Source organism: Nostoc sp. NMS9 (genome assembly GCF_017114995.1).
In the GTDB taxonomy this organism is placed as follows: Bacteria; Cyanobacteriota; Cyanobacteriia; order Cyanobacteriales; family Nostocaceae; genus Nostoc.
The window spans coordinates 1-56,576 of sequence record NZ_JABXKL010000085.1 but is presented as its reverse complement, the minus strand read 5'-3'; the positions used below and the strand labels follow the sequence as shown (position 1 = coordinate 56,576).

Sequence of the window (56,576 nt, the reverse complement as noted above, 5' to 3'; positions counted from 1 at the left end):
AGAAGCCACTGGCAGACTCAAATGCCAGTTATGAGGCAATTGGGAAGATGCTCAAGAGCCTCGACGATCCTTTTACCCGCTTTTTAGATCCAGAACAGTACCGCAGCTTGCAGGTCAATACTTCTGGGGAACTGACTGGGGTAGGATTGCAAATTGCCCTGAATTCTGAGAATGGGAAGTTGGAAGTAGTGGCTCCCATCGCCGGTTCACCGGCAGATAAAGCGGGGATTCGACCACGCGATCGCATTCTCAAAATTGAAGGTGTTTCCACAGAAAATCTCACCCTTGATGAAGCTGCAACCAGAATGCGCGGGCCGAGTGGCAGCCTTGTGACTCTCTTGATCGAACGAGACGGAGAGGCAGAAACGGAAATTAGACTGACACGCGATCGCATTGCTCTTAACCCTGTGGTTTCGGATTTGCGTGTTTCTCCTGAGGGTACACCCATTGGCTACCTACGTCTTACACAATTTAATGCCAACGCTTCAACGGAATTGGCACACGCTATTTCTAGTCTAGAAAAAAAAGGCGCTGCTGCCTACATTCTAGATTTACGAAATAATCCTGGGGGGCTATTGCAATCAGGAATTGAAATCGCCCGTCTGTGGTTAGATTCCGGCACGATCGTTTACACTGTTAACCGACAAGGTATTCAGGGGAGTTTTGAAGCCTTTGGGCCAGCCCTGACGAACGATCCTCTGGTGATTTTGGTGAATCAAGGAACTGCTAGTGCGAGTGAGATTCTTGCTGGCGCACTCCAAGATAACGATCGCGCCCAGTTGGTAGGCGAAACCACCTTTGGAAAGGGTTTAATCCAATCTTTGTTTGAATTATCAGATGGTTCAGGCTTGGCAGTGACAATTGCTAAGTATGAAACTCCTGAACACCGAGATATTAACAAACTAGGTATTAAGCCGGATAAAGTTATTTCCCAACCAGCCATTAACCGCGAACAGATTGGTACTGAAGCGGATCTGCAATATCAAGCAGCAGTCGAACTTTTGGTAAAAAACTCAGTGTTGGCCAAAAAGGCGTAAAAAGTTAGGAGTTAGGAGTTAGGAGTTACGAGAGACGCGATTAATCGCGTCTGTACAAGAGTTAGGAATTGCCTTGTTCCCAGTCTCTGACTGGGAATGACCATTAGGAGGCTTTGCCTTCTTTGTTTGTACCAGAGCCGTAAGGAAATTTTTATCCTACAACCAACAACTGTGATTTTCTAGCTTATGCTGACAACGGTAGCTGAATCACAAATTCAGTTCCTTTGCCAAGTTGAGAATTCACCTTGATCGCTCCACCATGTTTTTCTACAATAATTTGACGAGCGATCGCCAATCCTAAGCCTGTGCCTTTACCGACAGCTTTTGTCGTAAATAAATGGTCAAATATTTTTTGTTTTATCTCTTCATCTATACCCTTGGCATTATCGGCAATTGTAATTCTAACTAGATTATTTTCTACTGTAGTTATAATTTTAATACAGTTGGGATTCGCTTGAATTTCGTCAAAACTTTGTCCAATATTCGATTCTTCTAAGGCATCAATAGCATTTGCTAGTAGATTCATAAATACCTGATTTAATTGTCCAGGAAAACACTCAACTTGAGGTAAAGTGGTGTACTTAGTTATCACTTCAATTGCTGGACGTTGCTCGTTAGCTTTGAGACGATGTTTCAAAATTAAAATTGTGCTATCAATGCCTTGGTGAATATTAAATGGTACTTTATAATCTTTGTCGGCACGCGAAAAAGTCCGTAAACTGGTGCTGATATTTTTCAGGCGATCGCACGCCATCGACATGGCATCAATCATCTTGGGCAAGTCTTCTAAGCTATACTCCAAGTCGATTTCTTCAGCATGATCTTTGATTTCATCACTCGCATTAGGCAGGCTTGATTGATAGAGTTTTAAGTGTTCAACTACATCAGTAAAGGTAGGTTTAGCTTGTTTGAGACTGGCAGCAATAAAACCGAGAGGATTATTCATTTCGTGAGCGACACCAGCAACTAAGTTGCCTAGTGCAGACATTTTCTCATTTTGCACCATTTGTAATTGGGTGTTTTGCAGATCGGTTAGTGCTTGTTCTAAGTCAAGTGATTTTTGCTGCAAGGCAAGTTCTGCAAGTTTGCGATCGCTAACATCAATCACCACCCCATCCCAGATGATTGACCCATCAGTTTGTCGCTCTGGTCGAGCCGCAGATTGAATCCATTTTACGGTTCCTGAAGGCAGGATAATCCGCCATTCTTGCTCAAACGGTGTGAGATTTTGGGCAGAGTAGGCGATCGCTTCTTCAATAGCTGGGCGATCGTCAGGATGATTCATGGCGTAAAGGCTATGCGTCCCTGCCATCACCGACTCTGGCTCTAACCCATACAAGTCCAAACAGCCAGAGCTAACATAGGGTGTTGAAGTTGAACCGTCGGCCGCCAGGCGGAATTGGTACACCATCCCAGGAATATTATTCGTCAGATTTTGGAAGCGGATTTCACTAACCTGCAATTTTGCTAGAGATTGTGTTAACTGTTTAGCATAGTTCTGCGAATTTCGATAAAGTCGCGCATTTTCCAGAGAAATTGCCGCTTGAGCGCAAAGTAAGTTCAGCAGCTCGACGCAATCACTAGTAAATGCTCCGATTGCCAAATTGTTTTCTAGATACAAAATGCCCAGCAACTTACCCTGATGCAAAATCGGGCAGCACAAGATACTTTTGGGCTGCTGTTGTTGAATATACGAGTCATTGATTAATTGCGGATGCACTGTGGCATCAATAATCACTGCTGGTTGTAAGCTGCGTTTGACGGTATTAATTAAGCTAAGTGGTACATCAACAGAGTCTTCAACAGGCTGTGGGTTGAGCAACATCGGGTAAAAATCGACTTTAGCAGCCTGGTTCTGTACAACGCTCACGGAAAGCTGTGCTAACGCCTGAATCAGTAAACGTCCTGACTCCAAAAGCATGAACACACACTTATCGGCTCCCGCATTTTCAATGACGATATGCAGTAATGCAGAGAGCAGTTTTTCGAGTTCGATTTCCCCAGAAAGGGTTTGGGATGCTTTGAGAATGGTAGCCAAATCTAAAGCAACAGAGGCGCTGCTACTGCTGGAAGTGGCGGAAGTGGTGGAGGTGACACTCCCCAATGTAAAGATAGTTTCGTTAGTTGAGAGGGGAGAACGGGTTTGCTCTAAGATGGGGGCGAGGAGTTGGGGATAGCGTCGTTCCAAGTCGGCGACTTTGGCTTTAGCACCCCAACGAGCATAGCTGTAGTAGGCTTGGGTTATGTATTCCTGAGCAATCCGTTGTTTACCCCAGCTGAGGTAAAATTTAGCTGCCAGTTCATTGGCCAGCGCTTCTTCTTGGATGTAATGGTTTTCTTTGGCTTCGGTGATGGCGCGATCGTACAAATCTATTGCCTGGGCTTTGTTGCCTTGCACTCGCTCTCGTTCCGCCTCGACTAGATGAAACTTGTGCAAGAAATTCATCGGGGCATGAGTTGCCCAATACTTAAGTTTTTCTTGGTTGGCAGCGATGTATTCCTTTGCTTGCTGCAGTTCTGGGGTTGAAAGTCGCTCAAACCATGCTAGTTGAGCTAAAGACTCATAGAAATGAAAGATAGGTACATATACGAAAGCAAGGACAGCATCCAAATACTGTCTTGCCTGCCTAGCCTGTTCTACAGCTTGCTCAAAGTCTGAAAACAGATAGGACAGAATCAGTTTATTAATCCCCAGCAATGCTAATCCGGTGCGATCGCCTGCTGCTTCATGTAATGGAAGTTGATGCTGTTCATTGTAGGCTGCACCTTTCAACACCACCACGTTATCTGCATTGCCCATTAAATTGAGCAAAATTTGTCGAATCAACTGGGAATAAGTCAGAGTTAGATTTTGCTTGAGATGCTTGAGTGCTTCACAATATCCAGCAACTTCCGGCTCCAGTTGCGTTAAATTCTGTCCGGCAAAATAGGAGTAAAAACCGTAGTTATACGCAGAGTAGCCCGCGAAAGTCAAATCACCTACATCTAAACAACTACAATAGGTCATCTGCAAGGGATTTAATATCTCACCCAGGTGCATTTTCCAATGCCTTGTGTACAAATACACTAGTAATAAAGTTTTCCCTTTCAATTCAGAATTTTGATAACGTGAAAGTAGGTCGAGGGCTAACTGACCGAATTCATAACCTAATTCGACGTTTCCGACCACACCACACATGAATATTCCATAAGAGGCATAGCTAAAAGTCGAGGTTGACTCATTGCCATACACGACAGACAGATAAACCTTTTTTAAAATCACCAGTAAATACAGCAGTGGCACAGACACATAAGCGCCGGGTGCTACCGATGTCAAAATTCGAGCCGCCGCTAGGATGTTCACATCCCTTGCTTGGCTGAGGTTGAGTAACTCGGCAGGTAAGTGCTTTCCAATCGCATCTGAGACGGTACTAAAGGCAGCTGCCACGTCATCCTGGGTTGGCGCTGCGGGCAGTTCCACTCCCAATTGCTTTAAGATGGCAAGTGCCGCTGCGATCGCCTCGGTAAATTTACCCTGAGCGATGAATGCCTCAATCTTCACCTCATAAACGCTGATTTGATCTAATGGGGTTTTGGCATGGTTTAGGACGAGGTTCGCAAAGGCTGCCATCTGCTCTAAATTACCGCTCAGATAGGCGGCTTCTGTGGCAACTTGATGCAGTGCTAGGGTCAACTCATACTGATGCTGCCAACTGTTTTGGGCAAGTAACTCAATGCCTATTTGGGCATATTTGCAGGCGGCAGTATAGGCAGTCGCCGCCTTTGCCTTGCGACTTGCCATCAGGTTAAATTGCGCCAATTCTTGACGTTCTGCGGATTGGGCGAGCAATTCAGTCGCAACATTGAATTGACTGACGATTTCAAAAATGCGTTCTTCCCGGTTGTTTTCGGGGGTGTTACGCAGGAGTAACTGTCCAATCTTCAAGTGAACGGGTTGTTTTTCATCGGCGGGAATTAGGGAGTATGCCGCTTGTTGCACCCGATCATGTAAAAATCTATATGCAACAATCTCAGAATTTTCTTGAGCAACTGGTTGATGTTCTTCCCCAACATAAAACTTATAAATTTCACTTTGGGGTAAAATCAAACCTTCCTGTAAGGCTTTCCATAAACTTGCAGCCGCTTCGATTTGGGATTGTTCGGAAATGATCGCCAACGTCCCCAAATCAAACTGATTGCCAATACAGGCTGCCAGTTTGACAATATCTTGAGTGATGTCGGGCAACTTCTGAAGTTGTTGTGACATAAATTCCACCACATCATCGGTGAGAGCAAGCGATCGCACTTGTGCTACATCACACTGCCAAAAACCTGCCTCCCAATTAAATGTAATCAGCCCATCCTCATGTAGCGCTTTCAAAAACTGAGTTGTGAAAAAGGGATTGCCTTTGGCTTTTTGATAAACCAACTCTGTCAACGGCAATGCCTGTTTTGTTGCACAACTGAGTGAGTCGGCGATCAAATGGTTCACATCTGCTTGACTTAAGGTTGCTAGCGTCAAAGTATTGACGAAAGAGGATGTCTTTTCAATTTCATCTAGCGTCAACATGAATGGATGAGCTGCAAATACCTCGTTATCGCGGTATGCACCAATAATGAATAGATAGCTGCAATCACTCCGAGCCATCAACAACTTCAGCAAATTCAGCGATGCCGAATCTGCCCACTGCAAGTCATCGAGAAACATTACCAACGGATGCTCTCTTGTCGCGAACACCTGAATGAACTTTTGGAACAGCAGATTGAAACGGTTTTGTGCCGCACCGCCTGATAGTTCAGCGATCGCAGGCTGTTTGCCAATCATCTGTTCCAGTTCAGGAATTACCTCGATCAGAAGTTGTCCGTTCTCTCCAACTGCCGCTAAAATCTTTTTCTGCCATTGCTTTAGCTGAGTATCGCTTTCACTAAGCAACTGTCCTATTAGGTCACGAAAAGCTTGTACAAAAGCAGACAGAGGAATGTTGCGGTTGAACTGGTCATATTTGCCCTTGATGAAGTAGCCATTCCACCGCACAATTGGCTTATGCACTTCATTGACGACTGCGGTTTTGCCAATACCAGAGAAACCTGCCACTAGCATCAATTGAGAGCTACCATTGGCAACCTGACCAAATGCCTCTAGTAAGGTCTTTACTTCCGATTCCCGTCCGTAGAGTTTTTCTCTTATGAGAAAGCGATCGCTGATATCGCGCTGTCCTAAATCAAACCAGGTGTGTTTGCGTGTTTCTCGCCACTGTTTTAAGCAGGTAACAAGGTCATGTTTAAGTCCTAGCGCACTTTGATAGCGATCTTCGGCGTTCTTCGCCATCAGTTTGCGGACAATTTCGCCCAGCATCAAGGGCAATTTGGGGTTGAAATCGCAGACGCAGGGTGGAAGTTTCGCAATGTGGTAATGCACCAACTCCATCGGTTCATGGGACTCAAAGGGCAGTTGTCCGCTCAGTAGTTCAAAGAAAGTCACACCTAAAGAATAGAAGTCACTGCGGTAGTCAATGCCTCTGTTCATCCGTCCGGTTTGCTCTGGCGATAGATAGGCTAGCGTTCCCTCCAATCCATTGAGGCTCTGGATTTCCTGGGTTTCTCGTGGTAAGAGCGAGGCAATACTAAAGTCAATCAGCTTGATTTGTTTCGTGTCAGGGTGAATCAGGATGTTAGCTGGCTTAATGTCTTTGTGAATGACGCGCTGTTGATGTAACTGGTGTAAAGTGTCTAGCAGTTGCAGAGCAATGGGTAGGAATTGCTCTAATGTCAGTGTTTTTCCTTGAGTAAATTGCCGCAGGGAAACACCACCAAAGTCTTCCATGACTAGGGCATAGCCATTGTGATAGGCTTCCAGGCTGTAGGGTTTGATAATGCCGGGAATATCTAGGTTTTTAGCGATCGCATATTGGTTGCGAAACTGTACTAATTCGGTAAAAGTTGGGTATTCTCGTTTTAAGAGCTTGATCACAACTGGTAGGCGATCGCCTTCTCGAATTGCCCGATACACTTGAGTACGAGAACCTGAATAAAGTTGCTCGATGATTTGGTAGCCAGCAATCCTTAAAGTTCCATCAACTTTTGCGCTCATAAATTTTTACGAAAATTTCTTTATACTAGTGTTATAATTCCCACTACCATATCTTGGTTAACAAACGTTAGAAAAGTTGCATTGGGTATGGGGCACTGGAGGCAGAAGCTAGGAAAGCATCTTCATGTAGATGTGGCGATCGCTTTTTGATGATTTCCCAAAGTAGCATCAGAACTCCGTCAAGGAGTTAACAATTTATCAAATCAAGCATAGATTGTTGTCAAATTATTTAGCTCGGCAATTAAAACGTCAAGATGTTACCATGTTTATCGCCTAGTTATTTGGTGCGCAGCGCGGTGTGGCTGCGCCATTACTTGTGACAGTTGCGTAAGTCCTGTCAAAAATCAAATAGGTTTCCTATATATGTAGACAATTTGCAGAATTTTTACTCTTTGAATTTAGATTTAATTGGGTGGTAATTCTAAACTAATGTGCTTCTTCCTTGGCTATACAGTATTTTCAGCCTTGGGTGTCAATCATACTACTCAATCGCTACTCAAAAGCACTATTTTTAACCACATTTTTAGCGTAGGCGTAGCCCGCCGCAGGCATCGCAAGCAGCGATCGCGCTACTCAAATGCTACTCATTTTTGACGATCGCACTTTATAACAACTTGATGTCTGCTGTGCCGAGTCGAACGGCTTACCACATTCCTGGTTAAGGCGAGAACAGCTACCCACTGATATCCTCCCACTGGATGCAGGGCGATCATTTGTTATTCTAGCCATCTATGGCAACAAAGGGCTTTCAGCCACCTATGTTACGAAAACGGAATTACGACAAATGGAAAATGAACAAATTGCTTATATCTCAACCAAACGACTATCACAACTAGATAGTAAGGATATGGAAGCGCTCAAAGACATAGTGATAATTGAGGTTCCGACATCTCCTGACGAGATGGATGATGCCGAATATGAGGAATGGGTCATGGAACACGCTGAAGATTGGAAAGACAAGCTTTGATTGTTTTATGTGACGAAATGGAGATTTTGACCAATGGATCAAAGTACCAGTAACGCAGCAAGGGATAGGTTTTGCTGTACTTGTGGAAGATACTGCTCAGATAATGAGCCTTACTTTCCTGAGTCTGTACACTGCCTTTGGTGTTACACCTTGCAAGACTTGATTCGCCAAAAGAGATTTTTTGTAGTCCCCTACAAGTTACTAAAGTGACGCGTAAGCAGTGAAATAAAATGAGTTTTTTCTACTGTCCCAGTTGTAGTTACAAAACTTATGGGTTGTTCCCGTATCAAATCATTAATGAAATGGGAGAAAAAGTAAGGGTTCAGTTATATCACTGTGTTAACTGCGGTTATGAACCAGAAGTCAAGCAAGCAAATCTGATAGACCCAAGTCAAAGAGACAAAAGGTTTTCTTAGCTATTTAAAGCATCTAGTGGTCACTCGCGCAAAAAGTTTCGATTACCCTGAATCCCCAGAGGGTTATTTAGACTGTGGCTGTTGTTCCCTAGTAGCAGGTTGCTGCACGAGATAACCAAGAATAGCAGTAGCAAAACCGCCGATAGTACCAGCAACAGTGTGGTTAATCACCCCAATGCTACCAAGGAAATTAGCAGCACCAGCAGCCACTCCAAAAATAGTAGTGAGAGTGTTGAGAGTTGATTTAGACATAATTCGTCTGTGTTTGTAGTTAAGAGTATTTTTGATTACCAATCAAGTAAGCTTTTATTTCTCGCAATTCGTTAGACATGGCATCGATCTGATCTTCAAGATCCTCAAAGCCATGAGCGATATTTTTGGAAATGTCTAGCTGGTTGTTGACAAGATGGTTAAAGTCACGTCTCTCGTTTAAGGCTTGTTCGGCATCTTTGACAGCTTTTTGAATAATTTGCTGTCTCCTGCCGATCCACCAAGCTATCCAGCCAGAAATGGCACCGCTAAGAGCTAGTAAAAAACTGAATGTACTAGCATCAAACTTCATATTTTTGATTAGTTACTGAATCCTCTAGTAATCTTTTCTACGTTGAAAGATTGCTGTATCGGTGGCATCTATACCTTGATTCCCCACACCTTTGTCAGTGTTATGTAAAATGCGCTGCTACCTGAATTCTTCCCCACAACAGTTACAGTAATGGTGTTACGTCCCGTGACTGGTATTACAATACTCCTATTTAGTTTTACGATGGTGTTGAACCCATAAAAATCTAAATCAGAGTATTGAAGTGTTCCATTTACGCTAATAGAAGCAAGTCCTCTGTTTGTATATGCGTGTCCTAAAAACGTTACATCATAGGTTCCCGCCTCAACAAATATATCAAACGAGAATGAGTCCCCAACGGCATTACTTGGCTGATAACTGGTGATTCCATAAGGATTAGTTGAGGAATAGTCAGACACTAATGCTGCACCAGCTATTACAGAACTTTCATCATGCCAGTGAGTAAAACTAGCGAGAAGTAATAATTCTGCAAATACTGGATTAGATAAAGGCATCTTAAGTTAGCTCCCGAACCAAACCGTTGCCATTGGCAGCAGACCAAATACCACTAATGACCCCAGTGTAATGAAATGGAACTTCGTAGTATCCATCTGCTGATAATTTGGCAGTAAAAGCGCTGGTTGTTGCTGTTGCACCAAATTCAATAAATAAATTAGCAGTGCTATCATTCCAAATCGTTGCACCTTTACGATTAGAATTACTAGCAAGAATTGTCACGCTAGTAACACTAGAAGCAACAGTGGTTGGAATTGATGTATCACTAGTTGATTCAGTTACTGTTGCTGTAGCCGGATTATAAAGAGCCATTATTCAACACACTCCACAAAAGAAAGTTTGCAATTATTGGTAGTGATAGCGCTAACTTTACCTATATAGAGGTTATTGCTATTAATCTCATAACTACCTCCACGAGGCTTTAAAATAATTCCTTTGCCGATTACTGCATTTGTTTTATCACCCAAAATAAGAGTGATATCAATTGAGGAATTATTTATAAATGCTGCATAGCTTCTAGCACTATTAGCATTTAAAACAACATCAGATACGTTTCCTGTTAGTGATTTGTCAGCATTGCTACAATTGCTAAATTTAATCACACCATCAACTTCTTGAGTATTGTTAATCATTATTCAGTCGGATCATCAAGGTTATCAATAAATAAAGCCGTATCGACTTTCACCCGCACTGTAAACTCATATTCCGGTGCTTCTGGTGTACCTGTAAGCTGTTGAGAAACAAACTGAATTGGTGGAAGATTAGCATTAACTCTTGATTCATTCACTTGATTAGTAAGTGATGACAATGCTTGCATCACCTTGACAATGCCTTTAACACAGGATGAATCTAATGTGAGAGTTGCACCTGATTCTGTTGTCAAACTCAAATTAAGTTTGACTTGATTATTTCCGACAAATTCAATTGAACCAGCAGGTAGTTTTTCTGCTAATGCGGTGTAGCTTAATGTGGTCATAAATTATCAATTTTGAATTCAATAGTTTCAAGTTTTGCTCTGATTGCCTCTAATGCATCTTCTGTTGAATCGCTTACGATTCCCGTGTAAACCCAAACTCCCAAAGTTACTTCTTCTATCCAGGGCATCGCCTCAAATCGCAAGCGATAATCATTAGTAATTTGGGGAAACCTGATTAAATCAATGCTGTTGAGCTTAATAAGAGAGCGATTAAAGTCTGTTTCAGTGCTGGGGACTGCTCCCAATCCTTCGTAGATTATGGTGTCATCAATATGAATCCCGCCAATTTGCTGGTAGAGATATCCAGCACGTAACCAAGTTGGCTTTGCTTTACTTGAGGAGGCCCCGACTAGCAAGATGTGTTTATCGGTGATGAAGGGCAATTCAACCGGATCGATGATCGGGGCTTTGATTCTGCGATTTTGGGGGTTGCCTGAGAGCTTTTGATAATAAAAAAGCTCCCAAGCTCCAACCGCTCCAACATCAGCTAATAATGCCATCGCCTAATTCCCAATCAAGAGCCACTTTAAATACATCAAAGCCTTGGTCATTGATGAAATCTAAAAGATGATCTGGAGGAATTTCACCGTTAAGAAAGTTGCGGGTTATTGCGGCCCGCTCCATCATTAGGTTCAATTCCTCAGAAAATTCAAGTTCTGATTGACCTGGATACCAAATAGCTGGTGTAGAAATGTTGATCATCAACCGCTAGCGTTTGCGGGGTAACGCTCGGATTCAAACCAGACACGTCCATAGCTACCACCAAGAGAACTTTTCACAGATGTAAAAATTGCTTTCACCTTGGTATCAAGGGCTGAGGGAGTAGCGGCAGTGATTGCAGCCGAATAATTGTATTGAGCGTTGCTACCACGTGAGCCTTTGCCGTAGCGAACGTAAGGCCGATTTGAACCTTTAGCTCGAACTACACTAGGGGAGCCATCAGCCACGGTTGCCTTCATTTCAGCCGGACGGAAACCGCGAGGCGCGCTAGGATCTGTTGCCGGTTCCGCTAATCCTAATACTGTAATTCCACCAAAAAATTGTAATCCAGCAGCAGATACTTGGATGGTAAATGCTGAATCTGTGGCTGCTAAAGGAGAAAGTACCGCATATTTTACCGCAGTCTTTGGACGACGCTGGGTTGCGGCCCCCTCTTCTCTTAGTGGTGCAGTATAGGCTTCTCTAGCTTTAGCATACTTAAGTTGGTTTTCTAATTCTCGTGCGCTCTTGCGTCTAGACATATTAGTACTTATTAATTGTCAATTGCTTGTTATTCAGTCATAGCAATGATTCAAGTCATTTTTCCCAAGCGGATAACATAGTGTAGTCCGGTAAATTTTTGGAATAATTGACCCTAAACTCGCTCGATGACGCTTCTTAATCGACTACCGCTAGTAGCTACCAAATTGATTGGATTTTGCTTACCCCAGATAAGTAACTGTGCAAATCTGAACTTGACGTCTGCCGTCCGCCGCCGAGTGAATTTTTGAACGTTGCGTCCATAAACTCGGTGCGTTCCTGGGTTTGTTGGATAGCTACGGTCATTGTCGATAAATTGGAGGTAATCGCGGTCAAAAGAGTGGTTGCGAATATCTAGGACTGCACGGATCATCCGTTCCCCTTCTGTTTTACTTGTTACTAATAGCTTCAATTCGTAGCCATGTTTTTTGTCAGAATAAGTACATTTAAAATGTCCTTTATTCCAAGTAAAAGGAGGTGTCGCAAATATACTTTTAATTTGTCTAGCTAAGGTTTCTGCATTGCTGCGGCTAATAGTTTCGCTCGATTCATCCATTAATCTAAAGGTGATTTCACCTTCAGCTTGGGGTATTTTGCCATCACCGTGAATAGTAAAGTTGTAAGGCTCTAAAAAATAAAGTTTGACTTGTGGTTTGAAGGTGCGTTCTGATTGAATTTCATACCAAGGAATGCCATATACAGGCCGCTGTAATGCTTGAGCATGACCGCAGGTTATTTCAAATAGCCACATTCTCATCAATGTCATGGTTGAGGTGTCATCATCTTTCATCAAACAAGAATGTTTTAACCTTGGTTTCCCTTCGCTGACATCATTATCTGGTTGATTTTTAAAGTACGTTTTAACCGCTTTGTTGTGTTCGAGCCTAACTATATCTTGAAGATTCTCCCATTCATCGAAATTATCTGGTAAAGGCATTATTCATCAGCCTCCTTATCTGAATCTGATATCGCTATTCCTGTTGCACTAACTAATTTAGAAGCATCAAAACCAGCCTTAACTTGTGTTGCTTCAGGTGGCGTAGTGCCTTGCTTGCCGTCCGGTTCCTGACCCAACGCTTTGAGAAATTCAGCTTTTTGGGTTCCAATCTGAGCGACTGTATCTTCAACGCTCAAAACTTCTGACGCAACGCTATCAATTTGACTCACCACATTTTCAGTTGTTTCTAAGGCTGTAAAGAATTTATTTTGAAAATTAGGTGTTGGGTTCATCCACCGATAAGCCTTTTCACTAATCTCACCCCATCTACGCAGGGCATTACCAATCAAAGCAACCCACGAACCAACAACCTCTAAAGCGCTCAAAATTGAATAGCCAATAGATTGTATTGAATTCATCAAGTTAGCAGCCGCTTGATAGATTCGATTCCATTTTTTGTATTCTGCCTTGATGCCTCCCCATTCACTTTCGCCAATTACAGATTTAGCTAAAGAATCAAATTGATGACCTAAAACTTCGCCAATATCTAACGGGCTACCTTCAGCATCTTTAATTCCTATTGCTGCCAGAACATTTGATATAGCGCTAGTTAATGTTTGTCCCAGGTTGGCAGAAAGCATATAGGCATTGTGGAGAGTCTGCCACCAAATCAAAATATTTAGCACTCTATCAAGGTGCATCCATGAACTGAGTCTTTGTAATTTACCTGATATTCCGCCTGGAATGAAATCACCAAGCTTTGTATTCATCAACTCTAAAAGTGCTAATTGGGCTGCATTCGCCCCAGCATTAATTTTGTCTAGAAGGTTAGCTGTATTCTGATTATTATTTTGATTTACTTTATTAGCAGAATCATCTAGAGCATTCCCCAAACATCCCCCAGGTTGAGCAATTTCGCAGACAGCGCCTTGAGTAGTTTCCTTGTTCGCCGCTTGCACAGTTGGGGATTTTGCGATCGCATCTGGTATGCCTTGTATTGCTGGTGTTAATCCTGCAATTACACCGGCAATTGTTGTCAGTTGTCCTAATTGTTCCTTGAAGTCTTTTTGTTGTTGATCTAATGCCGTTTTGATGCCATCGTTGGCTAGTTCTGTTGGCGTTTTCGTAATCGGTGCCGATTTCGATTTCGGTACGGGTGACAATGCATCCGACATCGGTATGGGTTGCGCTGTCGTTGGTGCTGACGACGGAACACTTGTTAAAAACGTGTTTTTGTCGCGTGTCGATACGTCATTGCCGAATGCGTCTGTACCCTCGGAAACTGTAATTGTCGATTGCGTTACCGTGCCCGCTGTTACCTCCGCATACCCGTAAGGCACGATACCGCCTTCCGAGGGTGTAATCGTTAGTCCGATCCGTGGCACTGGGATATCCTCTGGTTCAGCGAATGGTAGTGATTGCCGCTGAGGTAATGGCTGCATTTGTGGCAACATGCCGCCAAGGTTTGAAGGTTGGTGCGCTGGGTTTGGCAAGTAGCTTGGCGCTAAACCGCCATGTCCAGGAAAAAAAGGCGCTCCGTTGGGTGTGTTGTTTGAAGGCATTGAGGGAGCGATTTGCTTGTCCTTGCCTTTGTTGATACCAGCCGCTGGCATTGCCGACGGCACTGTATTATCATTACCAATCGGCGAAGTGTCGTAACGGTAAGGAGTGTTGTCTGGCGGCGGTGCTGGTTGTGTGAGGTTTTGTGGTGAATCCATGCCAGTATCGCTGCCATAAAGATATACCACCGATATGTTCCTAATGTTTCTTGCGCTCGTAGCTCCACCACGCGAGGTCTTTAATGCAAAAGGATTACCATTGAGGTCGTAGGCGGGGAATATTACCCCACAGTACCCATCCTGGGAGTAGGTATAAGGTGCGCCGATTGGCCCATTAGCTTGCCCGCTGTCGGTGAACGTACCGATAATCCGATTGCCATCGTAAAGATCGTAGGTAACTGTCACCTGATATCGCGCACCATCTTTTTGCCCTCCCAAGAATGCCGGGTAATTTGGTGTATATGACTCTAGGTGCGCGGCAGTAGATGGCAGATTCTGGGCAAACAGCCAATCAGAAAATAACGACGCAGCAGTACCACCAATCATGCTGCCGACAACGCCACCGATAGGCCCACCGATCGCAGTGCCGATGATCGCACCAATTCCAGTACCAACTAATCCAGCACCAGTACTAGTTACGGCTTGGATAACAGATTGACCGACAACTAACCGCGTACCAATGGACAGTGCAGCACCTACGCCGGGTATGACCAGTCTACCCGCCGCTTGTGGTAGCGCCCTTGGTAAGGCACTAATCGCATTTCCAGCAGTCGTTGCGATCGCTTCACGTAATATCGCTGGGCGTGGTGTCGCAGTCGGTTCTACCAGCGAATCGGCGCGTGCCGCTGTACCGTTAGGCGTTGGAGGTATCGCGCCTGTTGATGGCAGCGGCTGCCGTTCGGGTGTCGATCGCTGTAGTTGGCTGAGTGATGATTCGCTTCTTGGTGGTAATTTTTCGGGGGTTTCGGTACCGTTTGTGCGATTTTTTATGTCCTGTCGCTGCTGCTGATTCCGTCGTGTAATTTCCTCCTCTCTTGCTGCTTCTGCCTGTTTTCTTGCTGTCCGTTCTGGCTCCGTCCTTTTCCACTCGTCGTCATATAACCGCTTTTCCATTTGGCGGGTACTAGCATTCTCTAGCCCGGTCTGGGTACGCGGCAACGGTCGCTGCAATGGGACACCAGGTGCAGGACGCTCTAGCAATGCCCCGTACATATCGGCGTCAGCATAGTCTAGTGATGCAAATTGGCGGGGATTGATCGCGTCCGTCATATTAATCAATTCTGCTTAAACGCAGCGGGTAAAGCAGTATTACTTAATGGCTGAATATACGTCCAGTTCTTATTTGAACCACTCGCTTGATCGGGGGAGACTTCCAGCGACAACCTGACGATCATCCGTGTTTTGCTGTCGGCTGCTACCCAATAGTTCCCCGCTTGGCAAGCGCGCTCCGTGTACCCAACTCCCTCAGTAACAACGAGTCCCGGATTGATATTGAATAGCGCTGCACCTACCCATGCAGCAAGTTTTTCTAGTGTATCGATTTGAGATGGAATATCTGTCGCTGGATTAAATGCTGTCATTTGAAGAGATTTCTAAATAGTTACTCTTCCGTTTTATGCAAGTTTAAAAAAATCGTAAATGTTCCACTTTTATGTAAAAGTGGAGTATTTACGGATTACGCCAAAGCCTTGTCAGCAATACGATAGAGCCTATATTTGCCCACAGCAGATAGAAAGTAAATTCCACTTTTACCATTAGCCAAAGTAAAAGTGGAACATACAAAATGGTTCTTCAAATGAAAAATAACAGAAGTGGACAAGCTGCTGCACTGTCCAATGATGAATATTCTAAAATCCGTAGACAAATCGTAAGTGAAAAGTACAAAATCCTTTTCGCTTTAGGGTGGTACACCGGCGAACGTTGGGGAGCTTTAATTCAGTTGAAAGTCTCAGATGTTTACGACCCTGATGGTAAGCCATATTCAGAAATTACTTTCAGAGCCACTACCCGAAAGAAAGACCCAGGTGGAAGCAGTGAAACTCGACAAGTTCCGATCCACGATCTACTACGTGAGCAGCTAGGGTATTATAAGCCAGACAAAGATAGTATTTGGCTTTTTCCCGGTCGAGACTTTAAAAAACATACTTGCTGGCGTAATGTCTACGATATTCTCACTAGTGCTGTTGAGAAGGCGGGACTAGCAAGTAAAGGTGTTAGCACTCACAGCACTCGTAGAAGTTTTGTTACTAACCTGCACAATAACGGTATCAGCTTGGCAACGATTAAACGAATTACGGGGCACAAGGATATCAAGTCTTTAGAGCGTTACATCGATATCGCGGCTGACCAATTAAGGGGCGCGATCGCAACTTTATGATGCCTTGGTGACAAACAGTACTCTCAGCAAGTAAGCTCAAACCAGTAATTAGCACAGCGCGATCGCTCACTTTTACTCACAAGGCGATCGCATTTTTATGGAGAAAATAAATATGGATACTGCAACTAAAGAAGTCACGGTTAGCGACCTGATCCAAGAATTACAAAACCTTCCTGGAGATGCACCTGTTTCTCTTAAAGATGGGTACGGTGAGACGTTTAGCATCGCTGGGTTTGAAGCTGGGTCTGAAGGTGTAATTATTGTCATCTCCGAAGATGGTGACGATGGCGATAACGATGATGACGAATAAACCCAAAAACAGCAGGGTTTCGCTACGCTAACAATCATGTAGTCTCATGCTGGCAAGCGCTAGCATGAGTTTTTTTATTTACCATCTACGATCGCGATACTTGTCGATCGCCAAGTAGCGGATTATAATGTCGGGCTTTGATTGGGGTTGCTTAGTTTACTGGCTTTGACGTAGTAGGTTCGATTGGTACTGGTTTCTATTTGATACTGTCTTTTGGCGGAATCGTACCCCACTACCATGACCAACTCTGAGCCATACATAGCAGGCTGGGTTAACATCGGCTGCCAAGTTAGCGCTGTGAGGTCAGATAGCTTCACGCGGATTACATCTATGTCACCAGCAAGGATGACTTCAGCTTCCGCTTTGGTGACAATTATTTTCTGGATTTTGGCTTTCTTGTTGTGAAGAGAGCAGTGACAGATTTCACCTATCTGCAAACTGGTAAAGCTGCGGCTGCTTTTCGATGGAGAGCATTTCTCAAATTCTCCCCTGGCAAAAAACAATGCAGATTCAGTCCTAATGGTTTTATCGGACATTCGTGCAATGGTTTCTTCTCGCCCAATCAGTTCTGGTCTGCCGGGGCAGGCAGTAATCCTGATTGTGTCTTTGATTTTAAAACCCAGTTCTGATAGTTTGGGCTGTAGTACACCGCTATTGTCATCGAGGCGATCGCGATCGCCTCGGATCACCTCGTGATCACCTTGCGATCGCCTTACCGGATCACCTTCTGGATTACTTACTGCCTCTGCGTTTCCGGCAAAGGTGATCCGGTCAATTGTCTGAACATCGATTTTTTTTTCTGATTCGGAATTTGGTAAAACTGCGATTTCAGGCATACTTAGATGATCACCTTCGTTACAATTGGATAAAGCCTCTTGTTCTGTATGGCTTACAGAATTGTTAAGAAGGTGATCCGTCAAGGTGATCATAAGGTGATCACAAGGTGATCCATCGTTTTTATACATCTCTGGCGACTCGCTAATTACCTCCGATTGACAAAGGATTGAGTCATTTTCAAAGGTGATCCGCTGAGATGATGTTACTGTTGCGGTTTGTAAAGGGTTTTCTGTACTACAATTATCGGACTCACGAGCTATGTAATACAGCTTTGCAGTACCGCTAAAGCTTCTCTCATCAAGGATTACTAGTCCGTCTCTTGCTAACTGTCCTAAACATCGTCGAGCGTTACCTGTTGTCGTTTTGAGGTAATGGGCTATCTCTTCGGCTTGATATTTAACGTTGGCATGTTCCTGGAGGAATTTAATTATCTGGTCTTTGGTGGACAGATCCGGCGAACCCAACTCAAGGCCTACTTCCTCTAACAGCGAAAAACTAAAGTCTTCTTCGTTGAAGAACAGGCGATAGCTTGTGGGGAAGCGGCGCGATCGCGATTTCTCGATCGTGAGAATTTTCTCTTGGGGGTTGGCGCTGGGGTTGGGGTCTTTCTCCAATTTGATAACTTCTGAGACAGCATTTCTAACTGCTGTCGTCCCCCTAGACCCTCCGTTTTTGTTGGTGTGGTGAACAATGACTACGGTTATCCCGGTTTCTGCCGCGAACTTGTTTAGCTCCAGTACGGGGCGAGAGTATTCTGTTCTGTTTTCGTCGTAAAGGGAGTAGCGGTTAACAAAGGTCAAGGAGTCGATCATCACGATCGAAGGGCGAAACTCAGCGGCGTCTTGATACAAAATCGGCATTGCATCTGTATTCCAGCCAAACCTGACTGCTGTACTTTGGCGAACTTCTGTCCCTGGTTTAAAACCGCGCTTGTTGAGCGCCTGGAGCATATCGTTTTTTGACTCGTCCCCTTGGTAAATCAAAACGCGCCGACTATCGGCGGTGGCAGGAAAGTTATTCCAGTTTTGACCAGAGGCAATGCAGTGGAGCAAGTCATAAAGCCACTTAGTTTTACCAACGCCACCATCGGCAATTACTAGTGCTGTGGTTGCCTGTGCAAGGATTCCGCCCAAAAGCCATTTTCTTTCCTCTGAGCCTACTTCCTCTTCAAGTTCATCTAAGCTTTTACGTGGCTCAACTGTGGCGCACAGCGATTTCATATAAAGGTCTTCGAGGTCTTTTACTCTTCTGCCGGGGCTGCTATTAGCTAATTCTTGAAGCTTGAATAGTTTTAGACCAGGATCAGATGTTTTGAGGTAGATGTTTTCCAGTTCATTGATTAGCTGATTGTAGTGCCACAGTTGGTTTTGTTCTTTTGTTGGAGCTAGTGGCGCTCCTATTATTGACTGAGTTTTATTTTCAACAACTACACGGATATCTGACCAATCTGTCTCCGTCTCGTAAGCTAAACGTATAAATTCATTGCCTGTTTTTAAAAGTCCTCTACGTTCGGCTACCTCTATAACCGATAGAGCTAAACTATCAATATTGACTGCACTGACTGTTCTATCGACAAGGCTAGCTAATTTATTCCTTCCACCAATTCTTGCTAGCAAGTTATGGTCTAATAACCAGCTACTAACGTGCAATAAATCTGTTGGTAGTGCTTTTTTAGAGAGTCTAAGGCAGGCTTTGTAAATATCTTGATGTGCGCCGATATAAAAGTGTTCTGGCTCTAATCTATCTTTGACTCGATAGATAGCATTTGGGTCAAGCAATATGCCGCCTAACACCGCTTCTTCATGTTCAATTTTGCATGGTGGAAGCCGATGTTCAACAGGTTTAAAGTTTGGTTCTTCCGTGTATGAATAGGGGACTAATACCATTTTCTTGTCCCCCGATTAGCTAGCTTTGAATTATTTGATGTGGTACAATAGCAGAAAGTGAAGGCTATGCTACTGCCTAATCTTTTTAAGTATTTATTCATTTTTTTGTTGTTTTTAATTCACTAATGTTTACGTTGGTGAGTTTTTTTTTGCGCGTGAGAAGTAGCCTAGTTGCTGCTTAAAACCTACTTCCTCTTGTTAAAGTCACGCTGGGTTGTCTTTAGGGTAGTAAGGGTGTTGAATTCGGCTAGAAGTTTGGTGCAGATTGGGTCAAAGGACTGTTCTACCCCTTTGGCTTCGGCTAGCTCCGCGGCCAATGCATAAGTTAGTTCCAAAGTAGAGAGCAGATGGTGGCGTAGGTTATCCACTGTGCGCTCTAGCTTGTCTAGTCGCTCTTGAGTTGGGTCTTTCTGGTTGGTGGGTGGTTTTTGGATGTTATTCACGATCGCAAAGCTGTAAAAACAACAGAAAGTTGTCTAATTCCTCTTCGGTCAACAGGAGGCGCGATGCCTACAGCGGCAAGCTACGCACTCCGCAATATTTCATTAAATGCTCTCGACCTTGTTCAGTTGTCCAGCCCAGGCGCTGCATCTCGGTATCTGTCTGGTTTATTAGCTTGTCGAAGTTTGGGTATGTTGGTTTCTCGGTCATTGGGCATTGGACGTTGAGCGTAGGCGTAGCCCGCCTTAGGCATCGCTACTGAGTTTTTTCGCACCGAGTGCCCTCAATGTCTGTTCCTGTTTCTCTGCGGCTGAACTTAGCCAGTAGGTAATCTCGTTCATCGCTGAAACTTTGCCTATGTAACTAAGTTCACTGATAACTTCGAGTACCTCTGCTGGAAATTTGTAGCTCTCTCCTTCTACTACGTCGGAGATTGGGTCATCGTCGTACTTTGCAGATTTGGCTAAGAACGCCAGTAAGTCGAATAAGTAGGGTTTACAAAGGGATAGCAGGAGGTCTGTTTGTTCTTGAGTCATAAGTTAGTTGTTGGTTATTGGTTGTTGGGGATTCCGTTTTTTGTGTTTTATCTCTGCTGCTGCCTCTCTGAACCGATTTACTAGTAAGGGGTTCTCTTGGAATAGCTCTGGCAAGCTATGTAATGTAATTGCTGCTAGCAATGTGGCTTCGTCTGGTTTTAAGTCTGGGTCAATGGTGCGCATGTATTCGATTAATTGGTCTAATGCATAAATCGCTAGAATCTTTGTGTCAACCGCCTTTGATGAGATTTTGTATTTTTTAGTCATTAGTCTTTAGTCATTAGTCATTGGGCATGTGCAAGTATTCCTCCCACTGGTAAGTTGCCTCCCAGAGGTTCCGCTCTACTAGCCTGTAAAGATGTCCTTTGCTCAAAATGAAGTTAGGGAATTCAGAAATGCCGACTAATTCCCTGGTTTCGGCTATTCCCCCGGTGCTGATTTTTAGAATCACTTTCATGTCCATCACGCAATAAAAATGGCGGTTGACCTTGGTGTTGATCAGCCGCCGCTAAACTTCAAAGAGAGTTAGCTAACGCCGATCGCGTTCTAGATCGCCAATTATTTTTTCTAAATACCAACCATGTTGTTTGCCAGGGTAAGCCTGTCTTTGTTGCAGTAACAAACGTTCGGCGGCGGCATCATCTCCTTGCAGCATTAGCAGAAGCCGTGAATACATTTCCCAATCTCTGAGTTCATCTATGCCGTGCTCCAAGTTATAAATAACTTTCGCCAAATACCAGTTATCGTGTCTGCCAGGAAACCATTGCCTCTGTTGCAGCAGCAATTGCTTGGCGGTAGAAACATCACCCTGCAACATATCAAGGAGTTGAGCTTGTAGTTGGCGATTCCTGGGATTGGTGAGATATGTCTCAGAGTATTTGGGTTGTTGCTGGGGAGAGGATTTAGATTTGTGGTCTTGCTCTTGTTTGGTGTAATAGTCGCACCAGAGAGCGTAACAGAGTCCGTAACAGAGACCGTACCAAGCAGCGCTCGGCACGGAATTTATTACTCTGAAAATCCAGTAAGTTAAAATTTCCATAAATTGAGTTGGTAGCGCAACTCAATCCACCATGTGGGGATTCTCTATCTAATAGCATCAGGGAATCTCCGCATTTGTGTTTAATTTTCTCTTCATACTTTTGAGTATTAGTATTCATCGCTTAGGTATTAACCTTTACTAAAGAGATCGCAACTCAATCCCGAATAGTCACAGATGCATCGCCTGCTGATGGCAGTAGGCGACATATCCATGAAAAGCCGTCCTTGCCAGAGTAGGCAGGACGGCTATTATGAAGCTTCTTGAAATTGTTTTTGAAGTTCCTCTCGAAGTACTTTAAACTCTTGAACCCTTGATTTAAGGCGGGTTACTTCGTCAACAAGGCGCTGAATTTCACTCTCTTTATTTGCCACCTGATCGCAATATTCATCGATCAGGTTGTCAAGCACTCCCCCAGTAACTGCTGTTCCGGGGCTGAAGATACTTGATTGCGAGCTATGCGCTCGATTATTTCGCTTTTGCTGATTCCTAATAGATTCGCTTTCTCCTCCAGCAACGCCACGGCCTCTGGAGAGACTGACAGATTCAAGTTTTGCTTCCTCTGTCCATGTAACGGTTTTCTCATCTTTGGTTGTACCCATGCACTACTCCTTATTGTATACGCACACTATCTTTACATTTATTGCGTGTAGTACTAGACTATATTTAGTTGTACGCGCAAACAACTGAATTTGCAAGCGAACGCAACAACTCTCACCACCCCAAACTAGGCAGAGATAGCAGCCTGCCAGCACTGAGCGAACGCCAAAGACCTGCTAGGGGAACCGACAACGGACAATTTACCCAGGATCTAACCAACATGACAATTACAGTTCAAGGATTGATTGAAAAACTACAAGGCTACCCAGGTGATGCAGAGTTAGCGATCGAGAATCTTGAAGACGATCAGCAATTCTTTATTGCCAGTCTTGCTCCTGGTGATAACAAGCTGACTATTGTGATCACCGACCAAGAAGAAGAGGAAGACGAGGAAGGATAAAGCTTCTGACAACTGTATTCACCCATAAGTCGTAGCGTCGCTGGGTTAGCAGTACTTAGCTCTCATCCATGCTGAATGTATTAATTGACAACTGCATTCACCCGTAAGTCGTAGCGATCGCCTGCATTCACCCACTTATGACCCTCAACTTTATTCATTTTGAACATCCCCGCTCTGATACCTGGATCTGTTTTGACAAAATTGCCCACGTGCAACGAATCGAAAATGTCGTTTTCATTCACTTTGACGGCGATCCTAAACCAGTTCAGTTGCGTAAAGAAGCAGCAGAAGCATTTTTGCGGATACTCCAAGACAACAGCTTGACGGTCTACGCAACCGAATCGACATCGGAAAACGATCGTGGTCTTAGTGCCACCTTCGAGCCAAGCACACCAGAGGAATGAAGGAGGAAGAGGAAGACGGTGAATAAATCATCTGGTAACTGCATTCACCCGTAAGTCCTAGCGTCGCGGGGCAGGGAGTACTTAGCCTACATCCATGCTGAGTGTTTGTTTTGTAACTGCCTTTACCCGTAAGTCGTAGCGTCGCTGGGTTAGCAGGCAACTAAAAATCCAGAGTAAAGTGCCCTGGATATCCTAAACCGATTGGTAAATAAATAACGTTGAAAGGGAGAACAGCATGAATGTAACAGAAATTAATCTTCTCGACATCATCAGCCACATCGATCAGAACTTTAACCGCACTCAAACCACTGGGCTAAACTGCCTAATCTTTTTGGCATTGCGAGAAAAATCCACCATCGCTTACCAGAAGAAGGAATGGGGATTTGAGGACATACCCGAACAGATCATTACTTGGTGCGATTCTCTCGAAGAAATCGAACTCATTGAACTGGGAGCCGATATTGCCGCCGGCTTATTGGACGAAATTATTACGGCTGCGGTCGAGCCAACAAACGCTCAAATTCTTGCTATGCAAGCGATTGAAGCAAAAGTAAACACCCCACTATTGAGCGACTATTAACGCACTATCGAGGCACACGTCACCTACTAATGATGCACATGTCATCTACGATCGAGGCACACATCACCCACTATGACCGACCAACAAACCACAGATCGAGCCACTACTAACGGCAAGTCAGCCACACAAACTGAACCTAAAGCCAGAAGAACCAGAGAGTGGAAAGAAATGTCAATAGATCCACTCTCGGAGGGGTTTGAGGTTCTTCAAGCTGAATACGTAGTTGGAAAAACTCAAGTCGGCTTCGATACCTTGTCCCCAGGTCAACTGTTTTCTCGAACTAAAAGCGGTAAAAGCCTTTACGTGAAACTCAATGACGGACGCGGGGTTTGTCTTGATACCCGTCAACCCATTGAAGTCAGTCCACAAAAGCGAAAAACCTGGCAGATATGGCTTGTGACCAATTTCAACTCAACCACTGCGTCAAAAGTTGATTATTAGGGCGACCACACTTTCCCAAGAAGCGCGATCGCCCACCAATGCGATGTAGCCCCGCCGCTGCGAAAACTAAACATCACCTTGCATTATGACAGAAGACATCAACAAATCCTACGTCCAGCGTTATGTTGATCGAGCCAAGACAACAGACAGCGACGCCGAGAAAAACAATTGTCTCTACCGTGCGGGGACACACATGGAGGTCATCGACTGCAACGGTAACGATAACCTCACCCCAGAACAGAGACAGACAGTACTAGATGCCGCCGACAAATTGCTAGGAGTTAAAAATGACTAATAAAAAACTTAGCGAATTGGTTGTCGAAGTTTCACAAAAAATCTCCGAGATATACAACCATCCTGAGTACCAAGAGATCGATACCAAAGGGTATAAGCCAGAGGCAACACTCGGCGATGCTTACCAGGCTTTTGTGGACCTGAACATGGAGATTGCAAAGAAGGAGCAGGAGTGAATCAAGCAGTTATTCTTTTTTGCACCATAGCCGCCTTGTTAATTGCGATCGCCGCCCTGTGCAAACAGGAAAGCAACCGGACTTTCTACCTCAAAATCGAGGTGCAGTATGGCAGATGAGCAAAAAATAGTCGTTGAGGTTCCAAGCAGCAGCGGTCAGTATTCCCTAGTCCCCAGTCCCCAGTTGTCCAAGTTAGAGGAATTTAAAAAGGGGTGGGCGGACGCGATCGCCCTCCCAGACAATCTGGCAGACTTAGCTTATAGCCTTGTCTCCAGCGTGGCGATTCCCGCTTTGTTAAGTAGCTGCTGGGTAAGTCTACCCATGCCTGGGTTTATCCGCCTGGGGGTATTGGGACTGTTAGCGATCGCTGGGATTGTCATTCTCTACTTGCGGCAGACTGTGCCAGAGGTCAAAGATGTTCTGCTGTTGCGGATTGGGTTAGTTGCTGTGGGGGTATTGCTAGGGATATGAGCAGCGATTTACACCCTTCCCAGTTACACCAGCACTTGCAGATGTACGCCTATGCCAAGTGGTCATTCTGGGGTAGTTTAGCTTTGGGCTGTGGCTTGTTGTTCCTGGGGACAACTCAAAAACCAGAGTCTAAACCGTGGATACTAGGCGCATCAGTTGGCGTTCTCGAAGTGGGTCGCAGACATCGCCAAACAGCCAAGCTCCTACAAGAATCGCTCGGCGACATCGACCGAGCATCACGGCTAAACTTCCAAGCCTGGGCAAGAGCTAACACGCAACCAACAGCACAGTTAGCACTAACCGTTGGCGTCATCGATGAGAACTGGAAACCTGATAATTTCATCACAGATCCAGTTGAGTACATCCTTCAAAAACAAAAACACGTCGCAATGGTAGGCGGGACTGGTGATGGGAAATCAACTTTCACCCAATACTTATCATCAAAAATCGGTGGACGAGTCGTTGTCTATGATTCCGATGCCAAGCCCGACGATTGGGCATGGCTCTCAGCCGCCGATGTCATTGGCAGAAAAGGCAATTTTCTTGCCATCGACACCGCGATGGGCAACGATTTAAAAACCTTAGAGGAGCTTGTAGAACTGCGAGGAGAGGGGGGAGATAAGGCTCTAGTCGGTCGGGAACGATTCATGATCGCTGAGGAATTCCCCGTTTTGGTAGACGAATGCGACAATGCCAGACCCTGGATAAAACGCCACGCCAAACGGGGCAGGCGATACCAACAGTTCATTTGTGCGCTGGCCCAAAACGACACTGCTGAGAATTTCGGGTTGGAAGGTGACAAGGACACCCTTTACAGCTGCTTTGTCTTGGTGCGTTTAGGGCAGTTCGGGCGCGACTACGTCAGGACAAAACTTAAAGATCCTCAACTAGAGCAGTGGTTAAAAGCTGGTGGTAAAAAGCGGTTTATGGTCGATGACTGTCCTTGTGAACTTGACCTGAGCAACTGGGGAGCTTTTAGCAGGGGGCAGCACCAAACTGATAGCCAGGTTCAGGAGGAGGTGCAATCGCAACCTACAGCCATGAATGAGTATGAGCAATTTATCCTTGACTGGGGTCAACAGCACCAAAGTGAAGTTTTAAAGGCTGGGATGCTCAGTCGGGGTACGCGGCTATTTGACGGTATGCAACCGGATGAGGTGCGGATCATCTTCGTTTCTATGGCTGACAGGGGATTGGGGGAAGTCGAAGGAAGTGGAGCAAAGCTCGGCTGGAGGTGGTCAAAGTAATGTCTATAGTTTGCCTACAGTTCGTCTACACCTAGCCAACACTCTTGTACAGGCGAATTAACTATCATCTCTCAAATACTGTGAGAATTTCAGTTAACCCTCAATACCCAATCACCAATTAAGTTTTAGACCGTCTACACCGTCTACAATTTTTCAATTTCAAAAATTCGGCTATAGACGGCTAAAACACTTATCTGGAGCGGATTTTAACTACTGTAGACATTTTTTTTGAAAGCCCAAAATAACGTTTTTAGTTGTTTTTGAGAGAAATTATGGAAATTCATGGAAGTCATCCCTATACCGAGATTCATGGAGATTTAATTCCCAAAGAGTATTTTTTAAGTGAGATTAATGACTCTTGGAATATCCCACCAGAAGATGATAGAGAAATGCAACAAATCATCAATAGCATGGGAGTATTAAATGCCACTGATGACTTACATTTGCTGTCTTGTTTGATTAGGCGACTAGCTTACACTTTCAGAGGATTACCATCAGCAAAATACTCTCATGGTTTGGATTTTGATATATTGTGCGAGCAATATATCTCTCGACTAACAATTAACCAACGAATCGAAAAAATTCAAGAATTAGCTAATAGAATCCAAATTCCCAGATTTTATGAAGTTAATAATGGGGATTGAAATTATGAATTATTTCACTTATCACGACCTGAAAAAGGAAAACAAGCACGGGTTTACTGCTGGGGACAAACCACTCACTGAAAAATCATTAGTAGTTCGTGAGATGGTTGTCCCCGGCATGGCTGGCTATCCAGATATGCATATTCGACACATTGATATCATCTTTGAAGAGCAAAAGTATCTGCTGATTACCATGACTGATTATGAACTTGATCAAGCCAAAATATTAGAGATATCTATTGGCGCTGCGAAGTTTTTAAAGACAAGAAGCCAAAGAAATTGATGCAATGAAGAAAACTCCTAAATACTCCAAAGCCTGCTGCCTATTAACCTTCCCGCACTCTTCACAAGAACAACTTTACTCTGAACTCAACCGATTAGGTTGGTACTGGCAACCAAAAGAAAAGGAATGGTTATGGGATGACACACAAGCCTTGGCAGCAACTAAATTAATCAAAATTCGAGTTTGGGCTGCTAAAGAAATTGTCGAAGATGCAGCAGAAGTGTTTTTAGAAAATGCCGAGAGTAACGGGTTGAGGTTAATAGAAAAATCATCACCCTACCCATGCCGTCCACCTAAGCAATTAGAAAGCAGAATTTACCTAACCTTTGAAGATATCCATAAAGCTGAAGAATAACTATGGCTATAACCGTAGACCCTAAAACGCAAAAACTAAATATTCGCTTTAGAGTTAATGGCTATAAAAAGCAGTTCTATTTGGCTAGTGGGCTTAACGATTTAGTCAAAAATAGAATTATTGTAGAATCTCGCTGGGAAGAAATTCAGAGAGATATCGCATTGGGGCGTTTTGATTCCACACTAAAATCATACAAATTTGGAAATTATCAAAATGCCGTAGTCCCTACAGAGAAACTATCTCTAGACAAATTATGGGATAAATTTTTAGTTTTTCAAGCTCAACATCTAGAGCGATCAACCCTAGAAAGTGATTACAAGCAAATAACTAAAATTATTGTGGAGTTATCAAGTCAATCACTTGAAGATGCTCGAACAGTTCGAGATTGGCTGTTAGCCAAATACAGTTACCATACAGCACACAAAGCGCTTGCAGCTTTTTCTAGGTGCTGTAGATGGGGTATTGATTCGTGCTTAATTGACTTTAATCCCTTTGAAAAAATGCAGTTGCCAAAGCCCAAAAATCCCAGCATTGAGAATGATCTGAAAGCCTACACGCTGGAGCAACGTGATCTAATTATCACGGCTTTTGAGTCTCACCCAAAATTTTCACACTATAGTAGCCTAATTAAATTTTTATTCTGGACTGGCTGTCGACCTGGAGAAGCCTTTTCTTTAACGTGGGGTGATGTCAGCCGCGAATGCACACGCATCTCTATCACAAAGGCTTATGCATCTCGTGTTTGCGTTCTCAAAGGAACCAAAAACAATAGACGGCGGGTATTCCCTTGCAAAGAAGGATCAAAGCTGCAATATCTACTTGCAAAAATTCAGCCCGACTCTCCAGATCCAAAAGGACTGATTTTTAAAAGTAAAGCAGGGCAGAGAGTGAATTTAAACATTTTGGATAAATGTTGGAGGGCCCATGATACGAAGGGCTATCGCTATAACGGCGTAGTCGCAGAACTAGCTGACCAAGGCATAGTTCCTTACTTAAAGGCTTATAGCACTCGGCACACCTTCGCCACTTGGGCGATCGCTTCTGGGGAGTCGCCGGAAAAGGTAGCTTACTGGGTTGGCGATAACGTGCAAACAGTTTTGAGGTACTACTGTCATCCAGATGTTACCAAAGCCGAGTGCCCAGACTTTTAAAGTGCTACTCACCTGCTACTCAAAAACAGGTTGAAAATGCTTGTAATCTAGTTAGGAGGCAATTCTAAACTCATTTCACCCAACAACCCCTTGCGAAAATCTGTTAAAAGTTGCCTTGCTGCTCGCTCTACATCACCTTTGTAACGATGCTCTGCTAAGGTGTGCAAATAGGTATCTCCCGTGTCTGATCTCGAATCGAGTTGGTAGCGAGACTGTAATGGTTTTTTTGGTAATAAATCTCCTGCTACAGCTTCTAAATAGTTGAGTAAATCGACTAAGGCTGCTGCTACTAGTTGGTTATCGTAAGATGCTTCACCGATATCATCACAAATAGCTAATTTCAACGCTGCATCTTGGTCTTCTAATCTTAAAGGGATAACACCAGGAGCATCTAGTAATTCTAAATGTTCGGAAATTCGCACCCAGCGTAGTTGGCGAGTTACCCCAGGACGAGCTGCACTTTCCACGACTCGCTTTCCCAACAGGCGGTTAATTAAAGCTGATTTACCGACATTGGGAAAACCAATCACCACAGCCCGCACTGGACGGGGTAACATGCCGCGATCGCTTCTTCTTTGATTGAGTTCTACCCCAGCGGCTTGCGCTGCCCGCGCTACTTCTGCTATACCTTTACCATGTTGAGCGTTGGTAAAATAAGGGACTTCTCCTTGACCTTTAAACCAATCGATCCACAGCGATCGCATTTGCGGCGTAATCATATCTACTCGGTTAAGTATCAACACCCGTGCCTTACCCTCCACCCACTCACCTATTTGGGGATGGTGAGTCGCTAAGGGAATCCGAGCATCTCGTACTTCAAATACCACATCTACGCGCTTCAGCTGTTCTTTGAGCTTCCTTTCAGCTTTCGCAATGTGACCTGGATACCATTGAATCAGGTTTAATCTATAATTTTGAGTTATAGCCATAATTTATTATTAACTACCAATTACAAAGAAGGCAGGAGGCAGAGGGCAGGAGGCAGAGGGCAGGAGGCAGGAGGAAAGAAGTATGAATAAAAACTTGCATTTGCAGGGTCATTGCCCAGTTTAAAAGAAGAATTGTATCAAGACGCGTAGCGCAAGATACAAAGCGTCCTTACTTCAATCCCACGTTTTTAAACGTGGGTTCCTCCAGCAAGAACTGCCTCCTATCTCCTGCCTCCTGAATTATTATCACTAATAAAAGGGACTGGGGACACAACTCTTGGAGAGGCTGCGCCAACGACAAGCTCAGTGCATCGCTGGGGATTGGGGACTAGAGGAGAATAATAACTCTTAACTCCTAACTCTTAACTCTTAACTCCTAACTCTTAACTCAGCACTCTTCTTTGGCTTGATGTAAAATCAAACGGTTGCCATCAGGGTCATAAGCATAGATTTCTCTGCCGTGGGAAGCAATGGAAATGTCTCCTGGTGGAGGATAGCCTAAAGCAGTTAGGTGAGCGATCGCATTTTCTAAGTTACTCACCTCTAAACACAAACTTATCTTACTTTTGGCGTAGGCACAAAGTGGCTTGTCGTCAGTAATCGCTTCAAATTCCGATTCGTTTGTGTTCTTTGGTTTAAAAATACCTAATCGCATACTAACTAAATTAAACTCAGCATAGACATTCGGAATTAAAAGAACTGGCTTTTGCTCCAGCAATTTGGTATAGAAATTCACTAAATTCTCACAATTAACCGATGCTATGGTGACAAATGCGTTAGTGTACTGAAAAACCATATAAGCCTTAAGTTATTTGATTTTTTGAGACTCTCACTTTTCTAAAGTTCTTACACTCAGCACTTGCGGTGGTGTCGAATCTGGTGGATAAATCACATCTACCTGTGTAATTTAAAGCTTGGTTTTGCCGTACTTTAAAGTTTGATTTTGCCACTACATTGCCTCAATCCCAGTAAATCTGTTCCACGAATATCCATAATATAAGCAGTTTTTAAAGCCTGAGTTTGCCGGAATAGCAATTTTAAAGTTTGACATTGCCGAAATAGTCTGAACTTGTTATGGTGTTTTTATAGGTAAAATTGTACTAATTTTAGAGGAGATAACCATGCTCTACGATGTCGAGTTTCAAGCATGGTGTGATAGTTTGCGACTCTCCCAACAGCAAAGAGATTTGGTTAACCAAATTAGGACTTCCCCACCAGCTCGTAAAGTCAAAGGAGGAGGAAGAAACGTTCATGGTTTCTATGCTAGCTCAAAGATGGGTAGAACGATTCAATTTGAGTCTCATACTGTTGAATTACCAGCTATTACTCAATTTTATGAATATGATGACCAAGTTTTAGAATATTGGGATCAACCGATTAAATTCAGTATTAAATGCTCACCACAAGGTAAACAAGCCACAACTATCAGTCATTATCCCGATTTTTTTGTAATGAGAAAGAATTTTTGTGGTTTTGAAGAGTGGAAAACAGAGAAAAGACTGGAAAAACTTAGTGGGGAACAGCCTCATCGCTATCAAAAAATAGAAGGACAATGGGTGGATGTCATTGTTCAAGAATATATCGAAAGCTTAGGATATTATTATCGTCTTCGTTCTGATAGTGAAATTGATTGGATCAAATATCGCAATCAGAAATATTTACAATCCTACAAACAAGGATATTTAAATCAAGAATATATCCTTAATGACCAAATAGAAGCAAATGTTCAAGAGATTATCGTTAATTATCCCGGTATTAACCTCACCAATCTGCTTGAGAAGGCGAAAAATGCCACTATTGATGATATTAATACCTTAATTGCCCTCGAAAAAGTCTATGTGAATTTAAGCGAAGTAGCTTTGGTGGATCAAGAGAAAGTTCATCTATTCCGTGACCAAGCTACCGCAGAAGCTTATATCACGGTAACTCATGATTATTGTGAACCTGTATCCAGCAATGTGTCGATAGTTGAACTTAAAGTGGGGTCATCATTTTTGTTAGATGGAAAAAGCCTCACCATTGACCATATTGGGGAAAGTAAAATCATTCTTAGAGGAGAACAAGGAATTATTCGCTGGACTTATGCAGAATTTCAACAATTAATCGAATTAGGAGAAATTAGTAATCTTGAGACAGAAAACCACACAACTTTAGATGAGGAAGGATGGCAATACTTTCTAGAGGCCAGTCCTAAAGCCTTAGAAATTGCAAATTATCGTTATGCAGCTATTCAGCCTTTTTTAGGGAAAGAAGCTGATAATTCTCAAAAATGCGATGATCTATCAGAACGAACTCTACGCGACTGGAAAGCAAAATATCGAAAAGCCCAACAAAAATACGGATGTGGGTTTATTGGCTTAATTCCCCAATACAAAGGCAATCCAACCCCTCGTTATTCTGATGAAGATTTAGAATTTATTGATAAAGTCATTAAAGAACAATATGAAACTCCTAAACAAAAAAATGTTTGGCAGACGTATAAATTTTTAGAGGATAAATGGCAGAAAGAGGGACGAATTTCTCCTGTTCCCAGTCATACCTTTTATTACGAGAGAGTGAAAAAACGAAACAGCTATCAACAAACTAAAAATAGAAGGGGATCTCGTGCAGCGAATAATTTGTTGGGGCCTTGGTTAATTCAACCTACCACCCCCCGTCATGGAGATCGCCCGCTCGAAATCGTTCATATTGACCACACAAAGCTTGATGTTGAGTGTATCTGTCCCTATAGTGGCAAAAATTTAGGCAGACCTTGGGTAACAGGCATGATTGATGCCTATAGTCGGAAGATTTTAGCTTTATACCTTACCTTTGATCATCCGAGTTACCGTTCTTGTATGATGGCTATTCGCATCTGTATACAACGGTTTGGAAGATTTCCTGAATTGATTGTTGTGGATAACGGCAAGGAGTTTCGTTCTACTTATTTTGATACATTATTAGCGCGTTTTGATGCCAACAAAAAGCATCGTCCTAAGGATTGCCCTAAATTTAGTTCAATTATTGAACGTTGGTTTGGCTCACAAAATACTGAATTTATTAATAACTTGAGGGGGAATACCCAAATCATGAAGCACGTCCGCCTCGTTAAAAAAGCAAATAATCCCAAGAGTTTAGCTGTCTGGAATTTAGAAGAATTATACGATTATTTGGCATTTGGCTATGCTTATGGAGTTTATGATAAAGCAGAACATCCTGCTTTAGAAGGAATGTCGCCTCATAAGGCTTTTGAATTAGGGTTAGCTAAAACGGGACATCGCCCTCATCAATATATTAAGTATGATGAGCAATTCAAGATTTTAACCTTGCCGACGAACAATAAGGGAACGGCCAAAGTTATTCCTGGTCAAGGAATTAGAGTCAACTATCAAAATTATTGGACAGATGAATTTTACAGTGTTGAGAATCAATCTATTCCTGTTCGCTATGACCCACTAGATTATGGTGTTACTTATGCCTATGTTAATAATCATTGGGTAAAGTGTTTATCTAATTATTATATGAAGTTTCAAGGACATTCAGAAAAGGCAGTAGCAATAGCCACAACAATTTGCAGACGAAAACGGCAAATCTATAATCAAAGTCAATATGTAGGTTCTAAAGAGATTGTTGACTTACTTAATAATGCGGAAGAGCATGAAGAATTAATACTACAAATTCGTCGAGATCAATCTGCTAAATTAGTTTTCAATTTAATTGAAGGAAACCTGAGTAGTGCGGTATTATTAAATGTATCAAATATTGAGCAGCATTCATCTCAAGATAGTCAAACAATAGAAAAAAATCTAGATTTAATAGATTTAAAAGAAGAGAATTCACAGCCTAGTATACCCAAAAAATTTAATCCTGATGAAATTCAGGTTTTTGCTGAAGAGGAATTGTGGTAATGGTTACAAATCGTCGTTTCCCTCAAGAATTTTTACAAGCACCAACTGATAACAAACTTAAGTATTTTAAAGATATAATTGTTCCTCATCGCAATATTAAACTGGTTCTAGAGCAGCTACTAAAAAATGCTATAGAACCGGATGATGCTTTAGTTTATCTGGTGTTTGGGGTAACAGGGGTAGGAAAATCACGGTTAAAAGCAGAATTTGAAAAACGATTGCTTAAACATTTTGCAGACAAAATTATTTCTAATCCAGGAAGCTTAGTGGTAGGAGGAATCGAGGTAGATGGTGCTGAAGGAGGAAAGTTTAACTATTCTGATTACTATATTCAAGTTTTGGAATCTTTGAAGGAAGTTTTAATTGATTATAAAGAAAATTATGGAGTTGATTTAGAGGATGACAACTCAGATAATTTAATAGGAGATCATGAAGGAAAAAATGCTAAAGCTTTGCGTCGAACAATGCAAAAGGTTTTTTTACACCGTCAATTAAAAGCTTATACCTTAGATGAAGCACAGCACTTATTTGATGTTGCAGGAGGAAGACAAATAAATGTTCAAATGAACTGGCTTAAATCACTGGCTAATAAAACTCAAACAGTTCATATTTTATTTGGAACTTATGAACTTTTAAAATGTCAAGAAGTCAATGGTCAAGTGGGAAGAAGAAGTGAAGATTATTATTTACCTCCCTACTATCTGACTAAATCAGAAGATCAACAAGAATTTATTAAGGTAATTAAGACTTTACAACAGTATTTGCCAGTTGAAGATGAACCCCAATTAGAGGAACATTGGGAATATTTTATGGAATACTCGATAGGGTGTGTGGGCATTCTTAAAAGTTGGTGGTATCGCGCTCTCAAAAATGCGTTAGACGAGGGGGCTAAAACAGTGAGGATGAAAGATTTTAAAGCGAGGGAATTATCAGCAGGAAGACGAAAAACAATTCAAAAAGAGTTAGAAGCAGGAGAAAGCCGTTTAGCTTTTCTATATAAGAACGAGGAAAAAATTGAAAAGCCTAAATCTATGAATTCTCAACCAGTGAAAAAAGGTAGGAAAGTTGGGGAACGGAAGGTAGGGAGAGACTTGGTAGGAGTTAATCAAGAGGGATGAATATTTATGAGGAACTTTGGAGTCCAAAACCTCTAGAAATCCCTCAACGGAGTCGCTTATTTTGTCTTGAACCTGTGGGTGTAGGAACTCCCCATACAGAAAGTCTCAGCAGTTATCTTAATCGTTTGGCACAGGAGCATTGTTTAACTGCCCAGAAGCTTATTATGGGGGAAATTGCGCTACTTATTTTGGAAAATGAGGATAAATCGAAGTTACTGCAAAAGAGTGTCAGCTATTTATTAGGAAATAGCGATGCTAAACCGGCTATCAACGGAATGCGAGAAATGACAGGAAAGTTAGTTACTGTCTTAGAAGAGTTAACAATGCGTCAGGATTTACGCTTTTTGACCCTTTTAAGCTGGAAAGGAATGATTTATGACAAGGGGTTATTTCGGAACTATCGCGCTTGGTGTCCTTGTTGTTGGCAAGAGTGGATGCAGGAGAACAAAACTATTTATGAACCATTATCATGGTCATTTAAGGATGTAGAATTTTGTTTAATTCACAAACAGCGATTAATAGAACAATGTCCTCATTGTGGTTCGCGTTTAACTGTGATGGCTAGGTTTTCACCTGCGGGATTTTGTTCTCGTTGTTACGGGTGGTTAGGACAGGAAATTAAAGGCGAAGAAGAAATAGAGAAATATCAAGTTAATATTCAAGGAATTAACGAATTAATTGCACTTACTCCCCAATTAGGATATAAACCCATCCCAATCGAGTTAACCCGAAAATTACAATTGATTTTGTTTGTATTTGAACAAGCAATTGGAAAGGATGTGAAGTTATTGGGAGATTTAGGTGTAATTATGGAATCGTTGAGGATAGCCTCAACAACAAATCAAAGTCAACCTTATCATTTGGTGAAGTTGATTATTCCTGTGTGCGAGAAGGCGAAGATTAGTGTATCCCAGTTGTTTGGGTCAGATTTTAAGGAATTGGGCAAGATATTATTCGGTAATTTTAGTCTGGAATTAAAATTATAGAAGTTTGGTATAAATAAAGATTGATATCAATTCCGGTTACATCGGTATTATTCCCTTTTTCACCTAACGTTTCAGGAGTATTTTGCTGCTAGAGAAATTTCTTTGTGTTTGGCTTCAGGGAGTGCGATTGCTTTCCGTTACTGAAAATATGGAATAGAATCATCCGACTGATACTAGAAAAAAGCACGTATTTTAAGAGCGTGCTTTTTATTGTCAGGCGGTCGCTGCCAAGATGAACGACGAGAAAGCATTAACTTTAGTAATTTTGTAAGCAACATGACACAGCATAACCCGTCAGATAACAGCCATGTCACAGAGTATTTAGATTATTACTGTAATTTACCTGATCCGCCTGGATTTGCCGTTTTACTTAAAGGAGAGTGGGGATCTGGTGAGACATGGTTCATCAAAAGGTACTGCGAAAGCTTAAGGCAGAAAAAGCGGAAATGCTTGTATGTCAGCCTTAATGGAGTGACTTCATTTTCTGAAATAGAAGAAGCTTTCTTGCAACAACAAATTCCTTTTCTAGCATCCAAGCCAGTGGCGATAGGAAGAAATCTTATTACACAAGTTTTAAAGAATAGTTTAAAACTAGATGTAAATAATGATGCAACATTAAATCTTACAACTCCAAGTATAAAGCTTACTGAGCTTTTTACAAATCTTGAACAAAGTATTTTGATATTTGATGATTTAGAGCGATGTAGCATAAATCTCGTCAACATACTGGGATATATCAACAGTTTTGTAGAACACAAGGAATTAAAAGTAATTATTGTTGCCGACGAGGAAAGGCTAAATAAAGACGATTTCAAAGTGTTCAAAGAAAAACTAATTGGTCAACCTATAGCAATTTCCCTAGAATTTGACAAGGCACTCGAAAACTTTCTACAAGGGGTAAAAAATCAAGATGCAAGCAAGCTATTGTCTGACAATACTGAATTAATCCAAGACTTATACCAGCAAGCACAATGCAAAAATCTAAGAACTTTAAAGCAAGTTGTTTTAAATTTTGAAAGGATTTTTCATGTACTACCAGAAAAAGCGAAGAAGAAGCCGGAACTCCTTCAAGAAATTTTAAGGTTCCTTGTGCCTTTTTCAATTGAAATTAGAAGTGGGAAAATGCTGCCTAAAGATATCGGCAGTTTGCTACAAGAATCTGCAAATATAAGGATGGAGATTAGACCTGGGTTCACTAATTCAGATACAGGGCAGAATGATAGCGAAGGAAAAACACTTCAGGAAGTAATTAGGAAATATCCTGGGTTAAGGTTGTACGATCCATTTCCTAGCACAAGATGGTGGCATACTTTCTTTGATAAAGGCATCTTAGATTTACAAGAACTCAATCAATCACTTGCTAGCAGTATATATTTTCAAGATGAAAATACACCCAAATGGATGAAATTATGGCATTTTCATCATCTTAGTGATGACAAATTTATTATTTTGCTCAATGAAGTTGAAACACAATACTTAAACAGAGACACGGAATTTTTTGATCTCGGAATCCTAAAGCATGTAACAGGGCTTCTACTCTATTTTTCTGACATCGGGTTATATTCAAAAACTAAAGAAGAAATTTTGATTAATTCAAAGCTCTTTATTGATTGGCTGAAAAATAATAATCAATCAAAACTGGCATCTTATTCAGTTTCTACGTATGAAAGTATGTTTGGGGGATACATGGGGCTTGCGTTTCAAGGCGAAAAAGTTCAAGAATTTCAAGATTTTTGTACATACCTTGAAAAAGCTCAAGAGTTAGCAAGGGTTGAGATTTTCCCTAATCTTGGGAGAGAGCTACTTGCTATCATGCAAAGCGATAAATGGAAATTCCACGACATAATCTCCTTAAATAACTCTCATGATTGGGGCGTGCCAGGGCTGAGATATGCTGAAATACCTATATTGAAAGACATAGAAACAAGTGAATTTATAGAAAGCTTCCTGCAACTCAAATTTGACCATCAGATGACTATTGGTTATGCAATAAAAGAACGATATAAGTTCGATGGCAACAATGAAAAATTACTTGAGGAATTGGATTGGCTTAAATCTGTTCGGGATTTATTACTGGATGAGGTTGCTCGGAGAAAGGGCAAGCCGAGTGGACACTCTATACAAGTACTAATCGAGCTTGATCTGAATGAAGCGATTCAAAAGCTTGAAGCGACAGCGCATCGATTACAGCAATCGCAAAACAACACAGCGATAGACAACTAATTGTCAAAAGCAGGTGGTTTGTGAGGGGCGATTGGCGATCGCTTTACTTAGGATTGAGAACAGGAGGGAGATCGCTTTATTTGTTGCTACGCACTGGTGGGCGATCGCCTGCTTTCAGAACTGTTTTATTCTTCCTCCCCAAGCTCACCAAGAGCGTCATCAAATTTGTTGATGATGTCGAGTAATTTTGATACGACTCGCGCAAAGATTTTTTTACGATCTAATAATTTGGGTTTTTCGTTACAAGCACTCAGCACAGTTTCTCTTAATGGCTCTTTCCCTGAAAATTTATAGTCAGCAATCATTTGATTAACAACTTCGACCTTGAGGTTTTCCTCTATACAGAGTTGCTGAATTGCTTCAACACGTTCTTGAGTCCAAAAGTCTTGAAAGACGGTTTCTACTTTTTCTTCGGGTTCAAGGGTAGGTAGCCGCTCTTCAATAAATTTCTCCAGCAGATCCCGTTTACTTCGTAATTGCGCTTCTTTGCCAATAATTTCCAGGATAGAGGCTTTTTGGCTCTGGTACTCTTCTGAGGTGACATCTGTTTGCCGATCGCGCTGGAGGTTAGCCACCAGCTTGAGAATATAGGCGACATTGATTTCGTCTCGCTGGATCAGTTCCAGTTCAAAATCGACTTCCTCAACCAAAGATTCTTTCTCTTCATCTGGTTTGGATCGCGTTTTATCGTAGATGTCCAGATATTTGCTTTTATAATCTTCAAAGGTTTGTTCATCCAGATTCAAGTCAGAAAAACTAAATTCAGTAAATGATTTACTTACATTCTGTAAACGGATAAGATTACGAAAGGCTTTAACAAACTTAACTTGGTCGTCTTCACTAATAAGCTTATTGACATCGTTAGGGATAGTGACAATCACTCTCAGTTCTTGCACACCTTTATTAAATTCCTCAATGTAGTATTCGTAGGGTTCAATGAAAATTTGTTCATTAGCATTGGGATCGGAAAAGAGTGCAATGGCTTGATCGGTATTCTCCTTAAGATTGCGAAAGCAAACAATATTTCCCTGAGATTTAAGTTCGCCCAAGATGCGATTAGTACGGGAGTATGCTTGAATTAACCCGTGGTACTTCAGATTTTTGTCAACGTAAAGTGTATTGAGCTTTTTGACATCAAAGCCCGTGAGAAACATATTGACGACTAACAGAATATCGGCGCGTTCCTGATCCTGAAAGTTTTCTCGATCGCGGTCTTTCATCCGCTTGGCGATGTCTTTATAGTAGGCATAGAAAGCCTGACTATCTTTGGCGGAATGTTGGGTTTGGTACATCTGGTTATAGTCCGCGATAAATTGATTCAATTTGTCGCGACTATGGCTACGGTTGCTCGGATCTGTGCTGATATTGAAATCAGGTTCTCCAATTAAGCCGTTTGCGTCTTGGTCTTCTTCGTTATAGCCAGGAGTAAAAATTGTGATCACTCGTAGGTCATGTAATCCCTGTTTTTGTTTGTTTTTGAACGTGTCGTAATAGGTAATTAGGGTGTCTACGCTGCTGGCGCAGAGCATCGCCGAGAACTTTCTACCGTGGGTTTTACGGTTATGGTTAGCAATAATCCAATCGACAATCAGAGAAATTCGGTCGGGGTTTTCAAAGAATTCGCGGTCTGATTTTGGCTCTGGAATGAGTGTTCCATCTTTGCGTTTGAGTTTGCCCCAATACTCGACGGAAAATTTCAGAACGTTTTCATCAGCGATCGCATTAGTGATCACATATTTATGCAGACATTCCTGGAATAGGTCTTTGGTAGTGCGTTTACCTTGTTCGTTGCTAGCAGCGTTAGCGGCAAAAATGGGAGTCCCGGTAAAGCCAAACATTTGGGCTTTGGTGAAGAATTTGACGATATTTTTATGGGTTTCGCCAAATTGGGAGCGATGGCATTCGTCAAAGATAAACACAATGCGCTTATCTTTCAAGCTCTCCATTGCGGTTTCATGGCGTTGGGATTTGATCGCTCGGTTGAGTTTCTGGATAGTGGTGACAATGAGGGGGTTATCCCCTGCAATTTGTTCTACAAGTTGTTTGGTGTTGTCGGTGGTGTCTACGCAATTAGGACTGAAATAATTAAATTCCTTGCTGGTTTGGTAGTCAAGGTCAGCGCGATCGACCACGAACAGCACTTTATGCACTTTGGGGAGTTGGGTGAGGATTTGGGCAGCTTTGAAGCTGGTGAGGGTTTTACCCGATCCGGTCGTGTGCCAGATATAGCCGTTTTTATCAGTATCCTTGACTCGCTCAATAATGGCTTCTACTGCGTAGTATTGATAGGGGCGCAGCACCATCAGCACTTTGTCAGATTCGTGCAGGACAATGTATTTACAGATCATTTTGGAAACGTGGCATTTTTCCAAAAAGCTGTCGGCAAAGTCCTCCAGTTGGGTTATAAGGTTATTGTCTTGGTCTGCCCAGTAGAACGTTTGTTTAAATTCTTGTTTACGGTTGTTGGCATAGTAGCGGGTATTAACTCCGTTGGAGATAACGAAAATTTGGACATATTGAAACAGTCCATTGTCTGCGCTGTAGGAATGGCGTTGGTAGCGGTTGATTTGGTTAAAGGCTTCCTTAAGTTCCAGTCCTCGGCGTTTCAGTTCAATTTGGACGAGGGGCAAACCATTAATCAGCAGGGTTACATCGTAGCGGTTTTTGTATTTGCCTTGCTGGGTAATCTGGTTCGTGACTTGATATTGGTTTTGACACCAATGTTCGGTGTTGAGGAATTCTAGGTAAAAGGTAGTGCCATCGTCGCGCCTAAGTTCCATTCTGTCGCGTAGGCGTTTGGCACGGTCAAAGACGTTACCTTTATCAAGATGGTTGAGGATGCTTTTAAACTCTGTGTCGCTGAGTTTGATATGGTTATGTTTTTCGAGTTGAGTTTTGAGGTTGGCTTTGAAGTCTTCAGCGTTGCGAAGGGTGACAGGTTCGTAACCTAGTCCCGTTAGACGTTTGATGAGTTTTTGTTCTAGTTCGGCTTCGGTTTGGGGCATAGGGGAATGGGGAATACAATAAAGGTATTATTTATTGCCTACTACCTATAAAATACTACCTATTCCCGAATGGTGTCTGTTGGGGTTTCTGCGGAGAGGGTTAAACCGCGATAGACTTGTTCAATAGGAAAATTGAGGTTAATGCTTTTGAGTTCGATTGTGTCGCCTGCTTTGTAGTTGATAATCAACCAGTCCCCTGCGTCGTTTTTGTGATACAGGTCGATTTCGATGCTGGTGGAACTGACTAGTAGGTAATCTATTAAGGTTGGGTTTTGGCGGTACATTCGGAACTTGCCGCCTCTGTCGTAGGCTTCGGTGCTGGCGGAGAGGACTTCGACGATTAAGCAGGGGTAGGTAATATATTGGGTTGTGGTTTTGTCGCGATCGTCGCAGGTAACGCTGGCATCTGGGTAGGTATAGTTATTATTGCCAAAGATATTGACTTTGACATCAGAATTTCCAGTGATGCAACCTGTCTTTTCTAAGTGGCTGTCGAACATGGCGGTGAAGCGGATGGCGATACGACCGTGATTGACGCTACCGCCGCTCATGGCGTAAACTTCGCCGTTGATATACTCGTGCTTTTCCAGTTGAGTTGCTTCCCAGGCAAAGTATTCTTCTGGGGTTAAGTTTGTGGGTTTGTCTTTGGCTGCGATCATTGTGGGGAAACTCCTGGATTGGATGACTCGCAAACTTTCATATAGAAAAATCTCTGCTGCACTTTATTTTACACAAATAGATTTATCCGTAATGCCCTACTCTTCGTCTAACAATGCTTGTTCTTTTGGTTGCAGATTCTTTAATAGCTGTTTCATTAATAAATCTTGTGATAGAAATTTTATATATTGAATCTTCTTCAAGATCAGAGCTTGAAATCCAAGGAATTTTTCCACCAATCCAATAATTTTTTTGAGATGTGCTAGGGGTTCCTCCTCCGAGAAAAGTACCTAATTCTCCTAACTTTTTCTTTTGCCAGTCGGGGAAGGGTGAGCCGATCGCAGACTTAAATCGAATTTTTTGGGAGAAGATTTTTTGTATTACGCCGCGTTTGTAGGTTTGCAAGAGTTCCTGCTTGCGGCGTAGTTGCGTTAGACGGCGATCAACAGCCCCCAAAAAACTAGCAATCTTTTTTTGTTCGGCGATCGAGGGATAAAATAATAAGATTTGAGATAATGAATCTTGATTTATATTCGTATTAGCGCTAGAAGTGGCAAAAGATAAGATTTCTTTTCTAAATGATGATTCAGCGAAACAGTATTTTTTATACAGATGATAAAGAGTATTAGATTTTTCTCGGAATCTAATGATAAACCCACTGTAAACAGTATCTTCAAAATGGTCATTTACTAGGCATGATTGACCAACGCCTTCCCTTTTTACTGAGGATCTGACGAATAAGACATCACCTTTTTGAATTTTGTATTGCTCTAATTGTTTTTCTGGAATTTCTACTCGTTCAAGATATGTCTTTTGGATCTCACTTTTGCCAAAAATATCCATTAAATTGACAAATTCTACGCCAGATCCAAATGCTTGTTTATCCGCGTTAAAACCATTTTTTAAGTCGCCAATTTGATCAAGATAATTAGATTCCCAATTATCCTTAAACTCAGGAAATCTCAACTGAGGAACTTTTTTATTTAACTTCTTACTCATAACGGCGCATCAATCCCCAACTCATCACAAAACCCCTTAATCGCCTCATCGATCGCCACCATATCGCGATCACACTGCCTCAACTCCGCCGCTACAGCCGCCAGATCAATCTCCTCCTCCTCCTCAAACGTATCCACATAACGCGGAATATTTAAATTAAAATCATTCTCGGCAATCTCCGCTAATGGGGCGCGATAGCTATACTTGTCCTCCTCTATCCTTTGGCGATAAGTGGAAACAATTTTTTCAACATCCTCATCTCGCAAATAGTTCTGATTCTTCGCCTTCTCAAAATAGGCACTGGCATCAATAAACAAAACATCTTCAGGAGATTCCCGGCACTTTTTCAACACCAAAATACAAGTCGGGATACTCGTTCCATAAAAAATATTCGCAGGCAACCCAATCACCGCATCCAACCAATTCCGCTCCTTGATTAGATACTGGCGAATATGCCCTTCCGCACCTCCTCGAAACAAAACCCCGTGGGGCAACACCACCGCCATAATGCCATTCTCATCGAGGTGATGCAGCATGTGCTGCACAAATGCAAAATCAGCCTTAGAAGCCGGGGCTAACTTCCCATACTGACTAAAGCGATCGTCCGACTCAAACAGCTTATTCGCACTCCACTGCGCCGAAAACGGCGGATTCGCCACCACCGCCTCAAACCGCATTCCCTCATGCTGGGGGTTCTCTAACGTATCCTCTTGCCTGAGATCAAAATTCCGATAATGCACCCCATGCAAAATCATGTTCATCCGTGCTAGGTTGTAAGTCGTGCGGTTCATCTCTTGTCCGTAAAAATCCCCGACTGATTCTACCTCCCGCGCCACCCGCAGCAACAAAGAACCCGATCCACAGGTGGGGTCATACACCGACTTCAGCCGACTCTTCCCTGTTGTCACAAGCTTTGCCAACACCTTAGACACCTGCTGCGGCGTGTAAAACTCCCCTGCCTTCTTCCCCGCACCACTGGCAAACTGCCCAATTAAATACTCATAGGCATCCCCCAGCACATCGCTCTCGGTTTCCTCTAGCCGAAAATTAATCTTATTTAGATGCACTAAAATCTTGGCAATTAAAGCATTTTTCGCCTTCGGAGTCCGCCCCAACTTCGTCGAATTCAGATCCAGATCCTCAAATAAGTGATCAAAATCCTCTTCGCTTTCTTCCCCCATAGTTGATCGCTCGATGCTGTTCAGCACTTGGGTTAGGTCATCCAAAATAAAGTTAGATGATTCAAAATCCTCATCTGCTAGATTTTCCTCATGGGCTTTTTTCGCTCCTAACGCCCGTTCCGCTAACGAGCTAAACAACTCTGACGGCTTGAGAAAATATCCCAGGGTGGCGATCGAATCCTCTTGAATCGCCTTTAAATATTCCTGCCCTTCCTCCGAAGTTTCATCAATCTCCAGAAAATCAATGCCATCCTCCGCTAACAATTTATTGGCATAAAGATGCTGCCGCTCAGAGAGGTACTTATAGAAAATAAACCCTAAGCAATAATCCCGAAACTCATCAGCATTCATCTTGCCCCGAAGCGAGTCGGCAATATTCCAAAGCTGGGTTTCTAGCTTTTTCTTGTGTCCGTTTTGTCCGTTCAGTCCGTTCGTCATTTATCTCTCGTACTGGGCGATCGCTAGCACTGCCAAGAAGTGGTGTCTGAGCAACGTATAGAGTAACACACAAGATGATTTGTTTGTACAGTGTGTAAGTCCTAATATTGTGCTAGATGAGCATAGCAAGTTTATAGTCATTGACCCGCGCGAGAAAACGCAGCTAAAGATGCTAATGGCTTACCAGGAATCAAAATCTCAATATTGCGATCGCATTTTTATTCATAGCAAGGCAAAATCCGCAAGTTTGGACTTCTGTTGATAATAATGAAAAATAAATGCCTTTTGGTGCTTCAGCGTTAGTTTTTCTAAAGGAGTCCCACTTTCGCTCTAAATCGTTATAGTTTGTAAACTGTAGTAGCTCAAAAATTTATATTTTGTTTACTGCTGTAGCTATTATATGTCTAACAAGGGTGAGAAAGAAAGCAGAATTTATATTTATATTGAGGACGTTGTATCTGTTGCCTGGAACAAAGATAGAGGAACAGTTTTAAAAAGGTTACGTGGAAAAAAGTCACGCCAGAAACTGGCTGATGAAATTGCTGCCAAAGGCGGCGAGTGTTCGCACCAAAATTTGAAAAAATTAGAGTATGGTGAGTCTGAAAGTGTTTCTCTAAAAGTATTAGAGGCTATTTGTACTGCATTAGGAATATCGGTAAACAATTTTTTAAGCACAGTCGAAGTGACAAATTAAAGTTTTAAACACACTTATTGATTTTAGCTACTAAAGTAACTAATATATTGATGTACTCAAAAAGGCGATCGCCCTCCGCCAAGAGAAATGCGATCGCCTTTTGTTCAACCCCGTTAATGAGGTCACTCATGATGATTGTACAAGATGACTTTAGTAACTCAGCCTTGGCTGAATCAGAGTTTGAGGAATATATTGACCATTTGGCCGATCCAGTAGCACCAGAAATTGAAATTGACTCAGTAGCAGATGACTTGGGTGAACTGTATCGAGTCTGGAATGGTTCTCAACTACTTGGCACTTTCTACCAAAATCTAGAGGGGAAATGGGTAGCACAACCCTGTAATAGGGATGATAGGCCATGTTGTGATAGCCCTTTAGCAGCGCAAATAATTATCATCGCTGTTAATGGCTTACTGGTAGCCGACGCAGCATAACACACAAAGCACTTTATCCCATCACTTGGAGACGTGATTTAGTTCACGTCTCTTTCTTATGTAGAGGAATAATTGGGTTAAACAATTTAAGTTTTACTACAGCAAAAATTTATGCGATCGCACTTTTGATATTTGGTAATCAAGCTGACTCTAACTCTTCTATGCTCATTGTCGAATTTCACCTTCTGCTTTACAAAGCTAATTTTCGTTCTCGTAGTAAGAGTTAGACTACGCCCCGGTTCTGCATCTTTAACCGTACCATCAAAGGTTAGCGGAAGTTGCTGAAGGAATAACCTAACCTTATCAAGCTACGAATCGCTTCTGCGATCGTAGTCAGTAATTTGACCTCGATATTTGGGCAACGCCTAACGGCATAAAGCCAAGAATCACGTGGTGTTTTGGAAGACTTCCCGGGTATATCGCCATTGAGCAACGCCTAACGGCATAAAGCCACGAATCACCGATTTTAGCCCAACTTTAATGTGTGAAATGTGTGATTGAGCAACGCCTAACGGCATAAAGCCACGAATCACGATAGAATCTGCGGTTAATTTTGCTACTCCATAAAGTTGAGCAACGCCTAACGGCATAAAGCCACGAATCACAGCAAAGTTGAAAACCCTTAACTGAGGAAGGTTCATTTACAATCTTACAAGTACTTTCCAGATCGAGAAACCAAAAACATACAATTTACCAAAGTTTCTGTCACTTTCAGCCCCTCAAACCCAGTGCAGATAAACTTTCCCAAAAATGGCAAGTACCTTTTTTATTATCTCAATTACCATATCCCTTATCGTGTAAACCTTCCCACCATTCTTTTACCCTAAATTCCCTTTCCCATAAGAGATACTTGTCAAATTGGAGATTGAATCATCGTCCACGCCAAATCAGGAGGTGTTGAGCTTGGCATTTTCTCAATCCGATACCTCAAAAATCGGGTATTTCTTGACCCCACATGGTCAACCCAATAGGGTAAGGTTAACCTGCCTCGATTGTCTCTAATCGCCCACTGTCTCACCCCCTCTAGATAATCTTCCGAGACAAGTTTGATCGTTTTAATCAACTGGTCACTTTCTCCCAAAAATAAACAACCAAACCGTCTTACTAGCTCAGGATGGTCAAACGCTAACTGTATCCTCTCCCTTAAACTTGGTTGTATCTTCTCCTCGTCAGAACGAACCCAAATTAAACACTTCAGATTAGACAAAATTTCTTGATAACAGGGAATAACATTCTCTGGATGGCTAAAATTAGCATTCTTAAACCGTCTCATTTGACGCAAAATTCGCGATTTTTTGGGGCTAGATAACATCGCGATCGCCAATTCTACCCCACAGTGGCGATAGACATTCGTTTCCCCTACCAAAGACAATAACATCCCATACACTGTCGCTGGAGGAGGGACAGGATAGGTTTTTCCCATTTCCCTTGCATGTGACTCCCGAAAAGTCGCAAATGGAACATCCAAATAGAGAATTAATGGTGCAATCATTTTGATTCTTCTAAGCCCAAATCTCTTTTAATGACTGTTTTCAAAGCTTCAATCAGTTCATTTCGATTACGATAAATATGCGCCTTCTTAAAAAGAGAATTATCAAAATTATCTAATTGCTGTAATTCCTTAACAATTGTTCCCCCAATCCACAATTTACTATGGTCAATCTGTCCGCATTCCACTTCATCTATAAACTCTTTTGTAAGTTTTGCTTCCTTACTTTTTGGATCGCAATATTCAAAGCAATAGGAAATATATGAAGCAAAATGATTTGTCCAGTGAAATACTAAACTATCGGGACAGAAAGGATAATTAAAAATATTACTACTTCCTCCCACCTAGGGCAAATTCATAATCCCATCTATCAGAGGTAAAATCCGCGAAACATCTTTGAGATGAGTGACATTAATTCCAAAATAATATTGATATCGAGTTGCATGATATTCTGTAAAATGAAGCGATGTGCTATCCTTCTCTCTGCCACTTTTTGCCCCTAACTTGACTGCACCATCATAAGGCGTTAGCGAAACAGCCATATTCATCCCTAAAGCACCCATTCGCTGATTAGGAGTGCTGACTGTTGTTCGTTTGTTTTTTCTCTTTGTTGTTGAAGCCTCCTCTTCTGTTTCAGCAGACTCTAATAAAGCAAACCCAAAAATATCATCATCATAAAATTCTTCTGGATCGAAATATTCACTTGTTAATCGATTAATATGTTCGTCTTCATCCCAAACTCGATTAACTAAATAACCTTGCTTTTGAAGATAAAAACGTAACGCCCAACGAATTGCACTTGAACCTACAAAAGAATGAATCTTACCATTCCAATAGCCTTTTTGCAGGATAGTCTTATTTCCTCGTCTAATGTCATGATTTAAGGACGCTAACCCATAACGAGTGAGGACTGTTCCGTAAAGATAATAATTGGGAATATTATTGTCATTCTTCTTCTGACTCATCATTCACATCTTCTAGTTTTTGATTGTTTAGTAATGAACTATCATCCCTATTAGTGGGCTTATCTTTGGGTTTATAACTGGCGATCGCTAACAATGACCAAATTCTTAGTTCTTGCCAAGGTGTTTTTTTAATTAGTAGTGCAATCTCTTCTTGATGCTCATTAAAATACTTATTTAATCCCCCTCTTACTAAAAAGTCGGACAAATATTCCTGAAATGACAATTCATCATAACAATAGTTTAGCTCTGCCCTTAATCGTTCAACTTTCTTCTTAATTGGAGGATCTTTCCCTGACTCTGCTTTGGCATAAATTTTAGCAAAGTTGCCCTTCATAGCTTGCTGAAATACCTTCATAAAAATAAGATACCACTTGTCTTCTTCACTATTCTCTGCCATTATGATGAATCCTTCTCGGTTGGAAAATAACTGGTTAAATAAATATCCTTTTGAATCTTCTATCACCAATTTTTCCCAAAAATTAGACCACCAATGAATTCCTTTCACTAAATTATCAGCAATCAGTGAGCGAATCAGATTGACCTTAATAAAAATTTGCTTATATTTAATTATCTGATAATTAGTTTTAAAGTATTTTTGCACCTGTTGATAAGTGATTAAAATATTCTTATCAATTTTAATTTCTTCTATACTCATCAATGTCCGTTGACGAGAAGCTTTATTTGTTTTTTCATATAACCAAACTTGACAAGCTTGATAGTAGCCTACTTCAGGCTGAATATCGTCTGAGCTGTAATAAAGTAATCCTGCTTCTCCAAGGCTACTAACATGAAACTGTTTAGTTTCTAATTGCTGTAATCCCCATCTCCTTTGAGAAGCGTCTTCAAAATCCTTGATTTCTGGAATCACCACCAAGTAGCTATGGGGTTTCCTTTCTTTTAAGTCTTCTGATGGAATATGAAGTAAGCAATAATGACAAACTACTGGTACAAATAATAATGCTAAAGCGTATTCAGGTTTCTCTTCTAGTTTTGTAGTATTCTGCGTCCGAGCATGGCGAACAATTCCCCCTAAATACAACCAACTGGTTATTTGAATGTAATCATGTCTGAGTTGTTGGGTATCTGCCTCGCATAACTTCTCTGCAAAGGTTTGATGTGCGTACCAAGTTAGGGATTTATATTGATACTCGACTTGTTTTTCTTCAAACGTTAGTTCAGTGTTAATTATCTCTCCTGCTTGATAAAACTTATTAAGTCGCAGGAAAACAGCGCATATTCCCTCATGAATATGGATTTTCTGCCTTAAATCTATTCGATCATTGTCTAATCCTACTAAATGAATTAAACCTGTATCATCTAATTGAAAAGACTCATTAATTAACCAAGATAAGGCGATGAAATCACTTCCTTCCCAGAATAATTCAATAGTATCAGCAGTCAAAAACCATGATATATGTACTCCCCGTTGACGAGATAAAGGATATTGTTTTTCCAATCGCTTTAAAGTCATGTAAAGTCCGGTCATTCCGACGCGGTGCATTATTGTCGTATCCGCAGCATGGAGAGATAGGGAAATTTTGGGTTGGGTAGAGACTATCATCAGGTTTCCTCTTCTGACTTGCTGCGAGTCGCTGGGACAAATATTCCACACATCATCTTTCGTTTCCCGCCAATTCCCTGTTCTTGCAAGGTTAAGGAATCTTCAAGATTGAGTTTACTGATTTTTACGCCAAATCCTCTAACTTTAAACTGTTTCCCTTCTTTATTGATGGTTAATTGTCTTCGTTGAGGTGTTCCATCTTGTCGGGTAAGAAGTTCAATTTTTCCTTGTATTCCTAAATTATCCATTTGCCGTTGCACAGCTTCAATAAAGTTAGTAGAGTCTTGGAACCCTTTAATTATCACTAATCTGGAATAGACACTTTCTGAAGAAATTAACGGTTTGTAGTCGGGAATATCTAATTGATAAAAATTTTGACCTATATGAAAGGCTTGACCCGCTAAATAAGGATAAATTAAAGGAATTTGTTGATGATAAATCCGAATTTTTAGACGAGATTGAGCAGTGAGTTCAAGTAAATTGTTTCTGGTCGGTATTCCAGCAATCGGATGAATCCCAACAGACTTTAGTTCGTGTAGTGGGGGACAAATACGGGATAAGGCAGCGTAGGTAAGATAACCGTTGTCAAGAGGAATCGGTGCGCCTCTAAGTTTAAAGGTTAAGTCTAGGTAATCTTCGCTGTTTATACTTGTGGCTATCACGGATAAGAATTTTTATAAAATTTGATACTAATGTTTAAAAGAATTACCAATAATTTAACTACAATAGTACATTGTAAATTAAGCCGAAAGCTCAAGTCATCAAAGTATAATTTTTATTAAAAAATTTAGGTTATTTAACAAAGAAATCATCGTCATGGACATTGATATAATCCAAATTCAACCCTACTTTGAGGATGAGCTATGGAGTCCAGAGAAATTTCCAGTGCTTGAGCGAAGTCGTTTACATCATTTGGAACCGATTGGTATAGGGACTCCTATGGTTGAGAGTTTAACCAGTTATGTGACACGGTTAGCTCATTCTCATGGAGTTTTTGTCAATACATTACTATCAAGAATAGTTAATCCTCTCTTACAGCAAACCTTTATCAAAAACTCTAATGGTAGAGGATTAAAACCGTTTTTTAACCGTTCTCATGCCTTAAATGGATATGGGATAATGGCTACTGATTTTGTTGAGGTTATTAATCAATTAACATTGCATAATCAGCTAGATTTTTTAACATTGATACCTTTTTCAAACATTTTAGTTATAAAAGGCTTATTACGTCCTCATAAAGCTTGGTGCCCAATATGTTACCAACACAGGAAACAAAATAAACAAATTATTTATGATCCATTACTATGGTCACTCAATGATGTCAGGGTTTGTTTAATACATCAACATACTCTTGTGCAAAATTGTCCTCATTGTCATAGTCAATTACTTTGGTTAAACTGGAAATCCACGTTAGGCTATTGTTCACAATGTTTTCAGTGGTTAGGAGGATATTCTAAAACTTCAGTAGTTACTCAGGAGAGATGGATAGTAGAAAATCTGGGAGAATTTCTTACCAATGCAAATCAGTTATCTTCTGTACTTACTCAAGAGCTTATACCAAAATCCTTCACCCATGTAGTGCATAAAGTTAGTGAAGATAATATAGCTGCTTTTGCTGCAATGCACAAAATCCCTAAAAATACTTTCTGGGGTTGGTATTCAGGTAAAACTTGTCCCTCTTTATCTGCTTTACTGCAAATTTGTTATAATCTTCAAGTTTCTTTATCTCAGTTCTTGACACAAGATTTCAATCTATCAACTACCCATTGTCAAAATCTCAAGCTTGACACGAAATATTCTAAGAACATACGTTCATCTCCCAAAACACTGGACTTGGATCATATTGAAAATACCCTGACCAACATTTTATTTCAAGCAAGAGATCCATTACCAACAATTGCAGAGATAGCCAAACAATTAAAAATTAATAGACGAGTTATTTCAAGACATTTTCCTTTATTATCCCACCAAATTGTCGTTAAACGTCGCAATTATATGGGTATGTGTCATTTAGCTGCTATTGAGCAGTGTTGTCAAGAAATTAGAGAAGCAATTGTCTCACTCCATCAATCGGGAGAATATCCAACCGAGTCCCGCGTGTGTGAACTGATTAGTAACCCCGGCTATTTTCGTTATAAGAAGGTTCGACTATTCTATAAGAAAACAGTTCAATCTATTTTAAGTAGCTTGTGAACTTTCAGTACCAATGGAGATGGTTGATAATTCACATTGATTTTTTTTCAAAATTTTTCAGGCATGATTTTGCCGTTACAGTTTTCAAGCATAGCTTTGCCGTTGCGGCAAATTCAAACTTTAAATTACAGACAAATAATTAGTCACTGTACAACAACAAATGGACGTAACTGGATTCGAACCAGTGACCTCTACGATGTCAACGTAGCGCTCTAACCAACTGAGCTATACGTCCTTAACCACACAATTATTAATAGTAGCATATACTTATTTGATAAAGCAAGATAAAAGACCAAATCAGGCGAACTCTATCACTCCCTAAGTAATCAAGCGCAGATGATCTGAAGTATTTGTTTGATTTGTAAAAAAGGTTGCACCACTTGCTACAAATCAAACAAATAAGTCAAATCCTCTTTCCTTTTGCCTCCAGCAAGACTGCCTGATTTCCTGCAAGCGTCTTTAAGTTTCTCGAATCCAAAATGCCAATCCGCCCCCACGACCGCGAGCTGCAATGAAATCTTCTGTCACTAAAAAGAAGCCAAAGAAGGGTAGTTTAGCTATAGGTTGGTTGTAGAAATCTTCTGTTTGAACTTTACCAGCACGGATTGCTCTGTTGTAAATAACACGACCAAATAAACTGATAATCATCTGCTTAAAGTCAAACGCCAATAAATTTTTCTTACCGAAATATTGCACTGGACCCGTGAGCTTCAGTGAAACTGGGTTAAATTCAACCTGATTAGTAATTTCGCCTCTGTCTGAATTCTGTTCCAAAGTGGTATTAAAGGAAACATGGATTGCCATAAACTTAGGTACATAGAAACCGTTGCCTAATACAATTCCCCCGCTACCTCTGTTTTTCTTAGTGCCAGTGACAAAGCAAAGTTGCCATTTACCGAGAAGAAACTCAAACGGATAAGTCAACCGTTGCTGCTTGGCAGTTTTTTCTGCTTGTAGCAACGCCTTTACTAATATTTCAGCACTAGGGCGTATGCGTTGTGGTTGTCGATACGTAACCGCAGCTTGGGATAGCACAGTCACAAAGTCAAATGTTGCTGTAGATGTTAAATTAGCCGTCATGAAGCCACTCTGGATTTAACTATTTCTTTGCTTTTCTGATAGATTGTAACGTTCATCTGCAATAAGGCACATCTTTTGCTTGCTTCCGGTTTCGTATATCATCTGGGGATTCATTGTAGGGTGCTATTCTCGCTACCAAGTTCAGGAAACTAAGTTTACTGCTTCCATCCCTAAGTTGGCAATTTTGTTGACAGCGCTCGCAGCAGGCGCTTGGTTGATCGGAAATGCTCTGGATGAATGAAAAATTCAGGTTTATGTCAGGTATCTACTTCTCAATCAGCAAGATTAACTTTTCCACTTGTCATATATTTGGTAGAGTACTTAAGTACTCTTAACTCTGCACTCCTTCGGCTATATCAACGATAGTGTTCAATAAAGTACGGTAGTTTGATTGAGTTACTGTACTTGAGACTAGTTAGCAAACTATCATAGACAACTCTCTAAAGCTTGCTCTAGAGACAATGGGGAATAGGGAATGGGAAATGTCAATTATTAAAGTCACATCTGCAACTGCAAATAAGTACCTTTTTGTATAAGCAATGACTCAAAAATTTGAGAATAATAGGTCAAAAAATAGCGATCGTATTATTCGCGTTAGACCAATTCTGTATAAAGATGTGTAGAAATAACCCCACCACCTGCGGCACTTCCCGCGAGTTCGGGAAGGTTGAGAGGGGTGGAAATGATGTGCAGCTTCACAGAGAATTGCCTTTACTCAGTAAATCAAAGATCAAAATAATTTATTACAATGGATAATTTTGGGATTTACACACTTGCTAATGACGTGGTATTTGACCAACTAGTAGCTTTGCTAAATAGCATTGAGGTAAATGTTAGTCCAGATATTCCGATTTGTATTATTCCCTATGATGACCGCTTAAAACGAGTTAAGCAGGAGATACATTCTCGACCAAATGTCACCCTGTTTGACGATAAAAGCTCGATCAAAAAATGGGAGGATTTTGCCGTTCAAGTTTGGAACGCTTATCCAAGAAATAGCCGAAAAAATAAACCTTCTATCGAATGGAATAAAAAAAATAATTTAATCCGAAAAATGTGTGCTTTTGATGGTGAGTTTGAAAGATTTGTATTTTATGATGCTGATAGTTTGGCAATGAATAAGCTGGATAAGGTTTTAGAAAAACTAGACCAATACGACTTTGTGTTTGATGACTGGGAACACACAAAACAAACTTCAGTTGCAGCTTTCGACTTGCCGAAGTTAGAACAAAAAATGTCTTTGCCTGAATCTGAAATCAGACGAGAAATACACTGTTCTAGTTTTTTTGGTTCAAAAAAGGGTATTTTAGGCGTTGAAGAATTAAAAATACTCAAAAAGCGATTGATAGAAGATAAGGAAGTCGAATTGATTAACGAAATCGCTTGGTGGTGTGACGCAGATTTATTTAGTTACATGACTTTTAGAATTGCTCGACCACTATTTAACTTTACACTCAGTCCCAATGGTGAAGATAGAACTGGCAACTGTGCTAATGCAAATCCATTTGTCAACATTGATAATGTTCTTTACAACCAACAGGGATTAAAACCAATTCATCGCCTTCACTATATGGGCTATTCTGCTATTGGATTTACCCGCTTGTGTAAAGGTGAAGATGTTGATATCCGTTACAAAAATGAATTTTTGCACTATCGCTTTCTGAAGCAACCAGAGCAAAAACCGAAGCGATTAAAGCCACCTACCATAGCGGCTAGAAGCAATCGATTTATCAAAAAACTTTTGAATAAAATTAACCAAACTATTTCCTACACTTAGCTTTTGCCCAGCCTTGCTCATTAAGCGTTTAGTTAGTGAGCAATGTCCACTCTCATCTTGCAAAAATGCCTAAAGTTAGTGTTTCCATTCCCACGTTTAATCGAGTTAATTTACTGCCTTTCGCAATTGACAGTGTACTCAATCAGTCTGAGCAAGACTTTGAGCTAATTATTTGTGATGACGGTTCTAGCGATCGCACACCCGAATTGATGTCACAATACACAGATGATCGGATTAAATATATCCGTCATCAGCAAAATATTGGTAAAAGTAATAATATGCGCTCTGGCTTTGATGCTGCTAGTGGTGAATATTTTATTAAATTTGATGATGACGACCGACTAACACCCGATTTTCTCGCAAGTACAGCAGCTATTCTTGCTGAAGACTCTAGCATTGATTTTGTTGGTACAGACCATTGGATAATTGATATTAACAATGAGCGGGATGAGGCAAAAACTCAAGAAAATTCTCATCGCTGGGGTAGGAAGAATTTACCAGCAGGTGTGGTAAATAATTTGTTGGAAGTTGTATTTATTCAGCAAAGCTTTCAAGTTGGGTCGACATTATTTCGCCGTAAAACATTGCAAGAATTAGGATATATGCAGCCAAATCTGCAAAATTGTGAGGATAATGATTTATTTGTGCGTCTGGCTTTAGCTGGCAAAAAGGGCTATTACTTACCAGAATTATTGATGGAATATCGCTACCATGCAGAGCAGCAAGGTATTAATCGAGCTATTCCTTATTTATTTGATAAAATTCAGTATTTAGAAAGTTATAAGTTTGAGTCTGATAAATTAGAGAAAGTCAGGAAAAATCGTTTAACTGAAACGCAATTATTATTAGGTTTGCGTTTAATTGAAAAGGGTGAAACGCAAAAAGGCAGAGAGCTAGTTTTAGCGGGACAGTCTTTTTCGACTGCTAAAGCTTGGACAGGTTTAGGTTTATCGTTGTTACCAGTTGGCTGGCGAGGTAAGGCGTTTAATGCACTGCGACAGATGCAGGGTTAGAGATTGACATATTATATTGTGCAATTGACTTCTCACGTCATCTAAAAAAGCTGTGTAGGTTGGGTTCAGGAACGAAACCCAACATTAAGCGTTAATTGTAGGGTTTCACTTCGTTCAACCCAACCTACAATTATCTTGGTGGCTCATGGCTCACACAAAGACGCAGAGAAGAGCTATGCAAGTTTTTACACCGCAAATAACTTATTTAAATAGCTACTAACTTTTTGACCACTCATCAATAATCGTCAAAATTGTTTTATCACCCAAGTTTTTAACAGATTTTACTACATCGCGGTAATCTTCAAACTTTTGCTTCGGTTTCTTACTTCGAGCATCAAATATACCCTTTGCAAGTTTTTCAGACCCAGGAATCCTAGAGCGTTGTAACTTTATAGATAACTCGTCTTTATCCAAAGAGTTCAATAAACTAAGTGGATTACTCTGTTCGCTCTTTTGGGGAATAAGATTTTCAAGTTGCTTGAACTGACTATCTATTCTCTGTTTTTCTTGTAAAAATTCTGACTTAAACTCATTAAATTGCTTCTCAAGACGTAATTCTAAATTTGCCAAACGTGGTTCTAACTTTGTTGTTTCAGGGTGTAGTGTTACTATTTTACTAGAAGAATCAATTCCTTTGAGAGATGTAATTTGCTTTAATGCTAAATCCTCGTTTTCAGAAGATATAATTAATGCGCTAACCATATCACCTTCAATAGGATTTTTTTCTCTAGCTCTTACAGCAGAATAGTACTCGAAATGCCCATCAACTACCTCATATTGTTCAAAGCCAGTCTTTTTTAGGACTAATGGTTTTAAAATGCCTCCAGATTCTAGTATCAGGTCAGCAAGAATTTCTAAATCAGCCTCTTGAAAGTTTGAACGAGGAACATTAGAAGTTACACTTTCAACATCTACCATAAAAAATTTAACCATTATTGCATCCCCATTTTACTTAAAACTTCTATAGCTAGAAATTCAAACTCAGCGGCGGCTTGATTTGCAGAAGGTTCATTCAGAGCAAAATCAAGAATAGATTTCGGATCAGGTATTTCCATATTTCCCACTAATATAGTTTTATTAATGCAAGCAGATAAAGCTGTTCTTTCTGAGATAATACTATCCATGAGTGGCATATTATAACGATCAATAGACCTCTTGCAAAAAAGTTTTGTGGTAGATTAGTAGATTAAAAAATTTCCAAC

At 41.4% G+C, this 56,576-nt stretch carries 63 protein-coding genes, 1 tRNA gene and 1 CRISPR repeat array (1 of these 65 running past the window's edge); of the genes, 25 read left to right on the top strand and 39 right to left on the bottom strand.

Annotated features, from left to right (window positions below):
* Nucleotides 1–1,037, top strand: partial view of a carboxyl-terminal processing protease CtpA gene (gene ctpA, locus HWQ40_RS27625; RefSeq protein ID WP_292784499.1) — the 3' portion only. Its footprint begins 208 nt before the window's first position; 1,037 of the gene's 1,245 nt are visible here — the last part of the coding sequence; its start codon lies off the left edge, out of view; the stop codon is at nt 1,035–1,037.
* 184 nt (nt 1,038–1,221) lie between these two features.
* Here the strand turns inward: ctpA and HWQ40_RS27620 are convergent, their stop codons facing one another.
* Nucleotides 1,222–7,107, bottom strand: a complete 5,886-nt coding sequence (locus tag HWQ40_RS27620) for an AAA family ATPase (protein WP_292784496.1) — start codon at nt 7,105–7,107, stop codon at nt 1,222–1,224.
* Between the two features lie 784 nt (nt 7,108–7,891).
* Here HWQ40_RS27620 and HWQ40_RS27615 point away from each other — a divergent pair.
* Nucleotides 7,892–8,074, top strand: coding sequence for a hypothetical protein (locus HWQ40_RS27615; RefSeq protein WP_292784493.1), 183 nt, complete (start codon nt 7,892–7,894; stop codon nt 8,072–8,074).
* Nucleotides 8,075–8,553: 479 nt separating this feature from the next.
* On the opposite strand, the gene HWQ40_RS27610 is transcribed toward HWQ40_RS27615, so the two are convergent.
* From HWQ40_RS27610 to HWQ40_RS27555, 12 genes are all read right to left on the bottom strand, one after another.
* Nucleotides 8,554–8,742, bottom strand: coding sequence for a hypothetical protein (locus tag HWQ40_RS27610; RefSeq protein WP_292784491.1), 189 nt, complete (start codon nt 8,740–8,742; stop codon nt 8,554–8,556).
* A 19-nt stretch (nt 8,743–8,761) separates the two neighbouring features.
* Entirely contained in the window at nt 8,762–9,052 is a 291-nt protein-coding gene (locus HWQ40_RS27605) for a hypothetical protein (protein WP_292784489.1), read from the bottom strand.
* Nucleotides 9,053–9,120: 68 nt separating this feature from the next.
* The gene (locus HWQ40_RS27600; RefSeq protein ID WP_292784486.1) at nt 9,121–9,564 is read right to left on the bottom strand and encodes a hypothetical protein; all 444 of its coding nucleotides are present in this window, start codon (nt 9,562–9,564) and stop codon (nt 9,121–9,123) included.
* 1 nt (nt 9,565) lies between these two features.
* Nucleotides 9,566–9,877, bottom strand: coding sequence for a hypothetical protein (locus HWQ40_RS27595; RefSeq protein WP_292784483.1), 312 nt, complete (start codon nt 9,875–9,877; stop codon nt 9,566–9,568).
* Complete coding sequence (locus HWQ40_RS27590; RefSeq protein ID WP_292784480.1) at nt 9,877–10,197, bottom strand: hypothetical protein; 321 nt, start codon at nt 10,195–10,197, stop codon at nt 9,877–9,879. The genes HWQ40_RS27595 and HWQ40_RS27590 overlap by 1 nt, the downstream gene beginning before the upstream one ends.
* Complete coding sequence (locus HWQ40_RS27585; RefSeq protein WP_292784478.1) at nt 10,197–10,541, bottom strand: hypothetical protein; 345 nt, start codon at nt 10,539–10,541, stop codon at nt 10,197–10,199. Before HWQ40_RS27585 ends, HWQ40_RS27590 begins: the two co-directional genes overlap by 1 nt.
* On the bottom strand, nt 10,538–11,041 hold the full coding sequence (locus tag HWQ40_RS27580; protein WP_292784475.1) for a hypothetical protein: 504 nt from the start codon (nt 11,039–11,041) through the stop codon (nt 10,538–10,540). The genes HWQ40_RS27585 and HWQ40_RS27580 overlap by 4 nt, the downstream gene beginning before the upstream one ends.
* Nucleotides 11,025–11,243, bottom strand: a complete 219-nt coding sequence (locus tag HWQ40_RS27575; RefSeq protein ID WP_292784473.1) for a hypothetical protein — start codon at nt 11,241–11,243, stop codon at nt 11,025–11,027. The genes HWQ40_RS27580 and HWQ40_RS27575 overlap by 17 nt, the downstream gene beginning before the upstream one ends.
* A complete protein-coding gene (locus HWQ40_RS27570; protein ID WP_292784470.1) occupies nt 11,243–11,782 on the bottom strand; it encodes a hypothetical protein in 540 nt (179 codons plus the stop codon). Before HWQ40_RS27570 ends, HWQ40_RS27575 begins: the two co-directional genes overlap by 1 nt.
* 113 nt (nt 11,783–11,895) lie before the next feature.
* Nucleotides 11,896–12,717: a hypothetical protein gene (locus tag HWQ40_RS27565; RefSeq protein ID WP_292784468.1), complete on the bottom strand. Its 822-nt coding sequence runs from the start codon at nt 12,715–12,717 to the stop codon at nt 11,896–11,898.
* Nucleotides 12,717–15,545, bottom strand: coding sequence for a hypothetical protein (locus HWQ40_RS27560; protein ID WP_292784465.1), 2,829 nt, complete (start codon nt 15,543–15,545; stop codon nt 12,717–12,719). The genes HWQ40_RS27565 and HWQ40_RS27560 overlap by 1 nt, the downstream gene beginning before the upstream one ends.
* Nucleotides 15,546–15,550: 5 nt before the next feature.
* Nucleotides 15,551–15,856 (bottom strand): glucose-6-phosphate dehydrogenase, encoded by a 306-nt coding sequence (locus HWQ40_RS27555; protein ID WP_292784462.1) that lies wholly within the window; start codon nt 15,854–15,856, stop codon nt 15,551–15,553.
* Nucleotides 15,857–16,059: 203 nt separating this feature from the next.
* Between HWQ40_RS27555 and HWQ40_RS27550 the strand changes: the two genes are divergently transcribed.
* Nucleotides 16,060–16,653 (top strand): tyrosine-type recombinase/integrase, encoded by a 594-nt coding sequence (locus HWQ40_RS27550; RefSeq protein ID WP_292784459.1) that lies wholly within the window; start codon nt 16,060–16,062, stop codon nt 16,651–16,653.
* A 112-nt stretch (nt 16,654–16,765) separates the two neighbouring features.
* Complete coding sequence (locus HWQ40_RS27545; protein ID WP_292784457.1) at nt 16,766–16,963, top strand: hypothetical protein; 198 nt, start codon at nt 16,766–16,768, stop codon at nt 16,961–16,963.
* 122 nt (nt 16,964–17,085) lie between these two features.
* Here the strand turns inward: HWQ40_RS27545 and HWQ40_RS27540 are convergent, their stop codons facing one another.
* The 8 genes from HWQ40_RS27540 to HWQ40_RS35755 form a co-directional block, all read right to left on the bottom strand.
* Nucleotides 17,086–19,686: a DnaB-like helicase N-terminal domain-containing protein gene (locus HWQ40_RS27540; protein ID WP_292784456.1), complete on the bottom strand. Its 2,601-nt coding sequence runs from the start codon at nt 19,684–19,686 to the stop codon at nt 17,086–17,088.
* Between the two features lie 185 nt (nt 19,687–19,871).
* Entirely contained in the window at nt 19,872–20,129 is a 258-nt protein-coding gene (locus HWQ40_RS27535) for a hypothetical protein (protein ID WP_292784453.1), read from the bottom strand.
* Nucleotides 20,130–20,251: 122 nt separating this feature from the next.
* The gene (locus tag HWQ40_RS27530) at nt 20,252–20,380 is read right to left on the bottom strand and encodes a hypothetical protein (RefSeq protein ID WP_292784650.1); all 129 of its coding nucleotides are present in this window, start codon (nt 20,378–20,380) and stop codon (nt 20,252–20,254) included.
* Nucleotides 20,373–20,663, bottom strand: coding sequence for a hypothetical protein (locus HWQ40_RS27525; RefSeq protein WP_292784450.1), 291 nt, complete (start codon nt 20,661–20,663; stop codon nt 20,373–20,375). The genes HWQ40_RS27530 and HWQ40_RS27525 overlap by 8 nt, the downstream gene beginning before the upstream one ends.
* Before the next feature lie 3 nt (nt 20,664–20,666).
* Entirely contained in the window at nt 20,667–20,930 is a 264-nt protein-coding gene (locus HWQ40_RS27520; RefSeq protein ID WP_292784447.1) for a hypothetical protein, read from the bottom strand.
* 13 nt (nt 20,931–20,943) lie between these two features.
* A complete protein-coding gene (locus HWQ40_RS27515; RefSeq protein ID WP_292784444.1) occupies nt 20,944–21,120 on the bottom strand; it encodes a hypothetical protein in 177 nt (58 codons plus the stop codon).
* Between the two features lie 72 nt (nt 21,121–21,192).
* Nucleotides 21,193–21,660, bottom strand: a complete 468-nt coding sequence (locus tag HWQ40_RS27510) for a hypothetical protein (protein ID WP_292784441.1) — start codon at nt 21,658–21,660, stop codon at nt 21,193–21,195.
* Between the two features lie 433 nt (nt 21,661–22,093).
* Complete coding sequence (locus HWQ40_RS35755; protein ID WP_366934032.1) at nt 22,094–22,285, bottom strand: ribbon-helix-helix domain-containing protein; 192 nt, start codon at nt 22,283–22,285, stop codon at nt 22,094–22,096.
* An 84-nt stretch (nt 22,286–22,369) separates the two neighbouring features.
* On the opposite strand from HWQ40_RS35755, the gene HWQ40_RS27500 reads away from it, so the two are divergent.
* Complete coding sequence (locus HWQ40_RS27500) at nt 22,370–22,699, top strand: hypothetical protein (protein ID WP_292784435.1); 330 nt, start codon at nt 22,370–22,372, stop codon at nt 22,697–22,699.
* An 80-nt stretch (nt 22,700–22,779) separates the two neighbouring features.
* Here the strand turns inward: HWQ40_RS27500 and HWQ40_RS27495 are convergent, their stop codons facing one another.
* The gene (locus tag HWQ40_RS27495; RefSeq protein WP_292784432.1) at nt 22,780–22,908 is read right to left on the bottom strand and encodes a hypothetical protein; all 129 of its coding nucleotides are present in this window, start codon (nt 22,906–22,908) and stop codon (nt 22,780–22,782) included.
* On the opposite strand from HWQ40_RS27495, the gene HWQ40_RS27490 reads away from it, so the two are divergent.
* From HWQ40_RS27490 to HWQ40_RS27440, 11 genes are all read left to right on the top strand, one after another.
* A complete protein-coding gene (locus HWQ40_RS27490) occupies nt 22,909–23,103 on the top strand; it encodes a hypothetical protein (RefSeq protein WP_292784429.1) in 195 nt (64 codons plus the stop codon). It abuts the gene before it with no gap.
* Nucleotides 23,104–23,338: 235 nt separating this feature from the next.
* A complete protein-coding gene (locus HWQ40_RS27485; RefSeq protein ID WP_292784426.1) occupies nt 23,339–23,683 on the top strand; it encodes a hypothetical protein in 345 nt (114 codons plus the stop codon).
* A 72-nt stretch (nt 23,684–23,755) separates the two neighbouring features.
* Nucleotides 23,756–24,124 carry a hypothetical protein gene (locus HWQ40_RS27480; RefSeq protein WP_292784423.1) on the top strand — a complete coding sequence of 123 codons (369 nt, stop codon included), beginning with the start codon at nt 23,756–23,758 and terminating at the stop codon, nt 24,122–24,124.
* Between the two features lie 287 nt (nt 24,125–24,411).
* On the top strand, nt 24,412–24,594 hold the full coding sequence (locus tag HWQ40_RS27475; protein ID WP_292784420.1) for a hypothetical protein: 183 nt from the start codon (nt 24,412–24,414) through the stop codon (nt 24,592–24,594).
* A complete protein-coding gene (locus HWQ40_RS27470; protein ID WP_292784417.1) occupies nt 24,591–24,713 on the top strand; it encodes a hypothetical protein in 123 nt (40 codons plus the stop codon). The genes HWQ40_RS27475 and HWQ40_RS27470 overlap by 4 nt, the downstream gene beginning before the upstream one ends.
* Nucleotides 24,703–25,065 (top strand): hypothetical protein, encoded by a 363-nt coding sequence (locus HWQ40_RS27465; RefSeq protein ID WP_292784414.1) that lies wholly within the window; start codon nt 24,703–24,705, stop codon nt 25,063–25,065. The genes HWQ40_RS27470 and HWQ40_RS27465 overlap by 11 nt, the downstream gene beginning before the upstream one ends.
* Nucleotides 25,062–26,312, top strand: a complete 1,251-nt coding sequence (locus tag HWQ40_RS27460) for a hypothetical protein (RefSeq protein WP_292784411.1) — start codon at nt 25,062–25,064, stop codon at nt 26,310–26,312. The genes HWQ40_RS27465 and HWQ40_RS27460 overlap by 4 nt, the downstream gene beginning before the upstream one ends.
* Before the next feature lie 272 nt (nt 26,313–26,584).
* On the top strand, nt 26,585–26,956 hold the full coding sequence (locus tag HWQ40_RS27455) for a hypothetical protein (RefSeq protein WP_292784408.1): 372 nt from the start codon (nt 26,585–26,587) through the stop codon (nt 26,954–26,956).
* A gap of 4 nt (nt 26,957–26,960) precedes the next feature.
* Nucleotides 26,961–27,239, top strand: a complete 279-nt coding sequence (locus tag HWQ40_RS27450) for a hypothetical protein (protein WP_292784406.1) — start codon at nt 26,961–26,963, stop codon at nt 27,237–27,239.
* Between the two features lie 4 nt (nt 27,240–27,243).
* Nucleotides 27,244–27,594, top strand: a complete 351-nt coding sequence (locus HWQ40_RS27445; RefSeq protein WP_292784404.1) for a hypothetical protein — start codon at nt 27,244–27,246, stop codon at nt 27,592–27,594.
* 2 nt (nt 27,595–27,596) lie between these two features.
* Nucleotides 27,597–28,745, top strand: coding sequence for a tyrosine-type recombinase/integrase (locus HWQ40_RS27440; protein ID WP_292784402.1), 1,149 nt, complete (start codon nt 27,597–27,599; stop codon nt 28,743–28,745).
* A gap of 47 nt (nt 28,746–28,792) precedes the next feature.
* On the opposite strand, the gene ylqF is transcribed toward HWQ40_RS27440, so the two are convergent.
* The 3 genes from ylqF to HWQ40_RS27425 form a co-directional block, all read right to left on the bottom strand.
* Nucleotides 28,793–29,674, bottom strand: a complete 882-nt coding sequence (ylqF, locus tag HWQ40_RS27435; protein ID WP_292784399.1) for a ribosome biogenesis GTPase YlqF — start codon at nt 29,672–29,674, stop codon at nt 28,793–28,795.
* A 388-nt stretch (nt 29,675–30,062) separates the two neighbouring features.
* Nucleotides 30,063–30,470 (bottom strand): VOC family protein, encoded by a 408-nt coding sequence (locus HWQ40_RS27430; protein ID WP_292784396.1) that lies wholly within the window; start codon nt 30,468–30,470, stop codon nt 30,063–30,065.
* 33 nt (nt 30,471–30,503) lie between these two features.
* On the bottom strand, nt 30,504–30,581 hold the full coding sequence (locus tag HWQ40_RS27425) for a DUF3370 family protein (protein ID WP_292784636.1): 78 nt from the start codon (nt 30,579–30,581) through the stop codon (nt 30,504–30,506).
* Nucleotides 30,582–30,861: 280 nt separating this feature from the next.
* On the opposite strand from HWQ40_RS27425, the gene HWQ40_RS27420 reads away from it, so the two are divergent.
* From HWQ40_RS27420 to HWQ40_RS27405, 4 genes are all read left to right on the top strand, one after another.
* Entirely contained in the window at nt 30,862–33,561 is a 2,700-nt protein-coding gene (locus HWQ40_RS27420) for a DDE-type integrase/transposase/recombinase (RefSeq protein WP_292784393.1), read from the top strand.
* Nucleotides 33,561–34,679 carry an ATP-binding protein gene (locus HWQ40_RS27415; protein WP_292784390.1) on the top strand — a complete coding sequence of 373 codons (1,119 nt, stop codon included), beginning with the start codon at nt 33,561–33,563 and terminating at the stop codon, nt 34,677–34,679. Before HWQ40_RS27420 ends, HWQ40_RS27415 begins: the two co-directional genes overlap by 1 nt.
* Nucleotides 34,676–35,665, top strand: coding sequence for a TniQ family protein (locus HWQ40_RS27410; RefSeq protein ID WP_292784387.1), 990 nt, complete (start codon nt 34,676–34,678; stop codon nt 35,663–35,665). Before HWQ40_RS27415 ends, HWQ40_RS27410 begins: the two co-directional genes overlap by 4 nt.
* A gap of 276 nt (nt 35,666–35,941) precedes the next feature.
* Nucleotides 35,942–37,888 (top strand): P-loop NTPase fold protein, encoded by a 1,947-nt coding sequence (locus HWQ40_RS27405; RefSeq protein WP_292784385.1) that lies wholly within the window; start codon nt 35,942–35,944, stop codon nt 37,886–37,888.
* Nucleotides 37,889–38,013: 125 nt separating this feature from the next.
* Here the strand turns inward: HWQ40_RS27405 and HWQ40_RS27400 are convergent, their stop codons facing one another.
* From HWQ40_RS27400 to HWQ40_RS27385, 4 genes are all read right to left on the bottom strand, one after another.
* On the bottom strand, nt 38,014–40,893 hold the full coding sequence (locus HWQ40_RS27400; protein WP_292784382.1) for a type I restriction endonuclease subunit R: 2,880 nt from the start codon (nt 40,891–40,893) through the stop codon (nt 38,014–38,016).
* Between the two features lie 59 nt (nt 40,894–40,952).
* On the bottom strand, nt 40,953–41,552 hold the full coding sequence (locus HWQ40_RS27395) for a Uma2 family endonuclease (RefSeq protein ID WP_292784379.1): 600 nt from the start codon (nt 41,550–41,552) through the stop codon (nt 40,953–40,955).
* An 82-nt stretch (nt 41,553–41,634) separates the two neighbouring features.
* A complete protein-coding gene (locus HWQ40_RS27390; RefSeq protein WP_292784376.1) occupies nt 41,635–42,549 on the bottom strand; it encodes a restriction endonuclease subunit S in 915 nt (304 codons plus the stop codon).
* A complete protein-coding gene (locus HWQ40_RS27385) occupies nt 42,546–44,168 on the bottom strand; it encodes a type I restriction-modification system subunit M (protein WP_292784373.1) in 1,623 nt (540 codons plus the stop codon). Before HWQ40_RS27385 ends, HWQ40_RS27390 begins: the two co-directional genes overlap by 4 nt.
* 400 nt (nt 44,169–44,568) lie before the next feature.
* Here HWQ40_RS27385 and HWQ40_RS27380 point away from each other — a divergent pair, with 400 nt between their 5' ends.
* Nucleotides 44,569–44,862, top strand: coding sequence for a helix-turn-helix transcriptional regulator (locus tag HWQ40_RS27380; protein ID WP_292784370.1), 294 nt, complete (start codon nt 44,569–44,571; stop codon nt 44,860–44,862).
* A gap of 4 nt (nt 44,863–44,866) precedes the next feature.
* Here HWQ40_RS27380 and HWQ40_RS27375 read toward each other — a convergent pair whose 3' ends face one another.
* Complete coding sequence (locus HWQ40_RS27375; protein ID WP_292784367.1) at nt 44,867–44,992, bottom strand: hypothetical protein; 126 nt, start codon at nt 44,990–44,992, stop codon at nt 44,867–44,869.
* On the opposite strand from HWQ40_RS27375, the gene HWQ40_RS27370 reads away from it, so the two are divergent.
* Nucleotides 44,991–45,296 carry a hypothetical protein gene (locus tag HWQ40_RS27370; RefSeq protein ID WP_366934031.1) on the top strand — a complete coding sequence of 102 codons (306 nt, stop codon included), beginning with the start codon at nt 44,991–44,993 and terminating at the stop codon, nt 45,294–45,296. The genes HWQ40_RS27375 and HWQ40_RS27370 overlap by 2 nt on opposite strands.
* 354 nt (nt 45,297–45,650) lie before the next feature.
* A CRISPR array of direct repeats spans nt 45,651–45,901; the repeat unit is 36 nt; unit sequence TTGAGCAACGCCTAACGGCATAAAGCCACGAATCAC.
* A 248-nt stretch (nt 45,902–46,149) separates the two neighbouring features.
* Here HWQ40_RS27370 and cas5 read toward each other — a convergent pair.
* Genes cas5 through cas6 form a run of 5 tightly spaced genes read right to left on the bottom strand, consistent with a single transcriptional unit; the run spans nt 46,150 to nt 49,973 of the window.
* Complete coding sequence (gene cas5, locus HWQ40_RS27365; protein ID WP_292784364.1) at nt 46,150–46,788, bottom strand: type I-MYXAN CRISPR-associated protein Cas5/Cmx5/DevS; 639 nt, start codon at nt 46,786–46,788, stop codon at nt 46,150–46,152.
* Nucleotides 46,785–47,129 (bottom strand): hypothetical protein, encoded by a 345-nt coding sequence (locus HWQ40_RS27360; RefSeq protein ID WP_292784362.1) that lies wholly within the window; start codon nt 47,127–47,129, stop codon nt 46,785–46,787. The genes cas5 and HWQ40_RS27360 overlap by 4 nt, the downstream gene beginning before the upstream one ends.
* A complete protein-coding gene (locus HWQ40_RS27355) occupies nt 47,130–47,753 on the bottom strand; it encodes a hypothetical protein (RefSeq protein WP_292784359.1) in 624 nt (207 codons plus the stop codon).
* Nucleotides 47,731–49,311 (bottom strand): type I-MYXAN CRISPR-associated Cas8a1/Cmx1, encoded by a 1,581-nt coding sequence (cas8a1, locus tag HWQ40_RS27350; protein ID WP_292784356.1) that lies wholly within the window; start codon nt 49,309–49,311, stop codon nt 47,731–47,733. The genes HWQ40_RS27355 and cas8a1 overlap by 23 nt, the downstream gene beginning before the upstream one ends.
* A complete protein-coding gene (gene cas6 / locus HWQ40_RS27345) occupies nt 49,311–49,973 on the bottom strand; it encodes a type I-MYXAN CRISPR-associated protein Cas6/Cmx6 (RefSeq protein ID WP_292784353.1) in 663 nt (220 codons plus the stop codon). The genes cas8a1 and cas6 overlap by 1 nt, the downstream gene beginning before the upstream one ends.
* Before the next feature lie 154 nt (nt 49,974–50,127).
* Here cas6 and HWQ40_RS27340 point away from each other — a divergent pair, with 154 nt between their 5' ends.
* Nucleotides 50,128–51,504, top strand: coding sequence for a TniQ family protein (locus HWQ40_RS27340; RefSeq protein ID WP_292784350.1), 1,377 nt, complete (start codon nt 50,128–50,130; stop codon nt 51,502–51,504).
* Between the two features lie 161 nt (nt 51,505–51,665).
* Here HWQ40_RS27340 and HWQ40_RS27335 read toward each other — a convergent pair.
* Nucleotides 51,666–51,739: transfer RNA gene (locus HWQ40_RS27335), tRNA-Val, on the bottom strand.
* Nucleotides 51,740–51,963: 224 nt separating this feature from the next.
* Nucleotides 51,964–52,584 (bottom strand): hypothetical protein, encoded by a 621-nt coding sequence (locus HWQ40_RS27330; RefSeq protein ID WP_292784347.1) that lies wholly within the window; start codon nt 52,582–52,584, stop codon nt 51,964–51,966.
* A 748-nt stretch (nt 52,585–53,332) separates the two neighbouring features.
* Here HWQ40_RS27330 and HWQ40_RS27325 point away from each other — a divergent pair.
* Nucleotides 53,333–54,361, top strand: coding sequence for an Npun_R2821/Npun_R2822 family protein (locus HWQ40_RS27325; RefSeq protein WP_292784344.1), 1,029 nt, complete (start codon nt 53,333–53,335; stop codon nt 54,359–54,361).
* Nucleotides 54,362–54,426: 65 nt separating this feature from the next.
* Nucleotides 54,427–55,374, top strand: a complete 948-nt coding sequence (locus HWQ40_RS27320; RefSeq protein ID WP_292784340.1) for a glycosyltransferase — start codon at nt 54,427–54,429, stop codon at nt 55,372–55,374.
* Between the two features lie 216 nt (nt 55,375–55,590).
* On the opposite strand, the gene HWQ40_RS27315 is transcribed toward HWQ40_RS27320, so the two are convergent.
* Together HWQ40_RS27315 and HWQ40_RS27310 are read right to left on the bottom strand one after the other, a co-directional pair.
* The gene (locus tag HWQ40_RS27315) at nt 55,591–56,307 is read right to left on the bottom strand and encodes a chromosome partitioning protein ParB (protein ID WP_292784337.1); all 717 of its coding nucleotides are present in this window, start codon (nt 56,305–56,307) and stop codon (nt 55,591–55,593) included.
* Nucleotides 56,307–56,498, bottom strand: a complete 192-nt coding sequence (locus HWQ40_RS27310; RefSeq protein WP_292784335.1) for a hypothetical protein — start codon at nt 56,496–56,498, stop codon at nt 56,307–56,309. Before HWQ40_RS27310 ends, HWQ40_RS27315 begins: the two co-directional genes overlap by 1 nt.
* Nucleotides 56,499–56,576 lie beyond the last annotated feature (78 nt).

Bases quoted from the DNA above. Each gene is read 5' to 3' on its own strand.
- HWQ40_RS27320 (WP_292784340.1), top strand. From the start codon at position 54,427: ATGCCTAAAGTTAGTGTTTCCATTCCCACGTTTAATCGAGTTAATTTA.
- HWQ40_RS27410 (WP_292784387.1), top strand. From the start codon at position 34,676: ATGAATATTTATGAGGAACTTTGGAGTCCAAAACCTCTAGAAATCCCT.
- HWQ40_RS27570 (WP_292784470.1), bottom strand. From the start codon at position 11,782: ATGTCTAGACGCAAGAGCGCACGAGAATTAGAAAACCAACTTAAGTAT.
- HWQ40_RS27395 (WP_292784379.1), bottom strand. From the start codon at position 41,552: ATGATCGCAGCCAAAGACAAACCCACAAACTTAACCCCAGAAGAATAC.
- HWQ40_RS27440 (WP_292784402.1), top strand. From the start codon at position 27,597: ATGGCTATAACCGTAGACCCTAAAACGCAAAAACTAAATATTCGCTTT.
- HWQ40_RS27530 (WP_292784650.1), bottom strand. From the start codon at position 20,380: ATGCCTAAGGCGGGCTACGCCTACGCTCAACGTCCAATGCCCAATGAC.
- HWQ40_RS27545 (WP_292784457.1), top strand. From the start codon at position 16,766: ATGGATACTGCAACTAAAGAAGTCACGGTTAGCGACCTGATCCAAGAA.
- HWQ40_RS27555 (WP_292784462.1), bottom strand. From the start codon at position 15,856: ATGACAGCATTTAATCCAGCGACAGATATTCCATCTCAAATCGATACA.
- HWQ40_RS27310 (WP_292784335.1), bottom strand. From the start codon at position 56,498: ATGGATAGTATTATCTCAGAAAGAACAGCTTTATCTGCTTGCATTAAT.
- HWQ40_RS27355 (WP_292784359.1), bottom strand. From the start codon at position 47,753: ATGATGAGTCAGAAGAAGAATGACAATAATATTCCCAATTATTATCTT.
- HWQ40_RS27380 (WP_292784370.1), top strand. From the start codon at position 44,569: ATGTCTAACAAGGGTGAGAAAGAAAGCAGAATTTATATTTATATTGAG.
- cas5 (WP_292784364.1), bottom strand. From the start codon at position 46,788: ATGATTGCACCATTAATTCTCTATTTGGATGTTCCATTTGCGACTTTT.
- HWQ40_RS27520 (WP_292784447.1), bottom strand. From the start codon at position 20,930: ATGACTAAAAAATACAAAATCTCATCAAAGGCGGTTGACACAAAGATT.
- HWQ40_RS27465 (WP_292784414.1), top strand. From the start codon at position 24,703: ATGGCAGATGAGCAAAAAATAGTCGTTGAGGTTCCAAGCAGCAGCGGT.
- HWQ40_RS27475 (WP_292784420.1), top strand. From the start codon at position 24,412: ATGACTAATAAAAAACTTAGCGAATTGGTTGTCGAAGTTTCACAAAAA.
- HWQ40_RS27400 (WP_292784382.1), bottom strand. From the start codon at position 40,893: ATGCCCCAAACCGAAGCCGAACTAGAACAAAAACTCATCAAACGTCTA.
- HWQ40_RS27370 (WP_366934031.1), top strand. From the start codon at position 44,991: ATGATGATTGTACAAGATGACTTTAGTAACTCAGCCTTGGCTGAATCA.
- HWQ40_RS27445 (WP_292784404.1), top strand. From the start codon at position 27,244: ATGAAGAAAACTCCTAAATACTCCAAAGCCTGCTGCCTATTAACCTTC.
- HWQ40_RS27565 (WP_292784468.1), bottom strand. From the start codon at position 12,717: ATGCCTTTACCAGATAATTTCGATGAATGGGAGAATCTTCAAGATATA.
- HWQ40_RS27430 (WP_292784396.1), bottom strand. From the start codon at position 30,470: ATGGTTTTTCAGTACACTAACGCATTTGTCACCATAGCATCGGTTAAT.
- HWQ40_RS27525 (WP_292784450.1), bottom strand. From the start codon at position 20,663: ATGACTCAAGAACAAACAGACCTCCTGCTATCCCTTTGTAAACCCTAC.
- HWQ40_RS27605 (WP_292784489.1), bottom strand. From the start codon at position 9,052: ATGAAGTTTGATGCTAGTACATTCAGTTTTTTACTAGCTCTTAGCGGT.
- HWQ40_RS27340 (WP_292784350.1), top strand. From the start codon at position 50,128: ATGGACATTGATATAATCCAAATTCAACCCTACTTTGAGGATGAGCTA.
- HWQ40_RS27480 (WP_292784423.1), top strand. From the start codon at position 23,756: ATGACCGACCAACAAACCACAGATCGAGCCACTACTAACGGCAAGTCA.
- HWQ40_RS27585 (WP_292784478.1), bottom strand. From the start codon at position 10,541: ATGACCACATTAAGCTACACCGCATTAGCAGAAAAACTACCTGCTGGT.
- HWQ40_RS27460 (WP_292784411.1), top strand. From the start codon at position 25,062: ATGAGCAGCGATTTACACCCTTCCCAGTTACACCAGCACTTGCAGATG.
- HWQ40_RS27600 (WP_292784486.1), bottom strand. From the start codon at position 9,564: ATGCCTTTATCTAATCCAGTATTTGCAGAATTATTACTTCTCGCTAGT.
- HWQ40_RS27575 (WP_292784473.1), bottom strand. From the start codon at position 11,243: ATGATCAACATTTCTACACCAGCTATTTGGTATCCAGGTCAATCAGAA.
- HWQ40_RS27455 (WP_292784408.1), top strand. From the start codon at position 26,585: ATGGAAATTCATGGAAGTCATCCCTATACCGAGATTCATGGAGATTTA.
- HWQ40_RS27450 (WP_292784406.1), top strand. From the start codon at position 26,961: ATGAATTATTTCACTTATCACGACCTGAAAAAGGAAAACAAGCACGGG.
- HWQ40_RS27515 (WP_292784444.1), bottom strand. From the start codon at position 21,120: ATGAAAGTGATTCTAAAAATCAGCACCGGGGGAATAGCCGAAACCAGG.
- HWQ40_RS27595 (WP_292784483.1), bottom strand. From the start codon at position 9,877: ATGGCTCTTTATAATCCGGCTACAGCAACAGTAACTGAATCAACTAGT.
- HWQ40_RS35755 (WP_366934032.1), bottom strand. From the start codon at position 22,285: ATGAGAAAACCGTTACATGGACAGAGGAAGCAAAACTTGAATCTGTCA.
- HWQ40_RS27590 (WP_292784480.1), bottom strand. From the start codon at position 10,197: ATGATTAACAATACTCAAGAAGTTGATGGTGTGATTAAATTTAGCAAT.
- cas8a1 (WP_292784356.1), bottom strand. From the start codon at position 49,311: ATGATAGTCTCTACCCAACCCAAAATTTCCCTATCTCTCCATGCTGCG.
- HWQ40_RS27390 (WP_292784376.1), bottom strand. From the start codon at position 42,549: ATGAGTAAGAAGTTAAATAAAAAAGTTCCTCAGTTGAGATTTCCTGAG.
- HWQ40_RS27485 (WP_292784426.1), top strand. From the start codon at position 23,339: ATGAATGTAACAGAAATTAATCTTCTCGACATCATCAGCCACATCGAT.
- HWQ40_RS27540 (WP_292784456.1), bottom strand. From the start codon at position 19,686: ATGGTATTAGTCCCCTATTCATACACGGAAGAACCAAACTTTAAACCT.
- HWQ40_RS27315 (WP_292784337.1), bottom strand. From the start codon at position 56,307: ATGGTTAAATTTTTTATGGTAGATGTTGAAAGTGTAACTTCTAATGTT.
- HWQ40_RS27330 (WP_292784347.1), bottom strand. From the start codon at position 52,584: ATGACGGCTAATTTAACATCTACAGCAACATTTGACTTTGTGACTGTG.
- HWQ40_RS27385 (WP_292784373.1), bottom strand. From the start codon at position 44,168: ATGACGAACGGACTGAACGGACAAAACGGACACAAGAAAAAGCTAGAA.
- ylqF (WP_292784399.1), bottom strand. From the start codon at position 29,674: ATGGCTATAACTCAAAATTATAGATTAAACCTGATTCAATGGTATCCA.
- HWQ40_RS27550 (WP_292784459.1), top strand. From the start codon at position 16,060: ATGGTTCTTCAAATGAAAAATAACAGAAGTGGACAAGCTGCTGCACTG.
- HWQ40_RS27615 (WP_292784493.1), top strand. From the start codon at position 7,892: ATGGAAAATGAACAAATTGCTTATATCTCAACCAAACGACTATCACAA.
- HWQ40_RS27560 (WP_292784465.1), bottom strand. From the start codon at position 15,545: ATGACGGACGCGATCAATCCCCGCCAATTTGCATCACTAGACTATGCT.
- HWQ40_RS27325 (WP_292784344.1), top strand. From the start codon at position 53,333: ATGGATAATTTTGGGATTTACACACTTGCTAATGACGTGGTATTTGAC.
- HWQ40_RS27405 (WP_292784385.1), top strand. From the start codon at position 35,942: ATGACACAGCATAACCCGTCAGATAACAGCCATGTCACAGAGTATTTA.
- HWQ40_RS27415 (WP_292784390.1), top strand. From the start codon at position 33,561: ATGGTTACAAATCGTCGTTTCCCTCAAGAATTTTTACAAGCACCAACT.
- HWQ40_RS27580 (WP_292784475.1), bottom strand. From the start codon at position 11,041: ATGGCATTATTAGCTGATGTTGGAGCGGTTGGAGCTTGGGAGCTTTTT.
- HWQ40_RS27620 (WP_292784496.1), bottom strand. From the start codon at position 7,107: ATGAGCGCAAAAGTTGATGGAACTTTAAGGATTGCTGGCTACCAAATC.
- HWQ40_RS27375 (WP_292784367.1), bottom strand. From the start codon at position 44,992: ATGAGTGACCTCATTAACGGGGTTGAACAAAAGGCGATCGCATTTCTC.
- HWQ40_RS27610 (WP_292784491.1), bottom strand. From the start codon at position 8,742: ATGTCTAAATCAACTCTCAACACTCTCACTACTATTTTTGGAGTGGCT.